This is a genomic window from Klebsiella sp. WP4-W18-ESBL-05 (assembly GCF_014169075.1).
Classification (GTDB): Bacteria; Pseudomonadota; Gammaproteobacteria; order Enterobacterales; family Enterobacteriaceae; genus Kluyvera; species Kluyvera ascorbata_B.
Window position 1 is genome coordinate 4,285,562 of sequence record NZ_AP022057.1, and the last position, 56,876, is coordinate 4,342,437.

The following is a 56,876-nucleotide window of genomic DNA, read 5'->3' on the forward strand; positions in this document are numbered from 1 at the left end:
CGTTAGTCGCCCATCAGTTCCCGGACCAACTCCACGCAGCGCAGGAAGCGCGAATCATAATCCGCCTCTTCCACATGCACGAACTCGATATTGTTCTTCTTCAACATCGATACCAGCAGCGTCTGGAACTCTTTGCGGTCGACGGAGCTTCCCAGGCTACGCAGCCCATCCGCCACCCATGGCGTGTTGTTTTCCAGCAGGATGACGAGGTCAAAGCGATACTCATCAATCAGCGCCTGTACAAACGGGTGTTCACGGCCTTCGTACTTTTTGCAGAACGCCTGGGTGCTCACAAAATCGGTATCGATAAAAGCCACCTTGTTGGCATACTTTACTGCAAAATCAATATACTGCGCGTGGCCGAGGGCGATTTTGTCATAGTCGGAATACTGTAACGCCATTTCGTCGCCGCCCAGATGCGAGAACACATAATCGCGGCCATATTCCCATGCACTGGTGGTATTAAAGATATTCGCCAGCTTATTCACCAGCGTCGACTTACCGCTGGATTCACCGCCGAGAATCGCCACCGTGCGCACGAAGAACGGCTTCACTTCCGTTGGGATGTAATCCCAGTAGCGGAACGGGTTCTCACGAATCTGCGCGCCGCTGATATTCATAAACGTTCGTTTCGGGTCCACCAGCACCGTTTCAATTCCCAGGTGTTCCAGATACTGCGGCGCGTCGGACTCTTCAGAGGTGTAGATCCAGTTTGGCTGAATCCCCTTCTCTTCCAGAAAGGTTTTCATGCCCGCACTCCACACATCCCAGCCATGCGGGTACGGTTCCATGCCCTCTTCATTGAAAGCATGAATACGAATGTTCTTCTGGTACTTAAAGGTCTGCAGCAGCCAGCGCAGGCGATCGGGCACGGTAGGCTGCTGCGACATCGCGCTGTCTTCAAACAACGCGCGGTCACGGGTATCGTCGTACCCCATGATGATATGCAGCTCATCCACCTGGCTACAGGCGCGCTGAATCAGATAAATATGCCCCGTATGTAGCGGGTAGAATTTACCAAACACCACGCCGATATTTTTCTGCTGGCGCGGAAACTCCAGCCCGAGGAAACGGTGCAACGCTTCCAGCTTTTGCGCGCTGGGACTTTTAATTTTGGCGTTGAGAAGCTGGCTTAAATAGCCCTTGGTCATACCGCTGGCGTCTGCAACCTGCTGCAACGTACAGCCTTTTTGACGGATTGCGGTTTTAAGATAGTCGAACGACGACACAAGAGCCTCCTGCAAAATTGGGGTAAATCATCTACCCATTATACAAAAAACCCGGATGTACTCACGGTACTATCCGGGGAGAAAGAGACCGGCGTCGCAGCGCGCGCCGGAGTCGGTCACTATAGGTCGTCAAAGACGTTAAGCGCGTCGGAGAGTTTCTTCACGCCAAACACCTTCATCCCTTCCGGGACTTTTTTCGGTACGTTAGCGGCAGGAACAATAGCCCGGCGGAAGCCGTGCTTCGCCGCTTCAGAAATACGCTCCTGCCCGCTCGGCACGGGGCGAATCTCGCCGGCCAGGCCGACTTCGCCAAATACCACCAGATCCTGCGGCAGCGGCCTGTCGCGCAGGCTGGAGACCATCGCCAGCAACAGCGCCAGGTCGGCGCTGGTTTCAGTGACCTTCACCCCGCCGACCACATTGACGAACACATCCTGATCCGCCATCTGCAGACCACCGTGACGATGCAATACGGCCAGCAGGATCGCCAGACGGTTTTGCTCAAGGCCAACGGCCACTCGCCGTGGGTTACCCATCATCGAGTGATCCACCAGCGCCTGAATCTCAACCAGCAGCGGCCGTGTGCCTTCCCATACCACCATCACCGAACTGCCTGAAGTGACCTCATCGCCGCGGCTCAGGAAGATAGCGGAAGGGTTGCTCACTTCACGCAGCCCCTGCTCGGTCATGGCAAAAACGCCCAGTTCATTCACCGCGCCAAAGCGGTTTTTATGGCTGCGCAGCGTACGGAAACGCGAGTCGGCATCACCGTCAAGCAGCACCGAACAGTCGATGCAGTGTTCCAGCACCTTCGGGCCCGCCAGCGAGCCGTCTTTGGTGACGTGCCCCACCATGACGATAGCCACGCCGCGCGTCTTAGCAAAGCGCGTCAGATAAGCGGCGGTTTCGCGCACCTGCGCTACGCTGCCCGGCGACGACTGGATATCCGCCATATGCATCACCTGGATGGAATCGATAACCATCAGCTTCGGCTGCTCTTCTTCGGCAATCTGGCAAATCTGCTCAATGCTGGTTTCCGAGAGCATATTCAGGTTAGCGGTCGGCAGGCCCAAACGGTGCGCACGCATCGCCACCTGCTGCAACGACTCTTCGCCGGTGACGTATAGGGTTTTCATCTGCTCTGCCAGCTTGCACAGCGTTTGCAGCAGCAGCGTCGATTTCCCCGCCCCCGGGTTACCGCCAATCAGGATCGCACTGCCGGGCACCACGCCACCGCCCAGCACGCGGTCGAACTCTTTAAAGCCAGTCGAAAAACGCGGCAGCTCTTCCAGGCTGATATCCGACAGTTTCTGCACCTTAGCCACGCCAGCATTACCGGCATAGCCGCTCAGGCGCTCGTTACGTGCGACCGTGGGAGAAGCGGCTACGCGCACTTCGGTGATGGTATTCCACGCATGGCAGGCGCTGCATTGCCCCTGCCAGCGCGGGTAGTCCGCACCGCACTCATTACAAACAAATGCGCGTTTAGGAGCTTTCGCCACGTTAACCTCTTTATTTCTGATTCATGCTGCCGGAGAGAATGCAGAACACCCCCATTAAATCGGCATGACGGATAGTGACTTCCGTCTGTTCATTCACTTTCGGTTTGGCATGATACGCAATCCCCAGACCGGCTTTCTTGATCATCGGCAGGTCGTTGGCGCCGTCGCCGATAGCCACGGTTTGCGCATGCGGAATTTCATATTTTTCAGCCAGCTGCAGCAGCGTTTTCGCCTTGTATTGCGCATCGACGATATCACCGACCACTTCACCGGTCAGCTTGCCGTCGCGAATGCCCAGCTCGTTGGCCACCGCGGCGGTCAGACGCAGCTTGTCGCGCAGATATTCCGCGAAGAAGGTAAAGCCGCCGGAGGCAATCGCCACCTTCCAGCCCAGCGTTTCCAGCTTCAGCACCAGCTGCGTCAGCCCCGGCATTAACGGCAGCGTATCGCGCACCTGACGCAGAATATCAGCGTCCGCATCTTTCAGCGTTGCTACCCGCTGACGCAGGCTGGCGCTAAAGTCGAGTTCACCGCGCATTGCACGTTCCGTCACTTCAGAAACCAGTTCGCCGGTGCCTGCCAGCTTGGCGATTTCATCAATACACTCGATCTGAATGGCCGTAGAGTCCATATCCATCACCAGCAGGCCCGGCGTACGCAGATGCGGAATTTTGCCCAGCGGAGCAACATCAAGCCCGGCGTCGTGCGCCAGACGCGTCGCCCGCGGCGTTAATGACCCTGCCAGACGAATGACCTGGTAATCTTCCACGCACCAGGCGGCAACAATCACCATCGCTGCGCCCAGCTTGCGCTGGTAGGTCGTCAGACGTTCTTTATTCAGGCCGCGGCCGTACAGCAGCCAGCCGCTACGGCCAGCATGGTAATCCAGCGGCATCACTTCATCACCGCTGAGCGAAAGCGGCAACCCAGGCCACAAGGAGACATCTTCAGGCAGGTCGCACCAGGTCAAACTGTTTGGCATTACAGCTCCAATCTTCTTTATTAAGCCCAGGAAAATAACGCATGAGGCTACCTTGTAACCAGCGCTTCTGGCAACATTAAGCTGTAAATTTTCAAAGGTGGAATATGGTTCGCGCAAAACTGAAATTTCGGCTGCATCGTACGGTCATTGTCCTGATCTGTCTCGCGCTGCTTGTCGCGCTGATGCAGGGGGCCTCCTGGTTCAGCCAGCAAAGCCAGAAACAACGAAACCCACAGCTTGAAGAGTTGGCAAGAACGCTGGCATATCAGGTGTCGCTGAACCTCGCGCCAATGATGAAAACCGAAACGCCAGACGAGAAAAAGATTGGCCAACTGCTGAAACAGCTCACCGCCAAAAGCCGCATCCTGGACGCTGGCGTCTATGATGAAGAGGGCAACCTTATCGCCCGCGCCGGCGAGCAGGTAGCGCTTCGCGATCGGCTAGCGCTGGACGGTAAAAAAGCCGGGGGGTATTTTAACCAGCAGATTGTCGAGCCAATCAACGGCAAAAATGGCCCGCTCGGCTATCTGCGCCTGACGCTCGATACCCATACCATCGCCACGGAATCCCGCCAGGTGGATAACACCACCAATATTTTACGCCTGATGTTGCTGCTGTCGCTGGCCATTGGCGTGGTGCTGGCCCGCACGCTGCTGCGCGGCAAACGCACCCGCTGGCAGCAGTCACCGTTCCTGTTAACCGCGAACAAGCCGGTACAGGACGAAGATAAAGACTAAACAGAAAAGGAAATCGCCATGACAACGCTGCGCCTGCTGCTTTCAGACTCTCACGACCCGTGGTTTAACCTTGCGGTAGAAGAGTGTATTTTCCGTCAGATGCCTGCCACCCAGCGGGTGCTGTTCCTCTGGCGCAACGCGGACACGGTCGTGATTGGCCGCGCGCAAAACCCGTGGAAAGAGTGCAACACCCGCCGCATGGAAGAAGATAACGTCCGGCTGGCACGACGCAGCAGCGGCGGCGGCGCGGTGTTCCACGATCTCGGCAACACCTGCTTTACCTTTATGGCGGGCAAACCGGAGTACGATAAAACGATCTCAACCGCTATCGTGCTTGAAGCGCTGAATTCACTCGGTGTGACCGCAGAGGCCTCCGGGCGTAACGATCTGATCGTCAAAACCGAGGAAGGCGAGCGCAAAGTGTCCGGCTCCGCGTACCGCGAGACCAAGGACCGTGGTTTTCACCACGGCACGCTGCTGCTGAATGCCGATCTAAGCCGATTGGCAAACTATCTGAATCCGGATAAGAAAAAGCTACAGGCGAAAGGTATTACTTCCGTGCGCGGCCGCGTCGCTAACCTGGTGGAACTGCTGCCTGACGTGACTCACGAGCAGATTTGTACCGCCGTAACCGAGGCCTTTTTCCGTCACTATGGCGAACGCGTAGACGCCGAGATTATCTCCCCGGACAAAGCGCCGGATCTGCCGAATTTTGCCGAAACCTTTGCCCGCCAGAGCAGCTGGGAGTGGAACTTTGGTCAGGCGCCGGCCTTCTCGCATCTGCTGGACGAGCGTTTCACCTGGGGCGGCGTTGAACTGCATTTCGACGTTGAAAAAGGCGTGATTACCCGTACCCAGATCTTCACCGATAGCCTCAACCCCGCGCCGCTGGAAGCACTGGCGGAGCGGCTACAGGGCTGCCAGTATCGCGCCGATGTTTTACAGCAAACTTTTGAAGCGCTGGTTGCGGAATATCCGGATCAGGAAAGCGAGCTTCGTGAGCTGGCGGCGTGGGTCGCAGGGGCCGTGCGCTAAGCGACTGATAGCGAATTGCCGGATGGCGGCTACGCCTTATCCGGCCTACAACAGATTGTAGGCCCGGTAAGCACAGCGCCACCGGGCATTAACAGCGTTCTCCGGTCTCAAGGTCCATCAACTCCCCGGCCCAATCGACCGGGTAAACGCCCTCGCGAACATGTCGATGAAAGGTCGAAAACGGCCAATCCTGAACACGCGATACCCAACCGTGTTTTATCGGGTTGATGTAGATGTAATCGATATGGCGGCGATAATCACGCTCGTCGCGTATCGTATGCTCCAAGAATCGCGGCTGCCACACGGTTTGGTGTAGCAATGATTGAGTGAATCGCTTTTTAATTTCACGCCAGCGAGAAGAAAAATCACAGTCATTCGCGGGAAGCGTCCAGATGCAGTGAAGATGCTCGGGGAGAATGACCCAGGCGTCGATATAAAAGGGTTTAATGCGCTTAACCACACGAACTGCGGCACGGAGTTCAGCAATATTCCTGATTAAAAGATCGCTTTGCCTGTCTTTGAGATTTACGGTGAAAAACCATGTTCCACCGTTGATGTAATGGCGGCGATAGTTCGACATTTTGTTTTTCCTTTAACAAAATTCGACCTTATCGGGTTCGTTGCAGATGGCAAGATTGGGAGAGAGTTTTGAGAAGGAAGCTCGCAATATATGCGACGAATTGCCGGATGGCGGCTGCGCCTTATCCGGCCTACAACAGACTGTAGGCCCGGTAAGCAAAGCGCCACCGGGCACACAAACAACGTTACTCTTTATCGCCCAGCAGAACGGATTCCAGCGCGATTTTGATCATGTCGTTGAAGGTCGTCTGACGTTCAGCGGCAGTAGTCTGCTCGTGAGTACGGATATGGTCGGACACGGTGCAGATGGTCAGCGCTTTCGCACCGAATTCTGCGGCTACGCCGTAGATGCCCGCCGCTTCCATTTCCACGCCCAGCACGCCGTATTTTTCCATGACGTCGAACATTTCGCCGTCCGGAGAATAGAACAGATCGGCAGAGAACAGGTTACCCACGCGCGCGTCTACGCCCAGCGCTTTTGCCGCATCAACAGCGTTACGCACCATGTCGAAGTCAGCGATAGCGGCGAAATCATGATCTTTAAAGCGGATACGGTTAACTTTGGAGTCGGTGCAGGCACCCATACCAATAACCACGTCACGCAGTTTGACGTCCATACGCACGGCACCGCAGGAGCCTACGCGAATGATTTTCTTCACGCCGAAATCGGTGATCAGCTCTTTGGTGTAGATGGAGCAGGACGGAATACCCATACCGTGACCCATCACGGAGATCTTACGGCCTTTGTAGGTACCGGTGAAACCTAACATGCCGCGAACGTTGTTCACTTCACGGACATCTTCGAGGAAAGTTTCAGCAATGTGCTTCGCACGCAGCGGGTCGCCCGGCATCAGCACAACATCAGCGAAATCGCCCATTTCAGCGTTAATATGTGGGGTTGCCATCGTTTTATCCTTATTTAAATTGTCAGCGCCTGATGGCGGCTACGCCTTATCAGGCCTACAAAAAACGTAGGCCCGGTAAGCGAAGCGCCACCGGGCAATTGCATCACAGCATGTTTTTACCGTAAGCCATCGGCGACGTACCAAAGTACGTTGCCAGCGTCTGGCCGATATCCGCGAAGGTTTCACGGTGGCCCAGCGAACCCGGTTTCACTTTCGGGCCGTACACCAGCACCGGAATGTGTTCACGGGTGTGGTCGGTACCGGTCCAGCTCGGGTCACAGCCGTGGTCAGCGGTGAGGATCAGAATGTCATCTTCACCGACCAGTTCCATCAGCTCAGGCAGACGGCGGTCGAACAGCTCCAGACCTGCGGCATAACCGGCGATATCGCGACGGTGACCCCAGGAAGAGTCGAAGTCCACGAAGTTGGTGAAGACAATCGTCTCATCACCCGCTTCTTTCATCTCTTTGATGGTGGCATCAAACAGCGCATCCAGGCCGGTGGCTTTCACTTTTTTGGTGATACCGCAGTTCGCATAGATATCCGCAATCTTACCGACGGAAACTACGTGACCGTGTTTTTCATCAACCAGTTTCTGCAATACGGTCGGTGCCGGCGGTTCAACGGCCAGATCGTGGCGGTTACCGGTACGCTGGAAGTTACCCGCTTTATCACCGATAAACGGACGCGCGATAACGCGGCCAATGTTGTAACCACCTTCGGTCAGCTCTTCACGGGCGATTTCGCACAGCTCGTAAAGTTTATCCAGGCCAAAGGTCTCTTCATGGCAGGCGATCTGGAATACGGAGTCCGCAGAGGTATAGAAAATCGGCTTGCCGGTTTTCATATGCTCTTCGCCCAGTTGATCCAGAATCACGGTACCGGAAGAGTGACAATTACCGAGGTAACCCGGCAGGTTGGCACGTTTTACCAGTTTATCCAGCAGTTCCTGCGGGAAGCTGTTTTCGTGGTCGCTGAAGTAGCCCCAGTCGAACAGAACCGGCACGCCGGCGATTTCCCAGTGGCCTGACGGCGTATCTTTACCGGAAGAGAGTTCATGCGCCCAACCATAGGCGCCAATGACCTCGGCGTTGCCGTCCATACCCGCGGCAATTTTGCCGGTAGAACCTTCATGCGCTTTCACCAGCCCCAGACGGGTAAGGTTAGGCAAATTCAGCGGGCCTTTACGGCCGTGGTCAGCCTCGCCTTTGGCACAGGCTTCTGCAATGTGGCCCATCGTGTCGGCGCCAACATCACCAAAGCGGTCAGCATCTTCCGTTGCACCAATCCCAAAGGAGTCCAGCACCATAATAAATGCACGTTTCATCTTGTTCTCCATACATCTTGCGCTGTAAAAAAGCGATCAGATCAGTATATCGTTATTCAGTGATACGACGATAGACTGTCGGTGTAATTTCTGGGGCTTTATCGTCCAGTTTAATTGCCGCTTTGACGGCTTTCGCCGCATCCTGCCAGCTGGCCTCATCTTTGGCGTGGATCACCGCCAGCGGGCGCTGCCCGTCGACGCTATCGCCCAAACGGGCCATGTCGGTAAAGCCGACGCTGTAATCAATAGTGTCCGACGCCTGACGACGACCACCGCCCATAGACACGACGGCCATACCCAGTGCACGGGTGTCCATCGCGCTCACGAAACCTTCGGTATCAGCATAGACCGCTTTACTGAGCATCGCCGTTGGCAGATATTTCGCATAGTTTTCAACGAAATCAGTCGGCCCCTTCTGCGCGGCAACCATGCGACCGAAGATCTCAGCCGCCTTACCGTTATCCAGTACCGCCTGCAGTTTGGCGCGCGCTTCAGCGTCATCTTTCGCCAGACGACCGGAGATCAGCATCTCAACGCACAGCGCCATCGTGACATCTAACAGGCGAGGGTTGCGGTATTCCCCCGTCAGGAACTGCACCGCTTCACGTACTTCAACGGCGTTACCTGCGCTGGACGCCAGCACCTGGTTCATGTCGGTCAGCAGTGCGGTGGTTTTCACACCCGCGCCGTTGGCCACGCCAACAATGGCTTCCGCCAGTGCAGCAGAGAGTTCGTAGGTCGGCATAAATGCGCCGCTGCCCACTTTCACATCCATCACCAGCGCATCCAGCCCTTCTGCCAGCTTTTTGGCGAGGATAGACGCGGTGATCAACGGAATAGAGTCCACCGTCGCGGTAATGTCGCGGGTAGCGTAAAAACGTTTATCCGCCGGTGCGAGCGAGCTGGTTTGCCCAATAATCGCCACCCCCACGTCTTTAATAATTTCGCGGAAGCGGTTGTCATCCGGGAAGATGTCGAAACCCGGAATCGCCTCCAGCTTGTCGAGCGTTCCGCCGGTATGACCAAGGCCACGACCCGAAATCATCGGAATGTAGCCGCCGCAGGCAGCAACCATCGGGCCAAGCATCAGAGAGGTAACGTCACCGACGCCGCCGGTAGAGTGCTTGTCAACAATCGGGCCGTTGAGGTTCAGGCTCTTCCAGTCCAGGACAGTGCCTGAATCTCGCATCGCCATGGTCAATGAGACACGTTCTGGCATGCTCATATCATGGAAGAAAATGGTCATCGCCAGCGCGGCAATCTGCCCTTCAGAGATGGTGTTGTCGCGAATACCGTTGATAAAGAAACGAATCTCTTCATCACTCAGCGCCAGGCCATCACGTTTTTTGCGAATAATTTCTTGAGCGAGAAACAAGGTACCCTCCTTATTGTGGGCTGGATAAGCACGAAGCCCCCAGCACAGAACATCTCCGTTGTAGGCCTGATAAGCGAAACGCCATCAGGCAAATTTGCCGGATGGCGGCTGTCGCCTTATCCGGCCTACACAGGACAATTCAGATTTTAATAGCTGCTAGCGCTCTTACCGTCGCCATGGCCCAGTGCTTTCAGCAGGCTGGCCAGCAGGGAAGAAGCACCGAAGCGGTAGTGACGGGAGTCAGCCCAATCCGCGCCGAACAGTTCGTCAGCAATAGACAGGAACAGCTGCGCGTCTTCCGCAGTACGCACACCGCCCGCCGGTTTGAAGCCCACGGTTTTCTGTACGCCCATGTCACGAATCACTTCCATCATGATGCGCGCACTTTCTGGCGTCGCGTTCACCGGCACTTTACCGGTAGAAGTTTTGATGAAATCTGCACCAGCTTTGATAGAAATTTCAGACGCTTTGCGAATCAGCGCTTCTTCTTTCAGCTCGCCGGTTTCGATGATCACTTTCAGCAGTACGTTTGCCGCAGCACACGCGTCTTTACAGGCTTTCACCAGATCAAAACCTACCTGCTCGTTACCGGCGATCAGCGCGCGGTACGGGAACACCACGTCAACTTCATCTGCGCCGTAGGCAATCGCCGCACGGGTTTCCGCCAGCGCAATCTCGATGTCGTCATTGCCGTGCGGGAAGTTGGTGACGGTTGCGATGCGGATATCCGGCGTCCCCTGCTCTTTCAGCGTTTTACGCGCAATTGGGATGAAACGCGGATAGATGCAAACTGCCGCGGTGTTACCCACCGGGGTTTTAGCCTGATGGCACAGCGCGATGACTTTCGCGTCGGTGTCATCTTCATTCAGGGTGGTTAAGTCCATTAACTGCAGCGCACGCAGGCTGCTTGCCTTTAAATCAGTCATTTTGCTCTCCGACGGCGCATTGCCGTTCAAATCGTTACCTTGCGGGTCTGTGATTATTGTAACACCGCCCCGCGCTCACACTTCGACATTCATCACACTTAGTGAAAACTTCGTACAAATTTGCATAACAACAACGCGATCAACTTCAAACTTTCAAGCCTCCGTGGGCAAATAAAGCGCCACTTCAGCCGATAGGATCAAAAGATAGCCTCATCGTTTTTCATACACTTCGCGCATCTCTCGTCTGAGGAACTGAAGATGCCCACTTCGCTCGATACACCGCTGCTGCAACATTGCCAGCAAATTGTGACAAGCTCCGTGTTATCCCCGGAACAAAAGCGTCATTTCCTGGCGCTGGAAGCCGAGAACGCCCTGCCGTACCCTGCGCTCCCCGAAGCGGCGCAGGCCGCGCTGGCTGAAGGCGTCATTTGCGATATGTTCGAAGGACATGCGCCGTATAAACCGCGCTATGTCTTACCGGACTATCAACGTTTTCTTGCCAACGGCTCCCAATGGCTCGAGCTGGAAGGCGCACAGGATCTGGATGACGCGCTCTCGCTGCTGACGATTCTTTATCATCACGTCCCTTCCGTGACCGCCATGCCGGTCTACCTGGGCCATCTTGATGCGCTGCTGTCGCCATATGTTAGAATTCTAACACAAGATGAAATCGATATTCGAATAAAACGTTTCTGGCGCTACCTGGATCGCACGCTGCCCGACGCATTCACCCACGTCAACATTGGCCCACACGATACGCCAATTACGCGCGCAATTTTACGCGCAGATGCCGAATTAAAGCAGGTTGCACCAAACCTGACCTTTATCTACGATCCGCAAATTACCCCTGACGATCTGCTGCTCCAGGTGGCACAAAATATTTGTGAGTGCAGTAAGCCGCATATCGCCAACGGCCCGGAAAATGATAGAATTTTCACAAACGGTCAATATGGCATCGTGAGTTGTTACAACTCGCTGCCGCTCGCCGGCGGCGGCAGCACGCTGGTGCGTCTGAATTTGCAGCAGGTTGCCCGACGCAGTGACTCCATCGATGACTTCTTTAACCGCACACTGCCGCACTACTGTCAGCAGCAAATCGCCATCATTGATGCGCGCTGTCGCTTCCTCTACGAGCAATCCGGCTTCTTTGAGAATAGCTTCCTGGTCAATGAAGGGCTGATCGATCCCGCGCGCTTTGTGCCCATGTTCGGCATTTATTCGCTAGCAGAAGCGGTCAACGAGCTGTGTGAACGCAACGGCATTGACGGGCGCTACGGTAAGGATGAGCAAGCAAACACGCTCGCCTACCGCATCAGCGCCGCACTGGCGGAGTTCGTCGCGCAAACGCCGGTGCAGTACGGCTGGCAGCAGCGCGCGCTGCTGCACGCGCAGTCGGGGATAAGCTCAGACACCGGCACCACACCGGGTGCGCGTCTGCCATACGGCGACGAACCGGATCCGATTACCCATCTACTGACCGTTGCACCGCACCACCCGTACTACACGGCCGGCATCAGCGACATACTGACACTCGATGAGACGGTAAAACGTAACCCGCAGGCGGTGATGCAGCTATGCCTGGGGGCGTTTAACGCCGGTATGCGTGAATTCAGCGCCAACGTCAGCGGGAACGATCTGGTCCGCGTGACCGGCTACATGGTGCGCTTGTCCGATCTGGAGAAATACCGCGCAGAAGGCTCACGTACCAACACCACCTGGCTCGGTGAAGAAGCCGCACGTAATACCCGTATCCTGGAGCGTCAACCTCGTGTCGTCAGTCATGAACAGCAGATGCGCTTTAGTCAGTAAAATCATCCCGTTCTCCTGCGTTGACGGGCCTGGCAGCCGCCTGGCCCTGTTCCTGCAAGGGTGCAATCTGCGCTGTAAAAACTGCCATAACCCTTGGACCATGGGGCGCTGCAACGACTGCGGCGAATGCGTAGCGCAGTGCCCGCACCAGGCGCTGCGCATCGATGATGGCCGCGTAGCGTGGCAGCCCGACGCCTGCCAGCAGTGCGATACCTGTCTGCACATGTGCCCGCAGCAGGCGACGCCCATGGCGCAGTCAATGAGCGTGGAACAGGTCATTCAGCACATTAGCAAGGTCGCGCCGTTTATTGAGGGCATCACCGTCAGCGGCGGCGAAGCCACTACCCAACTGCCGTTTATCTGCGCGCTGTTCGCGCGCCTGAAGGCCATGCCCGGGCTTCGGCATCTGACCTGTCTTGTTGACAGCAACGGGGAACTGCCGATAAGCGGCTGGCAGAAGCTGCAACCGCTATGCGACGGCGTCATGGTCGATTTAAAAGCGTGGGACAATGCACGTCATGTCGCGCTGACCGGCCGAGGAAACGCGCGCATTAAGCAAAGCATACTCTGGCTGGCGCAGCACGGCATGCTCAGCGAACTGCGGCTGCTTGTGATTCCCGACCAGACGGATTATCGGCAAAACGCCGAGTCGCTCTGCGCATTTATTACCAGCCTTGGCGATGTGCCCGTTCGTTTGAACGCGTTTCACGCACACGGGGTTTATGGAGAGGCAAAAACGTGGCGCAGCGCCGGGCCACAGGATATTGAAGCCCTGAGCCAAGCGCTGCAGGCCGGAGGAATCACGAAGATTATCCCTCCGGCGCTTTACTTATAGTGCGAGGAACACGCCGGCAATCGTGGCGCTCATCAGGTTAGAAAGCGTGCCCGCAGCAACGGCCTTCAGCCCGAGCTGCGCAATCTCCGGACGACGTTTTGGCGCCATGCTGCCCAGCCCACCGATCAAAATCGCGATAGAAGACAGGTTGGCAAATCCGCACAGCGCAAAGGAGATAATCGCTTTGGTGTGGTTAGAAATCACCTGCAAACCAGCCGCGGCAACTTCCGCATCTGCTTTCAGGTATTCACCGAAGTTCATGTACGCCACGAACTCGTTAATCACCAGCTTCTGGCCGATAAACGACCCGGCCACCGTCGCTTCGCTCCACGGTACGCCAATCACCCACGCCAGCGGCGAGAAGACCCAGCCAAGGATCAGCTGCAACGACAGCTCCGGATAGTTAAACCAGCCGCCCACGCCGGAAAGGATACCGTTCAGCAGCGCAATCAGCGCGATAAACGCCAGCAGCATTGCCCCCACGTTCAGCGCCAGCTGCATCCCGGATGCCGCACCAGAGGCCGCCGCGTCAAGCACGTTGCTCGGGGCATCCGTACCCTGCGCGTCCTGTTCCAGCGCAGGAGAATCATGCGGTGTTTCCGTTTCCGGAATGATGATTTTCGCGAACAGCAGGCCGCCCGGCGCCGCCATAAACGACGCTGCAATCAGGTACTCCAGCGGCACGCCCATCTGCGCATAGCCCGCCAGCACGGAACCGGCCACCGACGCCAGCCCGCCGCACATAACGGCGAACAGCTCGGAGCGCGTCATGGTGGCGATGTACGGACGTACCACCAGCGGAGCTTCCGTCTGACCAACAAAGATATTTGCGGTGGCGGAAAGCGATTCCGTACGCGACGTTTTCAGCACCTTACGCAGGCCGCCGCCCAGAATGCGGATGACAAACTGCATGATGCCAAGATAGTAAAGCACGGCGATCAGCGAAGAGAAGAAGACGATGACCGGCAGTACGCGCAGCGCAAAAATAAAGCCGCCGCCGCCGAATACTTCAAACATTTTATCGGATACCAGACCGCCGAAAAGGAAGCCGATCCCTTCGTTGCCGTAGGCGATAACGTTAGCCACGCCTTCAGACATCGCCAGCAGCACTTTTCGCCCGGCCGGTACATAGAGGATGAGCGCGCCGATGCCGACCTGGATAAGCCAGGCGCCAAACACGGTGCGCAGATTAATTGCTTTACGATTACTGGAAAGAAGTATGGCAATGGCGAGCAGCACCACCATGCCGATGAGTCCCATGAGGATTTGCATACAGAGTCCCTGTGTATTGAAAAATATAAATATTACGGCAAACCTACGGCGCCGATTATAACGTCACGGGATTATATTTTTCGTTCGCTGTCACAGGTTTCACGCAATAGAATCAGGCTAATACCTGACAATGAGATCTACGTCACCTTACAAGGCCAAAAAGAGTGCATGAGTATTGGCGTAAAGCGCGCTGGCTATCTGTTCCGGTGCCTCCGGGCGCAGTGAACAAAGATGAGTAAAGACGTCCGCAATCCGCTCGGGTCGATTCGGCTGCCCTTGATAACCGTTGAGTGGCATATCAGGGGCGTCGGTTTCCAGCACCAGTGCTGAAAGCGGCAGTTGCGCCATCACGTCCCGCGTCTTGCTGGCCCGCGGGTAAGAAATCGTGCCGCCAACGCCAATTTTATAGCCCAATTGAACGAAGCGTTCCGCCTGCTGCAGGCTACCGGCAAAGCCATGTACCACACCGGTTCGCGGCAGGTTATGCCGCTTGAGATGCAGCGCCAGCTTGTCATGGGTACGTCGCGAATGCAGGCTCACCGGCATATCGTACCGCTTTGCCAACCGTAACTGCGCATCCAGCAGGTATTGCTGACGTTCAAACTGCGGGTCCTCACGGTACAGATCGAGGCCAATTTCCCCGATCGCCACCAGCTTTTTCGGGCGCGCGGCCAGCAGGCTCTCAAGCTGTGCCAGACTCTGCTCGTCGTGGTGCTCTACGACAATCGGATGCAGACCGAGCGCGGCATACAGCGGCGCATGCGAGGCGGCCAGCGCCAGCACGCGGGTGAAACGCGCCGCTTCAGTCGCCGGAACGATAATGTTCTCCACGCCCGCCTGCGCCGCACGCGCCAGGCTCGCCGCTTCATCATCGGTAAAAGGGGGAAAATCAAAATGACAGTGGGTGTCGATAAAACGGTAGGTCACGCGCGCCTCGTCGGTAAAGCTGGTCTGAGGGTATCGTAAAACAGCCGCCATAAAAAAAGCCAGCACGTAGGCGCTGGCTTATACCGTGGTTGCTGTGATGTTAAGAAAAGCTAAGGACGCTTACGTCCCATGAAGAGGCTGACCAGGAACAGAATGATACCGACAACGAACACAATTTTTGCTGCGCCCGCTGCTGCCCCCGCCAAGCCACCAAAGCCCAATGCGGCGGCAATCAACGCGATAACCAGAAAGATAATGCCCCAACGAAACATATGATTCTCCTTTATCCGTACGTGCCGACCAGTTGATCGATCCAGTAACTAAAATCAACAAGATATTTTTCATCGTGCTGATAATGAGACTAGGTCAAAAAGGACGCCGCTGCGTTAAAACCTACCGCAATTAGGAACATTCTGTCGTTGGGAGCGAGGGGGAAAAACGGGCAGAGCACGGCGGACGCCGTGCTCTGAAGGGCGATTAGTGTTCGCGCGTTTTGCGGAACTCGACGTCAGGATAGCGTTCCTGCGTCAGGTTCAGGTTGACCATGGTTGGGGCGATGTAAGTCAGGTTATCGCCGCCGTCCAGCGCCAGCTGTACTTCGTTTTTACGCTTGAACTCTTCAAATTTCTTCACGTCTTTCCCTTCCACCCAACGGGCGGTCGCGACGTTCACCGATTCGTAGATAGCTTCTACGTTATATTCACTTTTCAGGCGCGCAACGACCACGTCAAACTGCAGCACGCCGACGGCCCCAACGATCAGATCGTTGTTGGCGATCGGGCGGAACACCTGAACGGCACCTTCTTCCGACAGCTGAACCAGCCCTTTCAGCAGCTGTTTCTGCTTCAACGGATCCTTCAGGCGAATACGACGGAACAGCTCCGGCGCGAAGTTCGGGATACCGGTGAACTTCATCATTTCACCCTGGGTGAAGGTATCACCAATCTGAATGGTGCCGTGGTTGTGCAGACCGATGATATCGCCCGGATAGGCTTCTTCAACGTGCGAACGGTCACCTGCCATAAAGGTCAGCGCATCGGAGATCACCACATCTTTGCCGATGCGAACCTGGCGCAGCTTCATGCCTTTTTCATATTTACCGGACACCACGCGCATAAACGCCACGCGGTCGCGGTGTTTCGGGTCCATGTTGGCCTGAATTTTAAACACAAAGCCGGAGAACTTCTCATCCTGAGCTTCCACCAGGCGAGTGTCGGTCTGACGCGGCATCGGCGCAGGCGCCCACTCCACTAAACCGTCCAGCATGTGGTCTACGCCAAAGTTACCCAGCGCGGTACCGAAGAAGACCGGGGTAATTTCACCGGCCAGGAACAGCTCTTTATCAAATTCGTTGGATGCGCCCTGCACCAGCTCCAGCTCGTCACGCAGCTGCTGCGCCAGCTCTTCACCGACCGCCGCGTCCAGATCCGGGTTGTTCAACCCTTTGACGATACGCACTTCCTGAATGGTGTGGCCTTTACCGGTCTGATACAGATAGGTTTCATCTTTATAGAGGTGGTAAACGCCTTTGAACAGCTTGCCGCAGCCAATCGGCCAGGTGATCGGCGCACAGCCGATCTTCAGCTCGCGCTCAACTTCATCCAGCACTTCCATCGGATCGCGGATGTCACGGTCGAGTTTGTTCATAAAGGTCAGGATCGGCGTATCACGCAGACGGGTCACTTCCATCAGCTTACGCGTCCTGTCCTCGACGCCTTTCGCGGCATCGATGACCATCAGGCAACAGTCGACCGCCGTCAGCGTACGGTAGGTATCTTCGGAGAAGTCTTCGTGCCCCGGGGTGTCCAGCAGGTTCACCAGGCAGTCATGATACGGGAACTGCATCACGGAGGTGGTAATGGAGATACCGCGCTGCTTTTCCATTTCCATCCAGTCAGATTTCGCATGCTGGCTGGAGCCACGACCTTTTACCGTACCGGCGGTCTGAATAGCCTGTCCGAATAACAGGACCTTTTCCGTGATCGTCGTTTTACCGGCATCCGGGTGAGAAATAATGGCAAAAGTGCGGCGTTTGGCCACCTCTTGCAAATAAGGAGACAACGTCATAATTCAATCTTCTTGAGTAAGCACGGCATCACGCCGCGCATGTTGAATACGAAAAAATTGCGGCTATTTTACCCATCAAAGGGGGGCTGGCAATCACTGTTTACACAGGAGTCGCTCCAGTTCAGGCAATGAGGTTACCGTCCAGTCAGGCGTGATGCCTTCCGGCAGCGCGCGCTGGTGCGCGTTCAACCAGCAGGTTGCCCAGCCGGCGTTCATGCCGCCGAGAATATCCGACTCGGCGGTATCGCCAACCATCAGCATGCGCGAGCGGTCTGGGCTGCCGGCCTGTTCCCGCGCGTAGTCAAAGATTCGGCGGTCCGGTTTTGCCACACCGACTTCTTCAGAAATCACCAGCAGCTCAAAGTGATCGCGAAGGCCAGTACGCTCCAGACGAATCTGTTGCAATGAGGTAAAACCGTTAGTAATGATGCCCATCTTGACCTTGCCCTGCAGCGCGTTCAGCAGCGACACGGCGCCCGGTAGCGGTGCACAAATCTCGGCCATGGCATTCATAAAGGCATCGTTCAAATCGCCAGGATGAACGTTCAGGCGTTCTGCCCAACTGGTAAAACGTTGATGCTGAAGCTGGAGCGAAGTGATCGCCCCATTCTGGTAGTCCACCCATAGCGGCTTGTTCACCGCCTGGTAGTCCTGGAAATCTTCTGCGGTAAAGGTCACGCTGTAGTCGAGAAACATCCGCTGTAGGCCGCTGAACGCGTCAAACGTAAACAGCGTCTCGTCGGCATCGAAGAAAATCCAGTCCCACTTCATCATCATTTCACCTTATCTTACATACCAATCGGCAGCGCCATCACAATGGCATCCTCACGGCCTTCCGCCGTGGGATAATAGTTGCGACGAATCGTCGCCTCGTTAAAACCTAAACTCTCATACAGCGCGATGGCCGCGTGGTTAGACGCGCGCACCTCCAGCCAGAGCGTCAGCACGCCGCGCGTTTCTAACGTCTCGATAAGATGTTCAAGCAGTTCGCGCCCTAAGCCTCGGCGCTGATACGCCGGATCAACCGCAATGTTAAACAGCGTCGCCTCATCCAGCACCACCTGCGTGATGGCAAAGGCCGCCATCTTGCCATCGACCGACATCTGGAAGTTCAGATAGCGATCGCCCTGATTACTGACGAAGGTTTTTTCACTCCAGGGAAACGCATGGGCGCGTCTTTCGATGTCGAAGGCGCGGGGTAAATCAGTCGTGCTGAGGGTAGAAATCGTGTTCATGGGCGCATATTTGTTGCCAGAGCGCGGCGCGAGCGGGCGCGCTGGCCTGAAGTTCATTAAACGGCGGCGTCGAAATCACCGCCCCTTCCAGCGTCACCGGCGCGTCGTTACCCAGCCGCCAGCAGTGGCAGCGGCCCTCTTGTGGCAACATGGCTACGCGATCGGGCGTCAGCGGTAAAACCTGGTCCGGCGTCATGCGCAGTGCGCGCAGAATGTCGGCCATCAGCGGCTCCGTCAGTGCGGGGAGTTCTTCGCCCACAATCACTAAACGAACATGCTGCGGGAGCGTAATCGCGATTTCCCCCTGCAGCGCCCCTGGGCGACGCAGTGACCACTGGGTAATACCCAACTGTTGTAATTGCCAGTCTCGCCGGGATGTCATGTACAACGCTCCTGTCTATCAAGGGCGCAAATATAGCAAATTCATCGAAACCGCGCCAATTACACACTATAATCGCGACCTGAGTTTAATGAGGAAACATTCATGTCTGCTTTTACCCCGGCAAGTGAAGTCTTGCTGCGCCACAGTGACGATTTCGAACAGAGCCGTATTTTCTTTGCCGGCGATTTGCAGGATGACCTGCCCGCACGCCTTGAAACCGCCGCAAGCCGCGCGCACACCCAGCAGTTCCATCACTGGCAGGTGCTGAGCCGCCAGATGGGCGACAGCGTCCGTTTTGGCCTTGTGGCACAGGCGGAAGACGTGGCCGACAGCGACACCTTTATCTACTACTGGCCGAAAAACAAGCCGGAAGCCCAGTTCCAGCTGATGAACATTCTGTCTCTGCTGCCGGTGGGCACCGATATTTTTGTCATTGGCGAAAACCGCAGCGGCGTGCGTAGCGCCGAACAGATGCTGGCCGAGTACGCGCCGCTGAACAAAGTCGACAGCGCCCGCCGCTGCGGCCTGTATCATGGTCGTCTGGAAAAACAGCCGTCGTTCGATGCGGAAAAATTCTGGGGCGAATATCAGCTCGATAATTTAACCATTAAAACCCTGCCAGGCGTATTTAGCCGCGACGGGCTGGACGTCGGCAGCCAACTGCTGCTTTCCACCCTGACGCCGCACACCAAAGGCAAGGTGCTGGACGTCGGCTGCGGCGCAGGCGTGCTGGCCGCGACGCTCGCCAGCCACTCGCCGAAAGTTCGCCTGACGCTGTGCGACGTGAGCGCCCCGGCGGTTGAAGCCAGCCGTGCGACGCTGGCGGCCAACGGCATTGAAGGCGAAGTGCTGGCCAGCAACGTCTTCTCTGAGGTGAACGGTCGTTTTGATATGATCATCTCCAACCCGCCATTCCACGACGGCATGCAAACCAGCCTTGACGCCGCACAAACGCTGATTCGTGGCGCGGTGCGCCATCTGAACAGCGGCGGCGAGCTGCGCATCGTGGCCAACGCCTTCCTGCCGTACCCGGCGGTGCTGGACGAAACCTTTGGTTTCCATGAGGTGATTGCCCAAACCGGCCGCTTCAAGGTCTACCGCACGGTAATGACGCGTCAGGCGAAAAAAGCCTAATATCCGCAGGCCGGATAAGCGATAACGCCATCCGGCACAGCCACGGATAACGCCGGATGGCGGCGTAAACGCCTTATCCGGCCTACAAAAGCGGCCAAATCCGCATAACCGCCTTTTTTTTCAGCAATCGTGCAAAGTTCGATAATTAACTGTTGACGCCCAGCGTAAAATCTCTAGAATTCGGCCCCGTGGTAACGATTCTTTCATAAAGAATCGATGGTATGCGAAGGTGGCGGAATTGGTAGACGCGCTAGCTTCAGGTGTTAGTGTCCTTACGGATGTGGGGGTTCGAGTCCCCCCCCCTCGCACCAGTTTTCTCGCTCTCTTCTTCGTGTTTCCTTCCTGTCTATTCCATCAGCTTTACATTCATCGCAATCAGCACAATACCGCCCATTAACGCAATGCAAGACGGTAACAGGACGAAGTGTCGCAGCCGACGATGCCAGATCATAGCGCTGCTCAACAGCAGTCCACACACAATGACCCCGCGCCAGACGTCAGTTGAGAGCCCCAGGGTACTCAGCAGTGCCAGTACAGCGCCCGGAATCAGAACGCCCCAGCCGCTACCTAACGTTTTTTGCAACATGATCCGACCCACTCAAATGATAATGATTACCAATATCATATGATGTTTTTTGTTATTTGTCTGCACTTGCGCTAAGGTTTCATAATCATTAATGACATGCATATTATATGGTGTTAAGTTGTATAAAAAATCAGCATGTCGCATATAAAGAAATTGCGCTATTCCTACTGCATTATTCTGTTTTTAATGCGTTTATTTATTTAAGGCTGACTACAACTTCAAACAATGACCGTACAATCATGGCGCACGCTGCGTGCGCAAAAATATCAGCTCACGTTCCGGCTGTTTTTGTTTCTGAACCTGATTTCATCGACGCTCTCGGTGTTCAGCCCGATATATGATGTAAATATATTTCCTCTGCCAGCGATGCTGATTGCGGTGGGCAGCAGCGTGATGCTGTTGTGGAACTGGCGCTACGCCCGGATAAAGCTGAACCTACCCATGGTTTCGGCGATATTCGGCTGTTTATGGGGCTGGCATATTTTAAGTAAAACTTTTGCGTTGCCGACAATAAATGACAATTTTCAGCTGGTTGCGCTATTTAGCGTGTTATTTGTTGGCACCATTGCTTTTTCCAATAATATTGTCGCGTTTGCGCTGCATTCACTCCCCACATTTATTGTTTGCCTGTTTACCAGCAATACCACCGAGTGGTGGCGTATGGCCTATTGTTTTGCCCTACCGTTAATCGGTATTGCGATTCAACACGTCATCCAGCGGCGCAACGACAAATTTGCGCAAGGGCTGATGTATAAGCTGCTGGAAGAGCGTGAAACGCTCAACGGCCTGAGCATGCTCGACCCGTTGACCGGCCTGTATAACCGTCGTGGCTTTCAGTTTCGCCTGGATTCGCTCAAAGCGCTCGGCCCCGCTCAGCACTCGGTCCTGCTGCTGGATATCGACCATTTCAAGGCCTACAACGACCATTACGGCCATATGATGGGCGACCAGGCCCTGATGCGCGTCTCCGCCGCCATTCGTAACGCCGTACGTTCTCGGGATATTGTGACCCGCTTCGGCGGCGAAGAGTTTATGGTGCTGCTGCCGCAGTGCGACATCACCAACGCCATGCAAACGGCAGAACGGATTCGCCAGCATGTCTACGATCTCAAAATTCCACATATGTTTAATGCCGCCGTCGCAACACATGTCACCGTCAGCATCGGCGTCGCGCCGCTGGAAGATAACAATATCGACGCCGCTATCCAGAGAGCGGATAAAGCGCTGTATGAAGCCAAAAACATGGGGCGCAACAACGCGCTAACCAGCGAACAGCTCCCCGCAGCCTGAGTTCACAAAAAATGGGTGCAGGCGACAAATCGCTTGCGCTCACTTTTATCTATAGCTACGATTGCTAATCATTATCATTTATATTTTTATCTCGTTAATCCTATGGCCTATCGTTCCGCACCGATCGCTGATGACCTCATCTGGCGCACGCCGCTCCCTCCACGGGAAAATGCGCTTGCGGAATCAGTACGTGCCAAAATTGCCGAACATCGCCCGCATATGCTGGAAATGTTTCGACTTAACGAGAGCGCCCCGGGCAACGCTAAAACGCTAGCCGAATGGACCCGGCCTACCGAATTGACCTCACTGCTGGCCATCTACTCCGATCACATCTATCGCAACCAGCCGATGCAGCCGCGCGAAAACAAGCCGCTGATTTCGCTGTGGGCACAGTGGTATATCGGCCTGATGGTGCCGCCGCTGATGCTGGCACTGCTGACCGAATCATCTGCGATTTCCGTTTCACCGGAGCATTTCCTGGTTGAGTTTCACGAGACTGGCCGTGCGGCCTGCTTCTGGGCCGACGTACATTGCGACCAACGGGTCAGCAACATGCCGTGGGATCGGCGGTTGGACAGTTTAGTCACTGAAGGATTAATACCGGTTGTGAACGCGCTGGAAGCTACCGGCGAGATTAACGGCAAACTTATCTGGAGTAATACCGGCTATTTAATTAACTGGTATCTAGGTGAGATGATCGCGCTGCTTGGGGAAGAACAGGTTAGTCTCCTGCGTCAGCGCTATTTCCTGACCAGGACGCTCGCCGACGGCCGCGATAACCCGCTGTGGCGTACCGTGGTTGAAAGGGACGGGCGCCTGGTGCGACGCACCTGCTGCCAGCGCTACCGCCTGCCGGACGTCAAGCAGTGCGGTGACTGCACGCTTAACTAACCGACGGGGCGAATGCCCCGTCGTTTCACTGCCTATCAGGCAACCTGCTGGCTCTCTTCCTCCGCACGCTGCGCTTCTTCTTCTTCCTGTGCTAACAGCTGTTTTTCATACACTTTGAAGAACGGGTAGTAGATGATGGCCGACACACAGGCCAGCAGCACCACCAGAATCGCCGCACGGAAATCCCAGCCAAGCGCCCACGCGCCGCCGATCGGTGCCGGGGCAGTCCACGGCACGACGGAGATCACTCGACCGATCAGATCCAGTTTCATTGCCGCCCAGGCCAGAACGGCGTTCACCATCGGCGCCAACAGGAACGGAATAAAGAACACCGGGTTCATGACGATTGGGGTTCCGAAAATAACCGGTTCGTTAATGTTGAACAGGCTTGGCACCACGCTCAGACGGCCGATGGAGCGCAGGTGCGCCGAGCGGCTGCGCAGGTAGCAGAACACCAGTCCCATGGTCGCCCCCGAGCCGCCCACCACCACGAAGAAGGTCCAGAATGCTTCCATAAAGATGTGCGGCAGCGGAGCCCCCTGCGCTAGCGCAGTTTGGTTCAGGCCGAGGTTGGTCAGCCAGAACATTTGCAGCATACCGGACACGATAGCCGCACCGTGGATCCCCGCAAACCACAGCAGGTGGCCAATCAATACCGCCAGCAATATAGCCGGTAAGGAGTCAGCCGCGGAAACGAGCGGTTTAAACAGCGACATGATCGCCTGCGGGATCAGCATGTCGAACTGGCTCTGAATGAACAGGCTCAGCGGGTAAAGCGTCAGTACGACCACCAGCACTGGAATCAGCAGGTCGAAGGAGTTTTTGATCATCGGCGGGACCTGATCCGGCAAACGGATCCCGATGTTGCGAACCTTCAGAAAACGCATCATCTCTACGCAGTATACGGCGACCAGAATAGCCGTGAAAATCCCGGTACCACCGAGGCTATCGACCGGCAGATGGCCTTCCGTTTTCGGCGCGGCAACCAGCAGGAACGCCATGATCGACAGCATCGAGCACATAAACGGATCGAGCTGGTTGGTTTTTTCGTAATGTTTGCCTAAGTTGTAGGAGATAGCGGCGCAGATGTAGATGGACATGATGCCCATCGTCATATCAAACGGCGTCAGAATCCGGCCCTCAAACTCTTTTGCCAGGTCTAGCCAAGCGCGGGCAAACCCCCAGGTGGTGTCCGGCGAGAACGGCGGATAGGCAAACACCAGTAGAAACGATCCCACAATCATAAAAGGCATAGCGGAAATAAAACCGTCACGGATAGCCATGACGTGGCGCTGGGATGAAATACGACCAGCAACGGGACTGACGTAGTTTTCTACAAAACGAAAGATCAGATTAAATGCAGCGTGATTAGCAGACATAGCAGCCCTCCTGACAGGCTTTAGACGTAAGCACAGCAACAACGATTTTGCCGACATACGACTGGGCTAACCGTGAACGCTTTGTAACAGCCGCGTAACGCGCCTGGCATATTGTTCATAGGGATACCGTTCATATATGGCTCTTATTATGGATACAAAGGAAGTTACCCTTGCAGTATCAATCCCCTGAAGACCAACTGCAACCGGTTACAGTAACCGGTTGCAGTGATTGTGAAGGAGATCCAGAAATCAAACAATTTTTGCACAACTTCGGCGCTTTATTTACAACCTGGGTAGCTTTATGACAGAGTGACTCGCCAAAAAAACAGGAGTCAACAATGAGCCTACAGTCAGTACGAGAATTCTTTGCCGAGCACGCGCCCGACATCAATATTATCGAGCTTGAGCAAAGCACTGCGACCGTCGCGCTGGCCGCTGCCGCTCACCGGGTTGCGCCCGGGCAAATTGCTAAAACGTTGTCGCTAAAAGTCAAAGATCGCGTCATCCTTATCGTCGCCAAAGGCGATGCCCGTCTGGACAATAAAAAGCTCAAAGACACTTTTGGCGCGAAGGCCCGCATGCTCAGCAGCGACGAAGTGGTCGAGCTGACCGGGCACCCGGTGGGCGGCGTATGCCCGTTTGGCCTCGAAAACCCGCTGGACGTCTACTGCGACGTGTCGCTACAAGAGTATGACGAGGTGCTTCCCGCCGCCGGTGCTATTCATAGTGCGGTACGCATCTCTCCGCAAAGAATGGCGACCCTCACCGCCGCGACGTGGGTCGACGTTTGCCTGACGCCCACAAACTAAGCGGTGCGAAGCAGCGCCCGAGAGCGGGCTATATAGCGATCGGGCAACGACACCAGTAAATCAGCCGCGCTGAGCAAATCAGCGTCGGAGTTAACGCCAAGCTTGGTCATCGCATTAAATTTATGCGCGCGTATGGTTTTAATATTTCGCCCCAACCGCTGCGCGATTTCCATCAGCGAATAGCCGTAGGTCATGTAGCGCAAAATCATATTCTCGGTCGGGCTCAGAAAACTGTTTTCGCGCAGTACTGAAGATGCCGCCGCGCACTCATGCCCTAACGACGTTTCTTGTAACAGCTCGAGTACGTTTTGTTTGAGTTCAACCAGCGCGCTGGATTTGCTCAACACGCCGTGAAGATAAGTGGGTGACAGGTGCCTGATGAGTGCCGCCTCGACGTTATCGTTCGCCAGAATGATGCGGACCATCTGCTGATGACAACGGGCTATTTCGCCCATCGCCAGCAGACACTCAATGCGCGGCTCTCGCGTGCCGGACAGGCAGCAAATCAGCACATCAAAAGGCGCCTGGCAGAGTGCGGTTTTAAATTCACTCATCGAGCGAAAAAACTGAATCGTAAAATCTTTATTCCGCGAAGACGTTAATAAATGGCGTAGCCCGACTTCCGCCATCATGCAATCTTCTATGATAGCGACGCACTGCTTCCTGCTGTGCTTTTCCATTCTGCTTGTTCTCCATAAGCCGAGTAGAGATTGAGTTCCTTCATTCCCTGATTGCTGTTGATCCAGGCGTACATTTCCGCATTGCTACGCAAAGAAAGTCGACGCATCGCGCTATTTTTTTGCGCGCTTATCGTCTTGTTGCTCTTTTTCAACAGGGCTGCAATTTGGTTAATCCCCCAGCCTTTTGCCAGCAGACGCAGAACCTTGCGCTCTGACAGCGTTAGCATTACCGCACGGTCGTTTTCACCTTCGATATCATCACTGTTATGCATGGAAAGCAGCGTCTGGCTAATTTTTTCCGTGCTGACACCCCCCAGCTTTATGGCCTTGATGACGCGATCGATAGGGTCTGAATCTGAGAGCAGCGTACTTTCTGGACGCATCAAAAACTCAACGGCCAGCGCGTAATACTGACGGCTAATCATGAAGATCCAGTGGATATCCCGATACTGGGAAAGCAGCGTGTAATATTGCTCGCAGACCGCGCGAGGATTTCTGACTTCGCCAGAAAAATCAATAATAACGACATCTGTTCGACGCAGCTGAAGCAGCGTTAACTCTTCCAGAGACTGGCAAAAATTGAGCTCATAATCCGGGAAATGTGTTCCCATTATCGTACTGAGCCCAGACTGCATTACCGGTATTTTGCTAATAATCACCGCGAATTTGCAGTATTCTGGCGACATAAAACCTCCGTATCCATTCGAAGATTCACTTCCTGAATATAAAATTATTTAATACAGCACAACGTATTATCAGGAAACTAAACCATCCCTTTTCTATTTCCTTGACTGCTATAATATTATTATTGCGTTCTCACCAGACCAATAAAAAATGCTGCTACATGGATGTACTGGCGGGTTAAACGGATGCAGTATGGCATGGTGATTTAAAAGCACTCACTTAGAAAATATTAAAAACGACATAAGAATAATTAAAATTCACTATCCATATTCTTACTCGTCTATTCTATTTTCATTTTGAATTCTTTTGGCGCCATCCCGCCGCGTTTGCGGAAAAAGCGCGAGAAGTAGGTCACATCGCTAAACCCGAGATAGTCCGATACCTGCGTAATGCTCATACTGGTGTACTGGAGGCTTCTTTTGGCCTCCAGCAGCAGGCGCTGGTGCAGGACGCCTAGCGCGCTGGTACCGTGAAACTCGCGGCACAGGCAGTTGAGATAAGTCGTCGAGACGCCAAGACGCTGCGCATATTCCGCCAGCGAAAGGTGCTCGCGATAGTGGCTCTCAATAAGCCGCGCAAACTGCCTCAGCACGCTGCGTTTGCGCGCACTTTTATCTTCAAGGATCGCGGTCGGCGCGCCTTGCCGATTCAGCCAGACCAGCAGCGCGCCGAGCAGGGAAGACAGCATCATCTCGCGTGCATCCTTTTCGTGGCTGTACTCTTCGAGTAGTGCGGCAAATACCGTGTGAATATGGCGTCTGGCGCGCTTGACCATCACGCAGACGGGTTGACCGAGCACGTCTAGCTGTCCGCCAAACTGCGCCTCCAGCCGGCTCAGCAGCGGGAGCGCCAGCGAAAGTACGTAGCCCTGAGTGCCGGGGGAAAAACGAAAACCATGCACGCATAGCGACGGCACGACCTGAATACAGGGCCCGTTAACCGCTCGTCGCTCCCCCTCAATTTCAATCTCGGCCTGGCCTTTATGCACATACAGCAGCTGCACCAGTTCCACATGCTGATGAACGCGAATATGCCATGCGTACAGGCTGCTGCGCTGATGTATTGACTCACAGTGCAGCAAATCGGGCGTGGGCCAGCCCCTCTGCTCGCCATACAGTTTAAAGACCGGTACGCTCTCCGGCGCTGACGCCCGCTTCATGTTTTATTCCACCGTCTCATAGGGCAGCCCAACGTAGTTCTCCGCAATGGTCGTCAGCCCGGCGCGCGACCCCAGATAGTACTGACGGTCCGCTTCCTGCATCTTTCTGTCGAACGCGCTTTTGTCCTGGAAATCATGCAGCAAATGGGTCATAAACCAGCTGAAGCGCTCGCCTTTCCACACCCGGTTAAGCGCCAGCTGTGAATAACGCGCCAGTAAATCTACCCGACCGTGATGGTAAAACTGGCGCAAAATACGCCACAGGTAGTTCACGTCAGACACCGCCAGGTTCAGCCCTTTGGCGCCGGTCGGCGGCACAATATGCGCCGCATCGCCAACGAGGAACATTCTGCCGTACTGCATGGGTTCCACCACATAGCTACGCAGCGGCGCAATGCTCTTCTCAAGTGAGTGACCAGTCACTAACTTTTGTCCCAGTTCATCCGGCAGACGACGCCTGAGCTCACCCCAGAAGCGTTCATCCGACCATTGTTCGACGCGGTCGCTCAGCGGCACCTGCAGATAATAGCGGCTTCTTGTTAGTGAGCGCTGACTACACAATACAAACCCGCGTTCATGGTGCGCGTAGATCAGCTCAGGGTTCACCGGCGGCGTATCCGCCAGCAGGCCCAGCCAGCCAAACGGCCAGATACTTTCGTACTCGCGCAAAATATCGCGCGGGATACTTTGTCGGGAGACGCCGTGAAATCCATCGCAGCCGGCGACAAAATCACATTCCAGGCGACACGTTTCGCCATTCTTCACAAACGTCACGCTGGGTCTATCGCTCTTCAGATCGTGTAGCTGAACCTGCTCAACGCCGTAATAGGTTTCAGCACCGCACGCCTGTCGCGCTTCCATCAGATCGCGCGTAACTTCGGTCTGGCCGTAGACCATAACGCTCTTGCCGCCCGTCAGCTCGCTAAGCGGCACCGGAATGCGCTGGTTAGCAAACAGAAATTCTACGCCATGGTGAATCAGGCCCTCAGCATCCATGCGGCGAGCAACACCCGCCTCACGCAGCAACTCAACGGTACCGTTTTCCAGGATGCCTGCACGAATGCGTCCCAGCACATACTCCGGCGTCTGGCGTTCGAGAATGACGGTTTTTATTCCGGCGTTATGCAGCAACTGGCCCAGCAGTAGCCCCGAAGGCCCGGCACCGATAATGGCGACTTGCGTGTTCATAGGGTGTCCTCACATTCTGGTTAATTATTTGTTTGTTTTGTGTATCCATAAAGTTTCAGAATGCATTTTTGATAAGTCAGTAACGAAAAAGAAGGCCAGAATCCGTTCAAAAATTGCACTTTCCAACAGTTTTGCAAAAGTGTGGACGGCATCAACTCCTGGCCGGTCATCACAGGACGCCGAATTTTTGCACATTGTTTGATCCCACCCCGCTAGCGCCTGTGCGCGCTTCGGGTACAAGTAGGTCATTAACCGGCGTTCTTGCTACCAGGGGCTTTATGGAAGTCGATCAATCAGAACAACGTACCGTCACGCGGCTCTGTATTCAGTGCGGTCTTTTTTTATTGCAACATGGGGCGGAAAGCGCTTTGGTGGAGGAGCTCTCAACCCGCCTGGGGCGTGCGCTGGGGATGGACAGCGTTGAAAGCGCCATCTCGTCAAACGCCATCGTGCTGACCACCATTAAAGATGGGCTGTGCCTGACCTCAACGCGCAAAAACAGCGATCGCGGCATCAACATGCACGTGGTCACCGAAGTGCAGCACATTGTCATCATGGCCGAGCACAAACTGCTGGACCATAAAGATGTCGCTAAGCGCTTTGCACAGATTAAACCTCTGCGCTACCCGCGCTGGCTGGTGGTGCTGATGGTCGGCCTCTCCTGCGCCTGCTTCTGTAAGCTTAACAACGGCGGCTGGGACGGCGCGCTGGTCACCTTTTGCGCCAGCACCATCGCGATGTACATCCGTCAGGTGCTGACGCACCGCTCCATGCACCCGCAGATTAACTTCGGTCTGACCGCGTTTGTCGCCACTACCGTCTCCGGGCTGATGCTCCAGCTCCCGACCTTCCACCAGACTTCAACCGTCGCCATGGCGGCAAGCGTGCTGCTGTTGGTTCCCGGTTTTCCGCTGATTAATTCGGTGGCCGACATGTTCAAAGGGCATATTAATACCGGCCTCGCGCGATGGGCCATCGCCAGTCTACTGACGCTGGCAACCTGCATCGGCGTGGTGATGGCAATGACGTTATGGGGGCTACGCGGATGGGTGTAATCGATTTTCTGCTCTTGCTGGCGCAGGACATCGTGCTGTCGGCGATCCCTGCCGTCGGCTTTGCGATGGTGTTTAACGTGCCGCAGCGCGCGCTGCCGTGGTGTGCCCTGCTGGGAGCTATCGGCCACGCCTCGCGCTTCACGATGATGACCGCAGGTTTTAATATCGAATGGTCCACTTTCCTGGCGGCCATGCTGGTCGGCAGCATCGGCATTCAGTGGTCACGCTGGTATCTGGCGCACCCGAAAATCTTTACCGTCGCCGCCGTCATCCCAATGTTCCCCGGTATTTCAGCCTATACGGCGATGATCTCGGCGGTAAAAATCAGCCACTTTGGCTACACCGAAGAGATGATGATTACCTTACTGAGCAACTTCCTGAAGGCCTCGTCAATCGTCGGTGCGCTTTCGATTGGCCTGTCTATTCCGGGCCTGTGGCTTTACCGCAAGCGCCCGCGGGTGTAATCCTCAGGGCGGCACGGGAGAGTGCCGCCCTTCCCCTCGCTTGTGCTACTATGTGCAGTATTCGTGCGGTTTTCCCGCACCCTTCCCGTGATTTTTCAGTATTGAGATAGTGTTATGTCTTCTCGTATTTTGACGCCCAACGTGATTGGTATTGAAGCCTTCGTGGCCGATCCCAAGGCGATCCTTGCGCAGACTCAGGGCGGCGCGGTCGCCGTGTTTGCTAACAATGCGCCCGCGTTTTATGCCGTCACGCCAGAGCGGCTGGCGCAGCTGTTGGCGCTGGAAGAAAAGCTTGCCCGTCCGGGCAGCGACGTGACGCTGGATGCCCAGTTCTTTGAAGAGCCAACGGCGGCGCCGGTCTCTGTACCGATGGGAAAATTCGCCATGTACCCGGGCTGGCAGCCCGACGCCGAGTTCCTGCGCCTTTCTGCGCTGTGGGGGATCGCCTTAAGCGAGCCGGTCACGCCGGAAGAGCTGGCGTCGTTTGTCGCCTACTGGCAGGCTGAGGGCAAAGTGTTCCACCACGTACAGTGGCAGCAAAAGCTGGCGCGCAGCGTTCAGATGGGCCGGGCGAATAATAGCGGCCAGCTGCGGCGAGACGTTAACGCGGTCAGCGAACCAGACCGCCAGATTCCACCGGGGTTCAGAGGTTGAGCATGAAAGACGTTGGCGAATTAATGAAGCGCCTGCAAAAAATGATGCCGGCGCATATCGAACCGGCCTTTAAAACCGGCGAAGAGCTGTTGGCCTGGCAGAAAGAACAGGGCGAGATCCGCGCAGCGGCGCTGGCGCGCGAAAACCGTGCGATGAAGATGCAGCGCACGTTTAACCGTTCCGGTATTCGTCCGCTGCATCAGAACTGTTCGTTCGATAACTATCGTGTCGAGAACGAAGGCCAGATGAACGCGCTGGCGAAAGCCCGCCAGTACGTCGACGAATTTGACGGCAATATCGCAAGCTTCATCTTCTCCGGCAAACCGGGTACCGGTAAAAACCACCTTGCCGCCGCTATCTGTAACGAGCTGCTGCTGCGCGGTAAGTCGGTGCTGATCATCACCGTGGCCGACATTATGTCCGCCATGAAAGAAACGTTCGGCAACCGGGAAACCAGCGAAGAGCAGCTGCTAAGCGATCTGAGCAACGTTGACCTGCTGGTTATCGATGAAATCGGCATGCAGACCGAATCGCGCTATGAGAAGGTGATTATCAACCAGATCGTCGATCGCCGTTCGTCATCTAAACGCCCGACGGGCATGTTGACCAACAACAACCTCGATGAAATGAATAAGCTGCTCGGCGAGCGGGTGATGGACCGTATGCGTCTTGGCAACAGCCTGTGGGTGATTTTTAACTGGGAAAGTTATCGCAGCCGCGTCACCGGCAAAGAGTATTAAGATACTTCCGATGAATGACAGGCGTATACTTATCACGTCTATTTATCATTGCACACGAGTACACCTCATGAAATCAGTAAAATCGATGCTTTGCCGCGTAATCATTGCCAGCGCGTTTGTTTCTACCGCTGCGGGCGCCGTATCGTTAAATGACCTGAGCAGCGCCGCCAGCCAGCTTGCCGGCAGCAGCAGCACGTCGCAGAGCGGCGGTTCTTCGCTCTCTTCGCTGACCAGCCTGCTTAACGGCGGTAGCCAGTCTCTGAGCGCCAGCAGCATGAACAATGCCGCCGGGATCATGGGGTACTGCGCGAAAGAAAAACTGGCTTCTGTTGCCAATGTCGATAACGTGAAAAACCAGGTACTGGATAAACTGGGCCTCAACACGGCAACCGAACAGAAGCAGGATACCGGCTATATGGAAGGCATTCAGGGCCTGCTGAACGCCAAAGACGGGCAGAAGCTTGACCTCGACAGCCTGGGCAACACCGAGCTGGGCAAAAAAGTGAAAGCCAAAGCCTGTGACTTCGTGCTCAAACAGGGCGTTAACTTCATTTCCTGATTGTCTTCGTGCGGCGAGCGCCCTGCTCGCCGCACAAAAAAAACTGTTCAAATAATAAACATATCTAAACCAATTCCGAATAACAACGCACTTTACTCACGTTAGAATTGCAGACAGATGACGGCACAATTACATTGTGAAGTCAGTTTCTGTTCAGCCAGAAGACCTGGCGCGCTTGAGGATGTCTAGTGTCAGAGTTGTTATCCATCGTTTTGTTCCTGGCCTCCATCGCCATTTACGCCTGTAAGGCAGGGCGTAATAAATGGTGGTTCGCCGCTACCTTAACCGTACTGGGCCTGTTTGTGGTCCTGAATATCACCCTGTACGCCAGCGACTACTTTACCGGCGACGGAATTAACGATGCGGTGCTCTACACGCTGACCAACAGCCTGACCGGCGCAGGCGTCAGTAAATATATTCTTCCCGGCATCGGCCTCGCTGCCGCTCTGCTCGCCGTCTTTGGCGCGCTGGGCTGGGTATTGCGCCGACGCCGTTCTCATCCTCATCATTTCGGCTACAGCCTGCTGGCGCTGATTCTGGCCGTTTGCTCAGTCGACGCCAGTCCGGCCTTCCGCCAGATTAGCGAGCTGGTCAAATCCCAGTCTCGCGACGGCGATCCGGACTTCGCGGCCTACTATAAAGAGCCGTCGAAGACAATTCCGAAGCCAAAGATGAATCTCGTTTATATCTACGGCGAGAGTCTGGAGCGCACCTATTTTGATGATGAGGCCTTCCCGAACCTGACCCCGGAGCTGGGCGCGCTGAAAAACCAGAGCCTGGACTTTAGCCACACCATGCAGCTGCCGGGCACCGACTACACCATTGCCGGAATGGTCGCCTCACAGTGTGGTATTCCACTGTTTGCGCCGTTCGAAGGCAACGCCTCGGCGTCGCTGTCGAGCTTCTTCCCGCAGAATATCTGCCTTGGCGATATCCTGAAAAACTCCGGCTACGAAAACTACTTCGTTCAGGGCGCCAACCTGCGCTTTGCCGGTAAAGATGTGTTCCTGAAATCGCACGGTTTTGACTATCTTTACGGTGCCGAAGAGCTGAAAACCACCGTCGCTGACCCGAGCTATAAAAACGACTGGGGTTATTACGACGATACCGTGCTCGACGAAGCGTGGAAGAAATTCGAAGCGCTGTCCCGCGAAGGCAAGCGATTCTCACTGTTTACCCTGACCGTCGATACCCACCACCCGGACGGCTTTATCTCCCGTACCTGTAACCGTAAGCGGTATGACATCAACGGCAAAGCCAACCAGTCGTTCAGCGCGGTCGCCTGTAGCCAGGAACATATCGCTGAATTTATCAATAAAATCAAAGCATCACCGTGGTTTAAAGATACCATCATCGTGGTTTCCTCCGACCATCTGGCGATGAAAAATACCGCCTGGGACGCCCTCAACAAGCAGGACCGCAGCAATCTGTTCTTCGTACTGCGCGGCGATAAGCCCGACGATCAGGACGTCATCGCGGTGAAGCGTAACACGATGGACAACGGCGCTACGGTGCTGGACATGCTGGGTGGCGACAACTTCATCGGGCTGGGGCGCAGTAGTCTGTCCGGAGAGTCGCTGTCGGAAGTGTTCCTCAACATGAAGGAAAAGGTGCTGGCGTGGAAGCCGGATATCATTCGCCTGTGGAATTTCCCGAAAGAGATCAAAACGTTCTCCATCGACGGCCAGAAAAATATGATTGCCTTCTCCGGCAGCCATTTCCGCCTGCCGCTGCTGCTGCGCGTGTCTGACAACCGCGTTGAGCCGCTGCCGGAAAGCGAATACTCCGCTCCACTGCGCTACCAGCTGGCCGATTTCGCCCCGCGCGATAACTTTGTCTGGATCGACCGTTGCTACAAGATGGCGCAGCTATGGTCGCCCAAGCTGGCTCTGTCTACCGACTGGTGCGTCTCACAGGGTCAGCTCGGCGGCGAACAAAAAGTGCAGCACGTCGACAAAGCGGTCTGGAACGGTAAGACCGATTTTCGCGATACGGTCATCGACATGGTGCGCTACAAAGGCAACGTGGATGCGCTCAAAACCGTCGATAACGATATTCGCTATAAGGCCGACAGCTTTATCTTTAACGTCGCCGGCGCGCCGGAAGAGGTGAAAAGCTTTAGCGGCATCTCCCGCCCTGAATCCTGGGGACGCTGGTCCAACGCACAGCTCGGCGATGCGGTAAAAATTGAGTATCAGCAGCCGCTGCCAAAACGCTTCGACCTGGTTATCACCGCTAAGGCCTTTGGCCCGAACGCCGATAAGCCCATCCCGGTTCGCGTCGGCGACAGCGAGCAAATGCTCACACTCGGCCACGACGTTACCACCACCACGCTGCACTTCGAAAACCCGTCGGACGCCAGTACGCTAGTGATCGTGCCTCCTGACCCGCAGGCCACCAACGAGGGTAACATCCTCGGCCACTCGCCGCGCAAGCTCGGCATCGGGATGGTAGAAATCAAAGTGATTGCCGCAGAGGGTTAACGCCGGATGCACACGGGGGGCATATCGCCCCCCTTCTCGCCGCCCGGGTCGCCCTTTTCTTCGCGCAGCTTGCGCACGTGGTCAATACCCCCGCATCCGGCAAATATTATCTGAACGCCAGCACAGACGCCGTTTGCCGATGTTTTCACCGAGCGAGCGAAGCGCCTGGTCATGCAAATAAAAGAGGCCGGAACGTTCACCTGCTTGCCCAGCGCCATTTTTTATTTTCATCCCCAGGACCCGGTATTTTACGGCGATAAAGGTCGTCTGGTACTGAGCCAGTGTTCCCAGCTCCGTGGCAAGGCCAGCTCCTGTCAGACGCTGTTTTTTTACGAGTGGTAGAGAGTGAAACAGAAAAAAAGACTCCTTTGCGTCATTGCCCTGAATGCCCTGTTGATCCTGGGCACCCTGCTGTGGATTGACCAGAGCACGCGTCTTTCCATGACCTGCCAGGGCAGCCTGACCTACAAAGACAGCCACCAGGATAATCATTTCACCTTCGAAGGCATGGTGGTCATGCACTTCACGCCGGACGGTACGGGCTATTTCAACGTCAACGGCGACGTCGTGACTAACGGCCAGAACTGGAAAGTCTCGCGCCAGGAGAGCTTTGACTGGCAGCACGTACATGAAATGTTTTACCAGCTGCACATTAAACAGGTCGAAAAATTTGGCCATGACAATGTCCCGGCAGGCATTTTTGAACAATACGCGCTCGGCATCACCTCCGGGCAAAAGCGGCTGCTGAACATTCGCAAAACTCCGGACGACGCCATCGTTATCAGCAATTTCTATTCACCGATTCTGGTGTGCACCCGTTAACCGTCGCATCGGTATGAGCGCGCAGGCTATACTCGGCCGATGATATACACCTTTCGCCCGACCGCCCCGGCGGAGATTACCGCCCTACCTGCCATTGAACGCGCCGCCGGGCAGCGCTTTCGGCAGGTACCCGAACTGGCCTGGCTGGCAGAAGGCCCGGTCATCTCGGCCGAGCGCCATCGTGAATACGTTGACGCAGGCACAAGCTGGCTGGCGCTGGTCGACGATCGCCCGGTGGGATTTTTGCTGGCTCAGGCGCAGGGTAACGTTCTGTTTATCGTTGAATTTTCGCTGCATCAGGCGTGGCAGGGGCGCGGTCTTGGCCGCCGATTAATGGACTATGTGATTGCCCAAGCGCGAGAAAAAGGCTTTCGTGCGCTGACGTTGACCACCTTTCGCACGGTGCCGTGGAACGGGCCGTGGTATGCGAAGCAGGGATTTGAATTTCTGGCGGACGAGACGCTCAGCCCATCGCTGAGGATGACGCTGGCAGAAGAAGCGGCGCACGGTATGGCGTATGAATCACGCTGCGCCATGCGCCTGACGCTAGGTTAACGCGCCCGTTAAGGGCGCGAAAATATCAGAACGTTTCCCAGTTTTCACCGCTGTCGGTGGCCGCCGCTTTGCGCAGCATCACCGGCGCTGGCGCTGCCGCGCTGGCCGATTCGCGCCCGGCGTTAGCCTGGCTCTGCTGAATGCGGAATACCGCCACCGCCTGAGTCAGGCGGCTGGCCTGCTCTTCCAGCGCCGCCGCAGCAGCAGCGGACTCTTCCACCAGCGAGGCGTTCTGCTGAGTGACGCGGTCCATCTCTGCCACCGCCAGACCGACCTGGTCGATACCGCGGCTCTGCTCATCGGACGCCGAGGCGATTTCCCCCATAATATCGGTCACGCGGGTGACTGCATTCACGATCTCATCCATGGTTTCACCGGCGCTTTCCACCAGCGTCGAACCGAGATCGACACGGTTAACCGAGTCTTCAATCAGGCTCTTAATCTCGCGCGCCGCCTGGGCGCTACGCTGCGCCAGGTTACGCACTTCGCCCGCCACGACCGCAAACCCGCGGCCCTGTTCACCCGCACGCGCGGCTTCGACAGCGGCGTTCAGCGCCAGGATGTTGGTCTGGAAGGCAATACCGTCAATCACGCTGATAATGTCGGCAATTTTCTGCGAACTGGCGGTGATATCACGCATGGTTTGCACCACGTTATCCACCACTTTACCGCCCTTCTGCGCGGTTTCTGACGCGCTCAGCGCCAGATGGCTGGCCTGACGGGCGTTTTCGGCGTTCTGCTTCACGGTAGCGGTCAGCTCTTCCATGCTGGCCGCCGTCTCCTCAAGGGAGGCCGCCTGCTGTTCGGTACGCGAAGAGAGATCGTTATTGCCCATCGCGATTTCGCTGGCACCGCTATAAATCGCATCGGCACCCTGACGGACTTCACCAACGGTGCGCGCCAGCTCGCCCTGCATATGACGCAACGAATGCGCCAGCTGGCCCATTTCGTTGTCGCTTTCCACGTCAATACGCTTCACCAGATCGCCCCCGGCAATATGGCGAATGCTGTCGATTAAACGATTCAGTGGCGCGATAAGCGTTTTGCGCACGCCCAGCCACACGCTGACGATCACCGCCAGCACCGCGATCATCACGCTAAAGAGGATCCACAGCGCTTGGGTATACGACGCATTGCTGTCATTCACCGCCAGATCGTACAGGCTGTCGTTCTGCTGCAGGTAGTTAACGTAGGCTTTCTCAAAGCCATCCTGATAACCCTGCGTCGGCTGGTCGAAGAAGTCGTTGATTTTGCCCGCACCGAGCAGCTTAATCAGCTCGGCCAGCGCGCCGTGGTAAATGTCGTAGTTGCGCTGAATTTCCAGCGCCGCCGCTTCGCTTTGACGCGGATCGCGCGGCATCGCTTCATACTCAGCCCAGCGTTTTTCCGCATCCGCCAGAGACTTCGTGGCAATCTGCATCAGCTCGGCGACGGTAGCACCGCTGCCAATGTTGTTCTGATCCATCATGTAACGAATCCCTGCGCGGTTCAGGGTATTACGGGTTTGCAGTAGCGCAACCCAGCTGCCGTTCAGCCCGGACTGCTGCTGACGCACCGTTTGCAAGATAGTGAAGTTCTCTTTGTCGTGCTTCAACGAGTTAAAGAACAGGCCCCCTGATACCATTTGCAACAAGCCAAATAACACCAAAACCAGCACGAGGCTGGTGACAATTTTGATACGTTTTAACATGTTTCTCTTTCCTCCAGACGAATAACGAATTTTCGGCGGGGAAAGGAAAAACTTTATAGAAAATGTGACTATTAACGCACCATGGCCTCAGGATAATCCGTAGGCCAGATGAGCAAAGCGCCATCAGGCGCCACCGCGCACATTGCCGGATGGCGGCATTGCCTTATCCGGCCTGCATGGCCCCGTACGTCGAATATCCCGTAGGCCAGATGAGCAAAGCGCCATCAGGCATCACCGCGCACATTGCCGGATGGCGGCGTTGCCTTATCCGGCCTACATGGATTCAGCCAGCGCGCAAATCTCATCGTACAGACTGCGGGAAAGTTCCAGCCCCTGCTGCTCGCTTTGCTGACGCGCCTGATAGCGACGCTCGCCCGGCAGTCGTGCACCCTGCGCCTGCATGCCGCTGAACAGCGTTTCGGCGCGCGCCAGATGCGCCTCGGCCTGCGCGCCCAGGAAGCGCTGTGGGTCCAGCGCCAGAATCAGCTCGCCGCCGTAAGGCAGACCGCCCGCGCCGTTGTCCCACGCCAGCGATTCGGCGCTGGTCATATCGCCAATCAGCGGCCCGGCGAACAGTTCCACCATCGCCGCCAGTGCCGACCCTTTGTGGCCGCCGAAGGTCAGCATCGCACCGTCGAGCACCGCCTGAGGATCGGTGGTCGGCTGGCCGTTGCTATCAATCCCCCAGCCCTCAGGAATCGACTTACCCGCCCGCTGATGCAGCTGAATTTCACCGCGCGCCGCCGCGCTGGTCGCCATATCAAAAATAAACGGCGGCTTGTCGCCGCGCGGCCAGCCGAAGGCAATCGGGTTGGTACCAAACAGCGGCTGCGTGCCCCCCGCCGGGGCCACCCATGCGTGGCTTGGCGTGCACGCATAGCCCACCAGCCCGACCTCGGTCAGCGGTTCCACGTCGGCAAACAGCGCGGAGAAATGCACGCAACGGTTGATCGCCAGCGCCGCAATGCCGCAGTGGCGCGCCTTCTCAATCAACAGCGGCAGCGCCTGTTCATAAGCGCACAGCGAATAGGCGCCGTGGGCGTCGGCTTTCACAATCGCCGGAGCCTGATCGACGATGGTCGGCTCAGCGTCCGGCGACACTTTGCCTTTGCGCAGGGTTTCGACAATCCCCAGCAGACGCCACAGGCCGTGCGATGCACAGCCGTCACGTTCGCCCGCCGTCACGTTGCGCGCAATAGCGTCGGCGTGAGGCTGTGAAAAACCGTTGGCGCGCAGAACCTCGAAGGCCAGCGTGTAAGCGTCGTTGAGTGCGATGTTGACCGTTGTCATGTAAATCTCCGTATTATTGTTGTACTGGCATAAAGCGTAGACGGAGGCGCAGGTTTTACTTGGTTAACGTAGTGATTTAAATCACATTAATTTCCAGAGGCGCCGTCGATGTTCTGCGCAAACTCTATCACGCCTTTAATCAGCCGTGGATTATTGATGACGTCACGCTCAAAGGTGCTACCCAGTTCGCTAAAGCGCAACCGATGGGTCAGCAGCATCTCAGCACTCAGCGCGCCGCTGCGCATCAGCTCGCCGACGCGAACAAAATCTTCAGCGGTGGCATTGCGGCTGCCCATCAGGGTGGTCTCTTTTTTATGAAACTCCGGATCGGAAAACTGCAGGTCGCCTTTAAACAGGCCGACAAATACGATGCTGCCGCCGTGGCGGATCAGATCCACCGCGCGATTCATCGACTGCGGGCTGCCCGTGGCATCCACGATCTTGTGCGCCAGATTGCCGCCAAACAAAGCGCGTAGCCGGGCGTCAAAATCTGCCGCCAGCGGATCGAGCGTCGGAAGATCCAACTGCGCCGCCACGTGTGCGCGCCGATCGCTGCTGACATCCGCCACCGCCACCCGCGCGCCTTCGGCTTTGGCAATCGCCGCTGCGCCCAGGCCAATTGGCCCCGCGCCAACCACCAGCACTTCGTCGCCCGCCTGCACCGCCGCTCTGCGCACCGCATGAGCGCTGATGGCAAACGGTTCAATTAGCGCCACGGCCTCCGGCGCAATGCCTTCCGCCAACAGGATGTTTTGCTGCGGTACACACAGAAACTCGCTAAAACCACCGTCACGATGCACGCCGATCACCGCGATATTTTCACAGCAGTTGTCGCGTCCACTCTGGCAGGCGCTACAGGTATGACAGGCTACGTAGGGGATTACCGCCACCTGCTGGCCAACCCGCCATGTCTGAACGGCGCTCCCCACCTCAACAATATCGCCACAAATTTCATGGCCTAATACCCGCGGGTAGCTGAAAAAAGGCTGTTTGCCTCCCCACGCATGGATATCCGTACCGCATATTCCGACCGTTTTTATTTTTATTAATACCTCATCTTTTTGTGGTTTTGGAATATTCCGCGACTGCCACGCCCATTCGCCGGGTTGCTGACAAACTAACGTTTTCATAATAATCATTGGGGCTTCTCCTTTTATGTTCTCCTTGTTATTGTGGATTTCGCGGTAATTCCGTATCAGTGCAACAAATTCTTGTGAATGCCAACGCAGAAATAGGTTTTAAATTCGTTTTTAATCATTATCAGGAGGATGCAGCATGAGCCGTTCGCAGAATTTACGTCGTAGCGTGGTGAATCAGATTATCGATGGTATCGCCCGCGGTCATATTCCTTCTCCGCTGCCGGTGCAGTCGGCGCTGGGCGAGATGTTTAACATCAGCCGCACCACCGTCAGGCACATTCTCATCCACCTGCAGCAGCGCGGCGTGCTGGAGAAAATTGGCAAAGATTACATCGTGCTACGCAAACCTGATGCGCTGGACGGCTTTGAGTGCACCCAGGCGCCGCTCGAAGAACAGACGCAGATTTTTGAACAGGCATTTTTTTCAATGATTAACCAGCGGCAGCTGAAGGCCGGGGAAGTGATGAGCGAAATTGCCCTGGCAAAAATGGCCGGCGTCAGTCCGGTGGCGGCCAGAGAATATTTGCTGAAATTTGGCCGCTATAATCTTATCGTCAGCGAAAAGCGCGGTCTTTGGCGCATGAAAGAATTTGACCGCTCCTACGCCGAGCAGCTTTTTGAATTACGCGAAATGCTGGAATTACACGCCCTTCAGCGCTTTCTTAATTTGCCCGACGGCGACCCTCGCTGGCTACAGGCAAAAACATTACTGGAGCACCATCGGCAATTAAGAGATCGTATTGGTGACAACGTAAAAACATTCTCCCAGCTTGACCGGGATTTTCATGCCTTATTGCTTTCGGCCGCCAACAATATATTTTTTAATCAGTCACTGGAAATTATCTCGGTTATTTTCCACTTCCACTATCAGTGGGATGAAAGCGATCTTAAACAGCGCAATATTATCGCCATTGATGAGCACATGATGATCCTGACAGCGCTGATCTGCCGTAACGAGATCGATGCCACTCTGGCGCTGCGCAACCATTTAATGACGGCGAAGCAGTCAATGATCCGTTCGATCGATCAAACTGCCCGCCGCCGTTCCGACTAGCGCAGCGGCTTCACCTGCCGCTGCTGTGCATCCTGATCGCCCATAAAGTGGCCAATCGCCAGCAGCATCTCCAGCGCCTCGTAGCGGCGCAGATAGCGGCGTGGGCGGAAGCGGCCTTCCTCATCGCAGCGCATAAAACCAAAGGCCACCGCGCGCTGAGCATTGGTAAGGTAGATATCGCGCAGAATGCGCCCGTCGGTAAAGGTCGATTGCAGCATCGTGGAGGCGTTACGGTACGACACGCCGCAGCTCATCATGGCGACCGTCGCCGCCTCTTCGCGACGAATCGGACGGTCGGGCAGGAATTTCCCCTGCACCAGCGCCATCATGCCGCGCTGAATCAGGGCGGCAATGCCCGGATACCAGACGGAATCCGGCGCAATATCCTGGATGACGACCCCATTCGACGGCTGATACTGCAATCCCCACAGGCGAATGATCATCTGCGCCAGCTCAAAGCGGGTAATACATTCCGCGCCGCCTTTCTCTTCGATCACCCCGCGCGCGCACAAAATACCGGCATTAACCGAATGGCTGCTCGCCAGATCGATGCTGCCCTCCGGCTGAATCAGCCACGGCTTACTCAGCAGGCTCATCTCTCCGTGGTTTACCCGACAGCGTACAAAACGCCCGGCCATCGTCGGCGTGAGCGCCAGAATATCGCCCTCGCCCAGCGGCGTCATTGGCCCTTCCGCCGTTTTTCCCAGCCACCACGAATAGCGCAGGACCGCATCGTCATTGCCCGGCAGCTGCGCAATCGCCCGTAGATAGTCGCCCACCTGCGGTAGCCCGCGAATAAACAGCTGCACCGGGCGCGGATAGGCCAGCCCGTTAATGGTGACATTTTCCACCTTCACGCCGCTGCCCCAGTGGGCGGCGTGCAGCGGATGCTCAACGTCGGTGATGCGAATATCCTTCAGCACCAGCCCTTCAATTGGCGACTGTGCCAGCCCTTCGATAAACAGGCCGTATTCGCCGCCGCTCGCTTCCAGATCTTCAACCACGATATTGCGAAAACGCGGCAGATGGCTGCCGTAAACGCCCTCGGCATAGTTCATGGTGGCGTGGACCACCGCATCGCGCACCCGCTTCACCCGCGAGTGGCGCAGCCAGACGTTTTCAATCACCCCGCCGCGCAGGGCGTTAGCTTTGAGGCGCAGCGGGTAAGTCAGCGCCGGGCTATCAAATTCATTGCCCACGGCGAACACGTTGCGGATACCGCCGCTCATCTCGCTGCCTAACGCAATGCCGCCGTGGCCATCGGCAAAACGGTTATGGCGGATGATGATGTTTTCACAGGGAATATTGGCCTCACGCCCGTCGCGATCGCGCCCGGACTTAATGGCGATGCAGTCATCACCGGAGTCAAACAGGTTATCTTCAATTAATACATCGCAGCAGCTTTCCGGGTCGACGCCGTCGTTATTGTGGCCGTGGGAGCGCAGCGTCATGCGCCGGACGGTAACGTTGCGGCACAGGACCGGGTTCACCTGCCACATCGGCGAATTGCGCAGCGTAACGCCTTCCAGCAGGACGTTCTCACAGCGCAGGGTCTGAATAAACATCGGCCGCAGGTAGTGGCCGTCGCCAAAACGGCGCTCGGCGACCGGCACGCCGTTGAGGTTCATTTCGCGCAGACGCAGGCTGGCGGGGCGCTGCAGGTTGCGGGCGGAGGTCGACCAGGCGTGCTCAATCTGATGCGTCCAGTGCCACCAGACGCTGTCGCTGGCCTGACCGTCCAGCACGCCCCGCCCGGTCAGCGCAATATTCTGCGCATCGCAGGCATAAATCAGCGCCCGGTAGTTCCACAGCGGCGAGCACTCCCAGTGGCCGAAAGCCAGCGGGTAGTGCGCTTCGGTGGTCTCGGTCGTGAACAGCAGCACGCTCTGTGGGCTATCCAGATGCAGGTTTATATTGCTGAGCAGCGCCAGTGAGCCGGTAAGATAGCGACCGGCTGGCACCACCACTCTGCCGCCGCCCTGGCGGTGGAGATGAGCGATCGCCCGCTGAATTGCCTGGGTGTCCAGCGTGACGCCGTCGCCGACGGCGCCAAAATCGCGCACGTTCACCTCGGCTGAAGGAATACGCGGATCGTGGATCCGCGCCAGAATTTTTTGCTCTTCCTCGACGCTCAGCACCGCGCTGGGGTTTGTCGTCATGACCTTGTCCTTAAGTTATCCGTTTAGATGGGCAAGCGCTTCCCCTAGCGCCAGCATGGCCAGCGACTGCCCGTAGGCGCGCTGACGAACGCGGATATCCAGATAGTGCTGGAGGTCGCGTCCTACCGATGTGCCAGCCGACACGTCAGCCACTTCCCCTTGATCGTTAATCCGTGCAATCAGCGCCTGGATGCCCGCCCACCCCGCATCACGGCAGCGGTTGTCCAGCAGCCCCAGCCGCGCGCCTTTCAGCAGCGCGTAGGTCAGCCCGGCGGTACCCGACGCTTCCTGATAGCTTTCAGGGTGATCGATTAACGTCGACCACATCCCGTTGTTATGCTGGTAGTGCACCGCCGCCTGCATCTGGCGGACAAATGCTTCGCGGATAAAGCGCGTATTGGCGTTATCGGCATTCGCCATCTCGAGAAAATCGACGCTGCCCACCGCCGCCCAGCCGTTACCCCGCCCCCACAGCGCCGCGCCGTAGTTGTTGCGTTCGATAAAGCTCCAGCCGTGCATCCACAGTCCGCTACGGCGGTCGACGAGATATTTGATGTGCAGTAAGAATTGATACGCCACATCGTCCATGTAGTGCGGTTTATTGAGCAGCTGTGACGCGCGGGCGTGGAACAGGCCGCTCATAAACAGCGTATCGACCCACAGCTGCTCTTCGTTGAGATGATCGCTGGTGCAGTGGGTGTAGCCGTTTTCCTGGGTGCGCAGCAGACGCGTGTCGATCCAGTCGGCGTAGTCGGCGATATCCGTCAGCCAGCCGGTTTCGCCGAGTTCCGCCGCCATGCAGGTGGCGGTCAGCATCGGCGCCATGCGGTTGATGTTTTTCTCCGGCAGCCCTTCAGCCATCCGCCGGGAGAACCAGCCGTTCAGGTAATCGAGGTAACGCGGCTCGCGGGTAATCTGATACAGACGCCAGATGCCGTAAATGCCCACCCCCTGCGACCAGTCCCAGTTTTCAATCGACAGGTCAGAAGCGATAACCTTCTGTTTTTTTAGCTCAGCGTCGTTGGTGCGCACCACAATCACTTCATTAAACAGCGTATCCAGCTTGCTTAAAATCGACTCTTTTAATAATTGCGACATAACCACCTCAATTACATGATCTTTTTCAGGACGCGCTGCGCGCGCTGGGGAAATTCATCGGCCAGTTGTTCAAGGGTGAGCTGCCCGTAGTCATAGCGCTGAACCGCATCGAGGAAGTAGGACAACAGCTGTGGGTTTTCAAACCACGGCGACGGCTCAATTTTGCCCATCAGCTGGTCTACCTGCGCCAGCCCCTGCACTTGGATCTGGCTGTTATCCAGCACGCCGTCCTGTTGCAGGACTTTTACCGCTTCGGCGCTCAACGGCACGCCGCGCTGGAGACCCATGGCTTTAATCCCCTGTGGGTCGTTGAGCAGGAAGTTAATCAGCTTCGCCGCCAGTTCCGGGTGTTTGCTGTTTTTACCGATGGAGAACATCATCGCCGGTTTAAAGAAGATGCCCGCATCGGTTGCCCCTGGCAGCATCGGATACGGCCCCACTTCCAGATGCGCAGGCGCGCGCAGGCTACCGGCAAAGGTACCGTCGGTGCTCCAGGTGTGGACGCCGCCGATTTTGCCGTCCAGCCATGGTTTAATTTCCCAGGCGTTGGCTTTGCCGAAGGCCGAGAGATATTTCATGGAAGGAATAACATGGTTATCCACCAGCTTTTTGTACATGCCGAAATAGTCCAGCCACTGTTCGCGGCTGTAGGTAAAGGCTTTTTTCTGCGGGTCGATCATCGGGATGTTGTATTTCTGCACCATGTAAGAGTTCAGAAACGTCATGATGGTGGTGTCATGATTAGCGAGGATAAACGGGTAGTAGTCGTCTCCCAGCGTATTTTTAAACGCCGGACCGGCGGCAATCATCTGTTCCCAGGTCTGCGGATAGGCAACGCCCGCTTTTTTCCACAGTTCCGGATTGTAGTACATCGAACGCCCGGTCATCGCCACCGGCACACCGTTCAGCTTGCCGTTCATCGTCACCAGTTGCTTGCCCTGGCTGGAAAACTGGCTGAGGTCGATATTCGCCGACTGGCGGTTAATATCGTAAAACCCGTCGCCGTTCTTCGAGAACATCACCAGCCAGTTCCAGTTAATCTGCATCACGTCCGGTTCGGTATTGCCCGCCAGTTGGGTGCTCAGGCGGGATAAATAGCCGTCCCAGCCGCTGGGTTCGGTATTGATTTTAACGTCCGGGTTTTGCGCTTCGAAGGCTTTAATCGCCTCAGTGGTGGCCTGATGGCGCTGGTTGCCACCCCACCACGACATGCGCAATTCCGTGGCGGATTGCCCCACCGCTGGCCACAACATGCCCGCTCCCAGAACCAAACAAAGTGCTTTTAGCCGCATATTTTTCATTGTGTTCATCCTTTTTATGGATACAGGTCGGCAAGCTGCATGGCTCACCGGCCGGGTTGCGCCAATAGTCGGGAAAACGCGGCGGCGGGGAGAGGGTCATCACGCTGAGTTGTGATCAATTAGTGACAATAGTGTTTTTTATTGGTTTTTAATCATACGTAGTTGTGCGCAGAGAAACGGCAACAGGAAAAAAACTTGCGATCTCAATCACATATTTTGCCGTCGAACAAAGGTTGTCCAACCGCTTACCGCGAAAAGCAACCGCTTAGCCCTCACTTTCAACCGCTCACGCATTTACCCAACTTTACGCGCGCGTATCTCTGACAAACTCATCATCAGAATCAATACCTCCTCAATCCCCAAACGCAAAAAACAACGGCAGCTTCGGCTGATTATTAATCTTAAAAAAACCAGGTTTTACTATGGATACGAAAAAGCTATTCAAGCACATACCCTGGGTGATTCTCGGAATCATCGGTGCGTTTTGCCTCTCGGTCGTCGCCTTACGCCGCGGTGAGCACGTCAGTGCCCTGTGGATCGTCGTGGCGTCGGTTTCTGTTTATCTGGTGGCCTATCGCTACTACAGCCTGTACATCGCCCAGAAGGTGATGAAGCTCGACCCCACGCGCGCAACGCCGGCGGTCATTAACAACGATGGCCTGAACTACGTGCCGACCAACCGCTACGTGCTGTTCGGCCACCACTTCGCCGCTATCGCCGGTGCCGGCCCGCTGGTTGGGCCGGTGCTGGCCGCGCAGATGGGCTACCTGCCGGGTACCCTCTGGCTGCTGGCGGGCGTGGTGCTCGCGGGCGCGGTGCAGGACTTTATGGTGCTGTTTATCTCCACGCGCCGTAACGGTTCGTCACTGGGCGAAATGGTCAAAGAAGAGATGGGCCGCGTGCCGGGCTCCATTGCCCTGTTCGGCTGCTTCCTGATTATGATCATCATCCTCGCGGTGCTGGCGCTGATCGTGGTGAAAGCCCTGGCAGAAAGCCCGTGGGGTGTGTTCACCGTCTGCTCAACCGTGCCGATTGCGCTGTTTATGGGTATCTACATGCGCTTTATCCGCCCGGGCCGCGTCGGTGAAGTGTCGGTGATCGGTATCGTGCTGCTGGTGGCTTCCATCTACTTCGGCGGCGTGATTGCCCACGACCCGTACTGGGGCCCGGCGCTGACCTTTAAAGACACCACCATCACCTTCGCGCTGATTGGCTATGCCTTTATCTCTGCCCTGCTGCCGGTATGGCTGATTCTGGCACCGCGCGACTACCTCGCGACCTTCCTGAAAATCGGCGTTATCGTTGGCCTGGCGCTGGGCATCGTGATCCTCAACCCGGATCTGAAAATGCCAGCCGTGACCCAGTACATCGACGGTACCGGCCCACTGTGGAAAGGCGCGCTGTTCCCGTTCCTGTTTATCACTATCGCCTGTGGCGCCGTTTCCGGCTTCCACGCGCTGATCTCCTCCGGCACCACGCCGAAGCTACTGGCCAACGAAACCGACGCGCGTTTCATCGGCTATGGCGCGATGCTGATGGAGTCCTTCGTCGCCATTATGGCGCTGGTGGCAGCCTCTATCATCGAGCCGGGTCTTTACTTCGCGATGAACACGCCGCCAGCAGGTCTGGGCATCACCATGCCGAACCTGCATGAAATGGGCGGCGAGAACGCGGCGCTGATTGCGCAGCAGCTGAAAGATGTCACCGCCCATGCGGCAGCGACCGTCAGCTCCTGGGGCTTCGTGATTTCGCCTGAGCAGATCCTGCAAACCGCGAAAGATATCGGCGAACCGTCGGTACTGAACCGCGCAGGCGGCGCGCCAACGCTTGCGGTCGGTATCGCCCACGTGTTCCACAAAGTGCTGCCGATGGCCGATATGGGCTTCTGGTACCACTTCGGGATTCTGTTCGAAGCGCTGTTCATCCTTACCGCACTGGATGCCGGTACCCGTGCAGGCCGCTTTATGCTGCAGGATTTGCTCGGTAACTTCGTGCCGTTCCTGAAGAAAACCGACTCGCTGGTCGCTGGCGTTGTCGCGACTGCGGGCTGCGTAGGCCTGTGGGGCTACCTGCTGTATCAAGGCGTGGTTGACCCGCTGGGCGGCGTGAAGAGCCTGTGGCCGCTGTTCGGTATCTCTAACCAGATGCTGGCCGCCGTGGCGCTGGTGCTGGGTACGGTTATCCTGATTAAGATGAAGCGCACCCAATACATCTGGGTCACCACTATCCCGGCGGTATGGCTGCTTATCTGCACCACCTGGGCGCTGGGCCTGAAACTGTTCAGCACCAACCCGCAGATGGAAGGCTTCTTCTACATGGCGAATCAGTACAAAGAGAAGATTGCTAACGGCGGCGAACTGACCGCCCAGCAGATCGCCAACATGAACCATATCGTGATTAACAACTACACCAACGCAGGCCTGAGTATTCTGTTCCTGGTGGTGGTGTACAGCATCATCTTCTACGGTTTCAAAACCTGGATGCAGGTGCGCAATAGCGATAAACGTACCGACAAAGAAACACCGTATGTGCCGGTACCGGAAGGCGGCGTGAAGACCTCTTCACACCACTAACCTCTTTGCCGGATGGCGCTGCGCTTATCCGGCCTACAAAAAGTGCAGTCTGTAGGCCGGATAAGGCGCTAGCCGCCATCCGGCTTTATTCATATCTGGATGAGACAATGTTTGGTAACTTAGGTCAGGCAAAAAAATACCTCGGTCAGGCGGCAAAAATGCTGATTGGCATTCCGGATTACGACAACTACGTCGAACATATGCAGACCAACCATCCGGATAAACCGTACATGACCTACGAAGCGTTCTTCCGCGAGCGCCAGCAGGCGCGCTACGGCGGCGATGGAAAAGGCGGCATGCGCTGCTGTTAAAGGAGACATCATGGCACCGATTGCAGTTACCCTACTTACCGGTTTCCTCGGCGCGGGCAAAACCACCCTGCTGCGCCACATCCTCAACGAACAGCACGGCTTTAAAATTGCCGTGATTGAAAACGAATTCGGCGAAGTCTCCGTCGACGATCAGCTGATTGGCGACCGCGCCACGCAGATTAAAACCCTGACCAACGGCTGCATCTGCTGCACCCGCTCTAACGAGCTGGAAGACGCACTGTTAGACCTGCTCGATAATCTCGACCAGGGCAACATCAGTTTCGACCGCCTGGTGATTGAATGCACCGGCATGGCCGACCCCGGCCCTATCATTCAGACCTTTTTCTCCCACGAGGTGCTGTGTGAACGCTATCTGCTGGATGGCGTAATTGCGCTGGTCGACGCAGTGCACGCCGACGAGCAGATGAACCAGTTCACCATCGCCCAGTCGCAGGTTGGCTACGCTGACCGTATTCTGCTGACCAAAACCGACGTCGCCGGTGAGGCCGAAAAGCTGCGCGAGCGTCTGACCCGCATCAACGCCCGCGCGCCGATTTACACTGTCACCCACGGCGATATCGACCTGAGTCTGCTGTTCAACACCAACGGCTTTATGCTGGAAGAGAACGTGACCTCGAAGCCGTGCTTCCACTTTATGGCCGACCAGCAAAACGACGTGTCGTCGATTGTTGTGGAGCTGGATTACCCGGTGGATATCAGCGATGTCTCTCGGGTGATGGAGAACCTGCTGCTGGACTTCGCCGACAAGCTGCTGCGCTACAAAGGGATGCTGTGGATTGACGGCGAACCGAACCGCCTGCTGTTCCAGGGTGTACAGCGCCTGTACAGCGCCGACTGGGACAGGCCGTGGGGCGATGAAGCGCCGCACAGCACGCTGGTGTTTATTGGCATTCAACTGCCGGAAGCAGAAATTCGCGCGGCATTCGCCAGCCTGAAAAAATAACCCGTAGCCCGGCCAAGCGAAGCGCCGCCGGGATTAGCACCGAGCCGCTCCCGGCGGCGCTTCGCTTGGCCGGGCTACGCCAATTGCCTGAATCATGCCCCCTCCGCCCCGGAAGGGGGTAATTAAATGCGTAGAAATGTAAATATCCATTTTTATTCATGACAATCGGAACGTTTTTGGAAATTATTAGAAAGACAATTAATTCACTGCCAACCAATATCCCCCGCTCTGTTCAAGGTACGTTTAGGCAAAAACTAAACGGGCGCTAAACGTCAAAACGCTAATTATTGACGCAGGTAAAAACAAACAGACAAGCAACAAAAAAACACCATACCCACTACAATTCCAGTATTAAAAATCGACATGAGTCACATTTGCAGAAGTAAAATCCACTTGTTAAGGTGTCCTCAGATTAATTTTATGACGAGGAATAAACCATGAAAAAGCTTAATATCCTGCTCCTTTCCGCTCTGACCGCCGTATCCTGTTCCGCACTGGCGATGGGCGGTAGCCTTGAGCAGGGTAAAAACTTTACCAACCTGAATCTGGAAATGGGTAAATCCTCATCCGGCCTGTACGCAGAAAGCAACTGGCTGAAAAACACCGACGACGGCACCCAGACCGGCGGCGTGGGCGCAGGCTATAACCTGGAAGTCGGTCCGGTGATGCTGAACGCAGGCGCGAAAGCTATCTACATCGGCCCGAAAAAAGGCGATAACGGCGTGGCGTTCCCTATCGGCGGCGGCGTTAGCGTAGCCCTGACCGACAGCATCCGCGTCTTTGGCGAAGGCTATGCCGCGCCGGAAGGCCTGAACAACAGCGTGAAAAACTACGTTGAAGCTAACGGCGGCGTAAGCTGGTCGCCAATTTCACTGGTCACTCTGAAAGCGGGCTATCGCCACGTCAGCGTTGACGGCAAAGACGGCCGTCCAAACCACACGCTGATTGACGGTGCCTACATTGGCGGCGGCGTAAACTTCTAACGTTACCCACTTCCAAAAAAACCTGCCCGATGGCAGGTTTTTTTATGGCTGCCGCTATTGGCGCACCACTACCAGCTTCTGGTTCACAAACTCTTTGATTCCCAGATCCGACAGCTCGCGCCCGTAGCCGGAACGCTTCACGCCGCCAAACGGCAGTTCAGCCGCGGTATCGGTGAGCCAGTTGATGTACACCATCCCGGTCTCAATGCGCGAGGCCATTTTCTTCGCCCGTTCAATATCCTGGCTAAAGACCGCACCGCCCAGCCCGTAGTGGGAATCATTGGCCAGCGCAATCGCTTCATCATCATTCTTCACCACGTAAATCTGCGCGACAGGGCCGAAGAACTCTTCAAAATACGCCGGGTTATCGCGGGAAATGTGGGTCAGGATGGTGGGCTCGAAGAAGCTGCCGTCACGCTGCACCGGCTTACCGCCGAGATGCAGCTTCGCGCCGTTTTTCACTGCTTCGTTGACCTGTTTGGTCAGCGTCTCCAGCGCGTCTTTTGACGACAGCGGGCCAAGCGTGGTGCTTTCATCCAGCGGGTCGCCAATTTTTGCCCGCTTAAACGCTTCGGTAAACTTGCTCAGGAAGGCATCGGCAATTTTCTCATGCAGCACAAAACGTTTTGCCGCGGTACAGACCTGCCCGGCGTTGTTCAGGCGGGCATTAACGCCAATTTTCACCGCTTTATCGAGGTTAGCATCGTCCAGCACCACGAAGACATCGTTACCGCCCAGCTCAAGGGTTGATTTCTTAATGTGCTTCGCCGCCTGTGCCGCCACCACGCTGCCCGCTTTTTCGGAGCCGGTCAGCGCCGCGCCCTGTACGCGATCGTCGGCGATAATCTTCGCCACCTGATCCTGAGAAATATACAGATTGGCCCACGCCCCTTCCGGCGCGCCCGCTTCACGGACAAGGTGCGCAAAAGTCTCCGCACAGTGCGGCACAATGCTGGCATGTTTAGCCAGCACCGGGTTACCTGCTGCCAGGTTCGGGGCCAGCACGCGCATCAGCTGGTAATAAGGGAAATTCCATGGCTCAACGGCCATTAGCACGCCGATAGGATGGTGTTCAACCCAGGCCTCGCCGAGCTCGGATTTGTACTTCACCGGCGCGAGAAACTGCTTCGCGTTGTCAGCATAATAGCGGGCAATTTGCGCGCACAGTTTCACCTCGCCGCGACTTTGGGCGATCAGTTTGCCCATCTCCAGGCTGGCAATCTTCGCCAGCTCCTCAACGCGGGCATCGATCAAATCGGCTAATTTGTGGAGTACCGGCAGGCGCTGGTCGATATCCCCTTTTGCCCAGTCGGAATGGTAGAGCGCATCGGCCGCTTTCAGCGCCGCTTCAACGTCCGCATCGGTGTGAGAAGGGTATGCTTTGATAAGCTGGTTAGTGGCAGGATTAACTGTCTGGTAAGCCATCGTGAATCTCCTTGTTTTTACCGCTTAGGGTATTAAGGGTAGTCAATCTGGCTGGCTGCGGGCGTAAAGTTGGGTATAAACGGAGGTTTCCGAATAGGCATCCCCCGCCTGACAAGACGGGGGATGACAGGAAAAAATTACCGTTTCACCTGTAATACTTCCTGCGATTCCTTATGCGACTCCACCTCTTGCGGCGTTAACCACAGCGATTTACGGCCGAAGGTTTCATACATTTTTAGCTGATCGTCATAGTGCTTATCCGCCTTGCCGTCCGGGGCAATAAACCCGCTTTGACCCGGCGCGACCACGTCCCAGGCAAGCACCGGGCTTTTGCTGGCCGACGGAGAGAACACGATCATGTCATTTTCCGTGCCGCGGTTCTGGTATTCCGCCTGATGACGCGCTTCATCCGCTGCCGCCTGCGGCACGCCGAAGAAGTTATTGGCCCGGAAGGTCAGCGCCATCGCCGGCGTTTTCCAGCCGTTCAGGTCGTTGCCGTAGCGCTTTGACAGCGTCAGCCAGGCATCGTCCAGCGCCGCCAGCACCACCTCGTGCTGCGGTTTTCCGCCAAACAGATCGACCGCCTGCGGAATCGGCGACTTCTCGCCCTGCAGCGCTTCGTAAAGGATCTTCGCCCCTACGCTGATGTTCAGCGAGCCGGTTGGCCCGTCCTGCGTCGTCTCATAGCCGCTGGCGCTGTACCAGTCAGCGAACGGCTTCGGTACCGCCGTCACAACCGTGCGTTTCAGCATACTGGTCAGCCAGGCGTTGAGAATCGCCGAGCCCGGCTGCTGATAGGTTTTACCGCCTTCGTTGAGCAGGTTGCTGCCATCCCAGCCGGTTAGTTTATCCACCAGCTGGCGACGCGGGTCGCTTACCGGCAGGCTCGCCGTCGCGTCCTTGAGCGTCGGCAGGAAGAGCCGCAGGTTCAGATCCTGACGGCTGGTTTTGCGGATCACATCCCAGGCCTGATCGGCGGTAAAGCGCGGCTGCTTATCAAGAATGCGGTCAATCTCGGTCACGCGATCCGCGCCGCCCCACAGGAAGGCAAACAGATCGGATGCCGGATAATCTTTTTGCGGTGAGTTGTTCCAGTTGGCGATATAGCCCGACTGCGGGTTATACACTTTCGGGTTCAAATCAAAAGAGAGCAGCCCCTTCCAGTCCCACTTTCCGGTGCCGGGCACCGGCAGACGCGGGTCGTGACCCGGCTGACGGTCAGGATACGCACCGGTATGCACGTAGCCAATATTGCCGTTCACGTCGGCGTAGTACCAGTTGATGGTCAGCGCCTGTTTTGCCGCCTGCTGCGTCCACTCCTGCCAGTTTTTGGCCTTCATCTGGTGAGTCCACGCCAGCAGCGATGCCACCTCTTTGCCTTCCCACGCGCGCGCCTTGGCGTAGGCCGTTTGTGTGGTTGGGTCGGTTTTCATCACATTACCGTGCAGGGTGCGCCAGACGGTGAAGGTCTCCGGCTGGCCGTCTTTGACCTTAATGGTCTCTTCGCGGCTGAGCATTTTCACCCACTGGCCGTTATGCTGATAATAGCCTGGCTTATCTTTCGACAATTTTTCGGCAAAGATGTCGACATCATCGCCGAAACCAGCGGTAGAACCCCAGGAAATCGTGCCGTTGTGGCCAAACACCAGGCCAGGATAAGCAAACGGCGTATTGCCGGTGACGTCGTAGCCCGCGCCGTGCAGGCCAATGCCGTAGGTATAAGCAGGCGCGTACCAGCCGAACTGCGGGCCGTTGACCATAATGGCCTTTGCATCCTGTGCTTTGTTTTTACCAATTACCCACATATTGCTGGTTGTCGGGTAGCCCGCCAGCCCGTTGGCCCCGCTCTGCGCAAACTGCGCGGCGATGGTTTCCCGGTTTTGTCCCGCCGTCAGCGCCAGCAGTGCGCCGTCTGCGCCTTTTGCCGGCCGGTCGAGCATCGGTGCTGGCAGGTCGTAACGCGGGAGCAAGGCCGCCGTTTGCGTATTGTTAAGGTCGAACCTGAGCGGATAGTGGCTCTCCTTAGGGGAAATGGTCGTTGGCGCGGAAGGGTTCACCAGCCATTTTAACTGGTCAAAAAACGCCATCCCCTGCTGCTTACCGTATTTGTCTTTTAGCGCCGTCAGCAGCGCCAGGTTATCAATTTCGCTGGTACTGTCAGAGAAACGGTTCGCCATCGTGCCGACAAAAACCATCGCCACATCAAAAGGCTGCCAGTGCTGTGGTGCAAAACCAAAGGTGGAAAACTGTTTTGGCAGCAGCGTGCCAGGGTTGGCGTTCACTTTATCAATCCAGGCGTTCATGCCGTCGGCATAGCCTTGCAGGATGGACTTATCCTCCGGTGCTAGCGCCGCGATTTGCGCCCGGATGGAATCCGGCCAGTAGTTCTGGCGAATCCCCTTATCAAAACTGACGAACGACTTGCCGAGGACTTCAGAGACCGTGCCCTGCGTGCTGCGCCGCGCCATCTCCATCTGGAACAGGCGATCCTGCGCCACCACGTAGCCATAGCCGTAAAACAGCCGATAGGTATCATCGGCGTAAATATGCGGCATGCCGTATTCATCGCGAACAATCTTGACCTCGGTCTGGGCACCTGCCGCCAGCGCGGAAAGGCTCCAGGAACACATCAGGGAAGCAGCAACACAGTTCACGATCATACGATTTGTATTTTTCATTGTATCCTCTTGCAGGTGTATGATTAGCGAGTTGATACTAGCTGTGAAGCAACACTTATCTATATGAGGCGAATGATTTCAGCGTGAACTGTGAGTCTGATATCAGTTATTTGATACATTAAATTCGTTAATGTGATCTAAAGCGAATCGTTTATTTTTCACACATCTCCACCCACCTTTCCCTAATGTGGTATAAAAATAAAAAACCGCCGGGGGAAGCGAATGACCACACCACGCGATATTCATCAGACCTTCACTCGGCTGCCGGGGCTTGAACGACGCAGCACCTGGCAGAGCACGCAGGCCTATAAGCGCCACAGCCACCCGCAGCTCTCGATAGGGGCGATTCTCGAAGGCGGAACGCGCTGCGTCTGTGACGGGCAGGAGTCCCTTTTGTCACCTGGCGACCTTATCGTTATCCCCGCCAACGCGCCGCACAGCTGCAACCCGATACAAGGAAAGCCGCGCAGCTACCATATGCTCTATATCGACACGCCGCTGCCATTAGCCCGACAGGTCATTCGCAACGATGCGCTGTTCAGCCTGTATCTCACCGTCGTGGAGCAGATGTCCGCCGACGCGCTGACCACGCTGTTATCCGCTCTCTCCCTGCGAACGGGCGTTGATGAAAAACTGCGTTCCACCAGCCAACATCTGCAGCAGGCGCTACTGGCAAACCCCGTCGCTCCCCCCTCCCTTGATGCGTTCGCCGCACGTTTCTCGCTGCGTAAAGAGACCTTAATCCGAACGTTCAAGCAGGATACCGGCCTGACGCCCGGCAGCTTTCTTAACAACTCGCGCGTGGAGTACGCCAAAGCGCGGCTGCGCGCCGGGGACGAGATTGCCGATGTGGCCTACCAAAGCGGCTTCGCTGACCAGAGCCATTTCCACAAAACCTTTGTCAGCTACACGGCCGCCACGCCGCGTCAGTACGCGCTGGGCAGATCAATATCCGACAATAATTAACGCCTCTTCAGGCCTACGCTGACCTCACGCTTTTTATTGAGGTCGCTATGGAACAGGTCACTACACTCTTCCCTCCGGCGTTTCCCGCACTGGCACTCGCGCACTTTATGGCGCTGCTCAGCCCGGGGCCGGACTTCTTTCTGCTGGTTGGCTACGCGCTACGCTTTCGACTGCGCGGCAGCGTGGGCGTTTGCCTTGGCATTGCAGCGGGGAACGGGTTCTACATTCTGCTGGTCGTTATTGGCTCCGGGCTACTGCGCCAGGCGCCGCTGCTTTTCACCGGTATCGAACTGATGGGCGCCGCGTACCTTCTCTGGGTGGGCCGCCAGTTGCTGAATAGCCGCGCCGGAACACGGGAGTGGCAACATACCGCATCGGCGCTGCCCTCGCTCACCCGACAGCTGCTGCTGGGGCTGGGCTCTTCACTGCTGAATCCGAAAAATGCGCTGTTCTATCTGGCGCTGATGACGGCGCTGCTCGGCCCGGATGTCACGCTGGTACAGCAGGCCGTGTGCGGGGTCTGGATGACCGGCGTCGTGCTGCTTTGGGATCTGTTGTTGATCGTACTGATCGCGCTGCCGCAGGTTCAGCGACGGCTCGGTAATCTGGTCTGGAAAATTGAACGGGCGGCTGGCGGCATATTGATCGGCTTCGGCGGCTGGATCTTATGGCAATTTATATTGAGCTAAAATGCGGGCGGGCGACGTGTCAGGCACGTCGCCCGTATTTTTAACCCACTTCATCACGGCGCAGCCCAACATCTTTCAGCTGTTCATCGCTCATTCTCTGCAATACGCGACGCGTTTGCCGAACTTGCCACCCTTTTTTCATAAAGCGCCACAGTTGCACAAAGCCGATAAACGGCTGTTTTGCCCGGTTCTCATGAAATTCCATACTTTGCCTCCTCACCTTGCCAGAGGCTTTATCTTCGCGGATTTCCGGCCCTGCAATACAGATTCAAAAAACACTTTTCTTTAACATACAGATTC

Annotated in this window: 54 protein-coding genes and 1 tRNA gene; 24 read left to right on the top strand and 31 right to left on the bottom strand. The window is 56.1% G+C overall.

Translation table 11 applies throughout. The annotated features are described in order from the left end of the window. Positions 1-2: 2 nt before the first annotated feature. The 3 genes from nadR to serB form a co-directional block, all read right to left on the bottom strand. Positions 3-1,229, bottom strand: coding sequence for a multifunctional transcriptional regulator/nicotinamide-nucleotide adenylyltransferase/ribosylnicotinamide kinase NadR (nadR, locus tag H7R58_RS20520; protein ID WP_182929508.1), 1,227 nt, complete (start codon positions 1,227-1,229; stop codon positions 3-5). Positions 1,230-1,348: 119 nt separating this feature from the next. Further along, positions 1,349-2,731: a DNA repair protein RadA gene (radA, locus tag H7R58_RS20525; RefSeq protein ID WP_106925225.1), complete on the bottom strand. Its 1,383-nt coding sequence runs from the start codon at positions 2,729-2,731 to the stop codon at positions 1,349-1,351. Between the two features lie 10 nt (positions 2,732-2,741). Continuing rightward, on the bottom strand, positions 2,742-3,713 hold the full coding sequence (gene serB, locus H7R58_RS20530; RefSeq protein ID WP_106925224.1) for a phosphoserine phosphatase: 972 nt from the start codon (positions 3,711-3,713) through the stop codon (positions 2,742-2,744). A 104-nt stretch (positions 3,714-3,817) separates the two neighbouring features. Here serB and H7R58_RS20535 point away from each other — a divergent pair, with 104 nt between their 5' ends. Further along, complete coding sequence (locus H7R58_RS20535) at positions 3,818-4,450, top strand: YtjB family periplasmic protein (RefSeq protein ID WP_146145700.1); 633 nt, start codon at positions 3,818-3,820, stop codon at positions 4,448-4,450. Positions 4,451-4,468: 18 nt separating this feature from the next. Next, a complete protein-coding gene (gene lplA, locus H7R58_RS20540; RefSeq protein ID WP_182929509.1) occupies positions 4,469-5,485 on the top strand; it encodes a lipoate--protein ligase LplA in 1,017 nt (338 codons plus the stop codon). Positions 5,486-5,573: 88 nt separating this feature from the next. Here the strand turns inward: lplA and H7R58_RS20545 are convergent, their stop codons facing one another. From H7R58_RS20545 to deoC, 5 genes are all read right to left on the bottom strand, one after another. After that, complete coding sequence (locus H7R58_RS20545) at positions 5,574-6,065, bottom strand: REP-associated tyrosine transposase (RefSeq protein WP_182929510.1); 492 nt, start codon at positions 6,063-6,065, stop codon at positions 5,574-5,576. Between the two features lie 184 nt (positions 6,066-6,249). Beyond that, positions 6,250-6,969, bottom strand: a complete 720-nt coding sequence (gene deoD / locus H7R58_RS20550; protein ID WP_000224864.1) for a purine-nucleoside phosphorylase — start codon at positions 6,967-6,969, stop codon at positions 6,250-6,252. A 103-nt stretch (positions 6,970-7,072) separates the two neighbouring features. Continuing rightward, positions 7,073-8,296 carry a phosphopentomutase gene (gene deoB, locus H7R58_RS20555; RefSeq protein WP_106925222.1) on the bottom strand — a complete coding sequence of 408 codons (1,224 nt, stop codon included), beginning with the start codon at positions 8,294-8,296 and terminating at the stop codon, positions 7,073-7,075. 52 nt (positions 8,297-8,348) lie between these two features. Then, entirely contained in the window at positions 8,349-9,671 is a 1,323-nt protein-coding gene (gene deoA / locus H7R58_RS20560) for a thymidine phosphorylase (protein ID WP_106925221.1), read from the bottom strand. Positions 9,672-9,817: 146 nt separating this feature from the next. After that, on the bottom strand, positions 9,818-10,597 hold the full coding sequence (deoC, locus tag H7R58_RS20565) for a deoxyribose-phosphate aldolase (protein WP_035894562.1): 780 nt from the start codon (positions 10,595-10,597) through the stop codon (positions 9,818-9,820). A 258-nt stretch (positions 10,598-10,855) separates the two neighbouring features. Here deoC and H7R58_RS20570 point away from each other — a divergent pair, with 258 nt between their 5' ends. Further along, positions 10,856-12,406 (top strand): YjjI family glycine radical enzyme, encoded by a 1,551-nt coding sequence (locus H7R58_RS20570; RefSeq protein WP_182929512.1) that lies wholly within the window; start codon positions 10,856-10,858, stop codon positions 12,404-12,406. Then, on the top strand, positions 12,378-13,241 hold the full coding sequence (locus H7R58_RS20575; RefSeq protein WP_182929513.1) for a YjjW family glycine radical enzyme activase: 864 nt from the start codon (positions 12,378-12,380) through the stop codon (positions 13,239-13,241). Before H7R58_RS20570 ends, H7R58_RS20575 begins: the two co-directional genes overlap by 29 nt. Here the strand turns inward: H7R58_RS20575 and H7R58_RS20580 are convergent. The 7 genes from H7R58_RS20580 to H7R58_RS20610 form a co-directional block, all read right to left on the bottom strand. Then, positions 13,236-14,513, bottom strand: coding sequence for a NupC/NupG family nucleoside CNT transporter (locus tag H7R58_RS20580; protein ID WP_106925218.1), 1,278 nt, complete (start codon positions 14,511-14,513; stop codon positions 13,236-13,238). The two genes, H7R58_RS20575 and H7R58_RS20580, sit on opposite strands and share 6 nt — an antisense overlap. A gap of 147 nt (positions 14,514-14,660) precedes the next feature. Beyond that, entirely contained in the window at positions 14,661-15,440 is a 780-nt protein-coding gene (locus H7R58_RS20585) for a TatD family hydrolase (RefSeq protein WP_182934819.1), read from the bottom strand. Positions 15,441-15,550: 110 nt separating this feature from the next. Continuing rightward, positions 15,551-15,712: a DUF1328 family protein gene (locus H7R58_RS20590; protein WP_106925217.1), complete on the bottom strand. Its 162-nt coding sequence runs from the start codon at positions 15,710-15,712 to the stop codon at positions 15,551-15,553. Positions 15,713-15,917: 205 nt separating this feature from the next. After that, positions 15,918-17,507 carry a peptide chain release factor 3 gene (prfC, locus tag H7R58_RS20595; RefSeq protein ID WP_106925216.1) on the bottom strand — a complete coding sequence of 530 codons (1,590 nt, stop codon included), beginning with the start codon at positions 17,505-17,507 and terminating at the stop codon, positions 15,918-15,920. Between the two features lie 93 nt (positions 17,508-17,600). Further along, entirely contained in the window at positions 17,601-18,278 is a 678-nt protein-coding gene (gene yjjG / locus H7R58_RS20600) for a pyrimidine 5'-nucleotidase (protein WP_106925623.1), read from the bottom strand. Between the two features lie 17 nt (positions 18,279-18,295). Further along, on the bottom strand, positions 18,296-18,742 hold the full coding sequence (gene rimI / locus H7R58_RS20605) for a ribosomal protein S18-alanine N-acetyltransferase (protein WP_106925215.1): 447 nt from the start codon (positions 18,740-18,742) through the stop codon (positions 18,296-18,298). Continuing rightward, positions 18,711-19,124, bottom strand: coding sequence for a DNA polymerase III subunit psi (locus H7R58_RS20610; protein WP_106925214.1), 414 nt, complete (start codon positions 19,122-19,124; stop codon positions 18,711-18,713). The genes rimI and H7R58_RS20610 overlap by 32 nt, the downstream gene beginning before the upstream one ends. Positions 19,125-19,226: 102 nt before the next feature. On the opposite strand from H7R58_RS20610, the gene rsmC reads away from it, so the two are divergent. Together rsmC and H7R58_RS20620 are read left to right on the top strand one after the other, a co-directional pair. Further along, positions 19,227-20,258, top strand: a complete 1,032-nt coding sequence (gene rsmC / locus H7R58_RS20615; protein ID WP_106925213.1) for a 16S rRNA (guanine(1207)-N(2))-methyltransferase RsmC — start codon at positions 19,227-19,229, stop codon at positions 20,256-20,258. Positions 20,259-20,481: 223 nt separating this feature from the next. Beyond that, positions 20,482-20,569, top strand: a tRNA-Leu gene (locus H7R58_RS20620). Between the two features lie 35 nt (positions 20,570-20,604). Here H7R58_RS20620 and H7R58_RS20625 read toward each other — a convergent pair. After that, the gene (locus tag H7R58_RS20625; RefSeq protein ID WP_106925212.1) at positions 20,605-20,844 is read right to left on the bottom strand and encodes a DUF1435 domain-containing protein; all 240 of its coding nucleotides are present in this window, start codon (positions 20,842-20,844) and stop codon (positions 20,605-20,607) included. Positions 20,845-21,069: 225 nt separating this feature from the next. Here H7R58_RS20625 and H7R58_RS20630 point away from each other — a divergent pair, with 225 nt between their 5' ends. Further along, complete coding sequence (locus tag H7R58_RS20630; RefSeq protein ID WP_106925211.1) at positions 21,070-22,134, top strand: GGDEF domain-containing protein; 1,065 nt, start codon at positions 21,070-21,072, stop codon at positions 22,132-22,134. A gap of 102 nt (positions 22,135-22,236) precedes the next feature. After that, complete coding sequence (fhuF, locus tag H7R58_RS20635; protein WP_182929514.1) at positions 22,237-23,025, top strand: siderophore-iron reductase FhuF; 789 nt, start codon at positions 22,237-22,239, stop codon at positions 23,023-23,025. 35 nt (positions 23,026-23,060) lie between these two features. On the opposite strand, the gene H7R58_RS20640 is transcribed toward fhuF, so the two are convergent. After that, positions 23,061-24,404 carry a PTS sugar transporter subunit IIC gene (locus H7R58_RS20640; protein WP_106925209.1) on the bottom strand — a complete coding sequence of 448 codons (1,344 nt, stop codon included), beginning with the start codon at positions 24,402-24,404 and terminating at the stop codon, positions 23,061-23,063. 338 nt (positions 24,405-24,742) lie between these two features. On the opposite strand from H7R58_RS20640, the gene H7R58_RS20645 reads away from it, so the two are divergent. Further along, on the top strand, positions 24,743-25,213 hold the full coding sequence (locus H7R58_RS20645; RefSeq protein WP_106925208.1) for a YbaK/EbsC family protein: 471 nt from the start codon (positions 24,743-24,745) through the stop codon (positions 25,211-25,213). Here H7R58_RS20645 and bglJ read toward each other — a convergent pair. From bglJ to pobA, 4 genes are all read right to left on the bottom strand, one after another. Continuing rightward, entirely contained in the window at positions 25,210-25,893 is a 684-nt protein-coding gene (bglJ, locus tag H7R58_RS20650; protein WP_320108683.1) for a DNA-binding transcriptional activator BglJ, read from the bottom strand. The two genes, H7R58_RS20645 and bglJ, sit on opposite strands and share 4 nt — an antisense overlap. Then, positions 25,854-26,579: a helix-turn-helix transcriptional regulator gene (locus H7R58_RS20655; RefSeq protein WP_106925207.1), complete on the bottom strand. Its 726-nt coding sequence runs from the start codon at positions 26,577-26,579 to the stop codon at positions 25,854-25,856. Before H7R58_RS20655 ends, bglJ begins: the two co-directional genes overlap by 40 nt. 278 nt (positions 26,580-26,857) lie before the next feature. Next, on the bottom strand, positions 26,858-27,736 hold the full coding sequence (locus H7R58_RS20660) for a helix-turn-helix domain-containing protein (protein WP_182929515.1): 879 nt from the start codon (positions 27,734-27,736) through the stop codon (positions 26,858-26,860). A gap of 3 nt (positions 27,737-27,739) precedes the next feature. Beyond that, positions 27,740-28,924, bottom strand: a complete 1,185-nt coding sequence (gene pobA, locus H7R58_RS20665) for a 4-hydroxybenzoate 3-monooxygenase (RefSeq protein ID WP_106925205.1) — start codon at positions 28,922-28,924, stop codon at positions 27,740-27,742. 278 nt (positions 28,925-29,202) lie between these two features. On the opposite strand from pobA, the gene H7R58_RS20670 reads away from it, so the two are divergent. The 6 genes from H7R58_RS20670 to opgB all read left to right on the top strand — a co-directional run bounded on the left by H7R58_RS20670 (position 29,203) and on the right by opgB (position 34,879). Further along, positions 29,203-29,979: a threonine/serine exporter family protein gene (locus tag H7R58_RS20670; RefSeq protein ID WP_182929516.1), complete on the top strand. Its 777-nt coding sequence runs from the start codon at positions 29,203-29,205 to the stop codon at positions 29,977-29,979. Further along, entirely contained in the window at positions 29,970-30,443 is a 474-nt protein-coding gene (locus H7R58_RS20675; protein ID WP_182929517.1) for a threonine/serine exporter, read from the top strand. The genes H7R58_RS20670 and H7R58_RS20675 overlap by 10 nt, the downstream gene beginning before the upstream one ends. 114 nt (positions 30,444-30,557) lie before the next feature. Beyond that, positions 30,558-31,097, top strand: coding sequence for a primosomal protein DnaT (gene dnaT, locus H7R58_RS20680; protein ID WP_106925202.1), 540 nt, complete (start codon positions 30,558-30,560; stop codon positions 31,095-31,097). 2 nt (positions 31,098-31,099) lie between these two features. Further along, positions 31,100-31,837 (top strand): DNA replication protein DnaC, encoded by a 738-nt coding sequence (gene dnaC / locus H7R58_RS20685; RefSeq protein WP_106925201.1) that lies wholly within the window; start codon positions 31,100-31,102, stop codon positions 31,835-31,837. Between the two features lie 67 nt (positions 31,838-31,904). Next, positions 31,905-32,396, top strand: a complete 492-nt coding sequence (locus H7R58_RS20690) for a YjjA family protein (protein ID WP_106925200.1) — start codon at positions 31,905-31,907, stop codon at positions 32,394-32,396. 188 nt (positions 32,397-32,584) lie between these two features. Further along, positions 32,585-34,879 (top strand): phosphatidylglycerol--membrane-oligosaccharide glycerophosphotransferase, encoded by a 2,295-nt coding sequence (gene opgB, locus H7R58_RS20695; RefSeq protein WP_182929518.1) that lies wholly within the window; start codon positions 32,585-32,587, stop codon positions 34,877-34,879. Here the strand turns inward: opgB and H7R58_RS20700 are convergent. After that, a complete protein-coding gene (locus H7R58_RS20700) occupies positions 34,876-35,097 on the bottom strand; it encodes a hypothetical protein (RefSeq protein WP_182929519.1) in 222 nt (73 codons plus the stop codon). The two genes, opgB and H7R58_RS20700, sit on opposite strands and share 4 nt — an antisense overlap. A gap of 127 nt (positions 35,098-35,224) precedes the next feature. On the opposite strand from H7R58_RS20700, the gene H7R58_RS20705 reads away from it, so the two are divergent. Both H7R58_RS20705 and H7R58_RS20710 read left to right on the top strand, forming a co-directional pair. Continuing rightward, positions 35,225-35,701, top strand: a complete 477-nt coding sequence (locus tag H7R58_RS20705) for a FidL-like protein (protein WP_106930427.1) — start codon at positions 35,225-35,227, stop codon at positions 35,699-35,701. 39 nt (positions 35,702-35,740) lie between these two features. After that, positions 35,741-36,256: a GNAT family N-acetyltransferase gene (locus H7R58_RS20710; RefSeq protein ID WP_182929520.1), complete on the top strand. Its 516-nt coding sequence runs from the start codon at positions 35,741-35,743 to the stop codon at positions 36,254-36,256. Between the two features lie 25 nt (positions 36,257-36,281). Here H7R58_RS20710 and tsr read toward each other — a convergent pair whose 3' ends face one another. The 3 genes from tsr to H7R58_RS20725 all read right to left on the bottom strand — a co-directional run bounded on the left by tsr (position 36,282) and on the right by H7R58_RS20725 (position 40,366). After that, on the bottom strand, positions 36,282-37,946 hold the full coding sequence (tsr, locus tag H7R58_RS20715) for a methyl-accepting chemotaxis protein (RefSeq protein WP_182929521.1): 1,665 nt from the start codon (positions 37,944-37,946) through the stop codon (positions 36,282-36,284). 273 nt (positions 37,947-38,219) lie between these two features. After that, on the bottom strand, positions 38,220-39,236 hold the full coding sequence (locus H7R58_RS20720) for an Ldh family oxidoreductase (RefSeq protein WP_182929522.1): 1,017 nt from the start codon (positions 39,234-39,236) through the stop codon (positions 38,220-38,222). Positions 39,237-39,322: 86 nt separating this feature from the next. Beyond that, positions 39,323-40,366, bottom strand: a complete 1,044-nt coding sequence (locus H7R58_RS20725; RefSeq protein WP_106930495.1) for a zinc-binding alcohol dehydrogenase family protein — start codon at positions 40,364-40,366, stop codon at positions 39,323-39,325. Positions 40,367-40,511: 145 nt separating this feature from the next. On the opposite strand from H7R58_RS20725, the gene H7R58_RS20730 reads away from it, so the two are divergent. Beyond that, positions 40,512-41,429 carry a GntR family transcriptional regulator gene (locus H7R58_RS20730; RefSeq protein ID WP_182929523.1) on the top strand — a complete coding sequence of 306 codons (918 nt, stop codon included), beginning with the start codon at positions 40,512-40,514 and terminating at the stop codon, positions 41,427-41,429. Here the strand turns inward: H7R58_RS20730 and H7R58_RS20735 are convergent. Genes H7R58_RS20735 through H7R58_RS20745 form a run of 3 tightly spaced genes read right to left on the bottom strand, consistent with a single transcriptional unit; the run spans position 41,426 to position 45,987 of the window. Further along, the gene (locus H7R58_RS20735; RefSeq protein WP_182929524.1) at positions 41,426-43,588 is read right to left on the bottom strand and encodes a glycosyl hydrolase family 28 protein; all 2,163 of its coding nucleotides are present in this window, start codon (positions 43,586-43,588) and stop codon (positions 41,426-41,428) included. The two genes, H7R58_RS20730 and H7R58_RS20735, sit on opposite strands and share 4 nt — an antisense overlap. 15 nt (positions 43,589-43,603) lie before the next feature. After that, positions 43,604-44,686 carry a glycoside hydrolase family 88/105 protein gene (locus H7R58_RS20740; RefSeq protein ID WP_182929525.1) on the bottom strand — a complete coding sequence of 361 codons (1,083 nt, stop codon included), beginning with the start codon at positions 44,684-44,686 and terminating at the stop codon, positions 43,604-43,606. 11 nt (positions 44,687-44,697) lie between these two features. Continuing rightward, positions 44,698-45,987, bottom strand: coding sequence for an ABC transporter substrate-binding protein (locus H7R58_RS20745; RefSeq protein ID WP_106930443.1), 1,290 nt, complete (start codon positions 45,985-45,987; stop codon positions 44,698-44,700). A 422-nt stretch (positions 45,988-46,409) separates the two neighbouring features. Between H7R58_RS20745 and btsT the strand changes: the two genes are divergently transcribed. The 4 genes from btsT to H7R58_RS20765 all read left to right on the top strand — a co-directional run bounded on the left by btsT (position 46,410) and on the right by H7R58_RS20765 (position 50,818). Further along, positions 46,410-48,560, top strand: coding sequence for a pyruvate/proton symporter BtsT (gene btsT / locus H7R58_RS20750; protein ID WP_106930445.1), 2,151 nt, complete (start codon positions 46,410-46,412; stop codon positions 48,558-48,560). A gap of 107 nt (positions 48,561-48,667) precedes the next feature. Further along, the gene (locus H7R58_RS20755) at positions 48,668-48,871 is read left to right on the top strand and encodes a YbdD/YjiX family protein (RefSeq protein WP_106930447.1); all 204 of its coding nucleotides are present in this window, start codon (positions 48,668-48,670) and stop codon (positions 48,869-48,871) included. Between the two features lie 10 nt (positions 48,872-48,881). Beyond that, entirely contained in the window at positions 48,882-49,835 is a 954-nt protein-coding gene (gene yjiA, locus H7R58_RS20760; RefSeq protein ID WP_182934522.1) for a GTPase, read from the top strand. A gap of 437 nt (positions 49,836-50,272) precedes the next feature. Beyond that, positions 50,273-50,818, top strand: a complete 546-nt coding sequence (locus H7R58_RS20765; protein WP_182929527.1) for a YfaZ family outer membrane protein — start codon at positions 50,273-50,275, stop codon at positions 50,816-50,818. A gap of 54 nt (positions 50,819-50,872) precedes the next feature. On the opposite strand, the gene H7R58_RS20770 is transcribed toward H7R58_RS20765, so the two are convergent. Both H7R58_RS20770 and H7R58_RS20775 read right to left on the bottom strand, forming a co-directional pair. Further along, positions 50,873-52,243 carry an NAD-dependent succinate-semialdehyde dehydrogenase gene (locus H7R58_RS20770; protein ID WP_182929528.1) on the bottom strand — a complete coding sequence of 457 codons (1,371 nt, stop codon included), beginning with the start codon at positions 52,241-52,243 and terminating at the stop codon, positions 50,873-50,875. Positions 52,244-52,380: 137 nt separating this feature from the next. Continuing rightward, positions 52,381-54,921 carry a penicillin G acylase gene (locus H7R58_RS20775; RefSeq protein ID WP_182929529.1) on the bottom strand — a complete coding sequence of 847 codons (2,541 nt, stop codon included), beginning with the start codon at positions 54,919-54,921 and terminating at the stop codon, positions 52,381-52,383. Positions 54,922-55,143: 222 nt separating this feature from the next. Between H7R58_RS20775 and H7R58_RS20780 the strand changes: the two genes are divergently transcribed. Both H7R58_RS20780 and H7R58_RS20785 read left to right on the top strand, forming a co-directional pair. After that, a complete protein-coding gene (locus tag H7R58_RS20780) occupies positions 55,144-55,887 on the top strand; it encodes a helix-turn-helix transcriptional regulator (RefSeq protein WP_182929530.1) in 744 nt (247 codons plus the stop codon). Between the two features lie 47 nt (positions 55,888-55,934). Beyond that, positions 55,935-56,576 carry a LysE family translocator gene (locus tag H7R58_RS20785; RefSeq protein WP_182929531.1) on the top strand — a complete coding sequence of 214 codons (642 nt, stop codon included), beginning with the start codon at positions 55,935-55,937 and terminating at the stop codon, positions 56,574-56,576. Positions 56,577-56,616: 40 nt separating this feature from the next. On the opposite strand, the gene H7R58_RS20790 is transcribed toward H7R58_RS20785, so the two are convergent. Further along, positions 56,617-56,781, bottom strand: a complete 165-nt coding sequence (locus tag H7R58_RS20790) for a DUF1127 domain-containing protein (RefSeq protein ID WP_182929532.1) — start codon at positions 56,779-56,781, stop codon at positions 56,617-56,619. Positions 56,782-56,876: the final 95 nt, after the last annotated feature.

Excerpts from the sequence above, each read along its gene's own strand:
- yjiA (WP_182934522.1), top strand. The coding sequence starts at position 48,882 with ATGGCACCGATTGCAGTTACCCTACTTACCGGTTTCCTCGGCGCGGGC.
- H7R58_RS20545 (WP_182929510.1), bottom strand. The coding sequence starts at position 6,065 with ATGTCGAACTATCGCCGCCATTACATCAACGGTGGAACATGGTTTTTC.
- H7R58_RS20770 (WP_182929528.1), bottom strand. The coding sequence starts at position 52,243 with ATGGCTTACCAGACAGTTAATCCTGCCACTAACCAGCTTATCAAAGCA.
- dnaC (WP_106925201.1), top strand. The coding sequence starts at position 31,100 with ATGAAAGACGTTGGCGAATTAATGAAGCGCCTGCAAAAAATGATGCCG.
- H7R58_RS20690 (WP_106925200.1), top strand. The coding sequence starts at position 31,905 with ATGAAATCAGTAAAATCGATGCTTTGCCGCGTAATCATTGCCAGCGCG.
- H7R58_RS20710 (WP_182929520.1), top strand. The coding sequence starts at position 35,741 with ATGATATACACCTTTCGCCCGACCGCCCCGGCGGAGATTACCGCCCTA.
- rsmC (WP_106925213.1), top strand. The coding sequence starts at position 19,227 with ATGTCTGCTTTTACCCCGGCAAGTGAAGTCTTGCTGCGCCACAGTGAC.
- H7R58_RS20725 (WP_106930495.1), bottom strand. The coding sequence starts at position 40,366 with ATGAAAACGTTAGTTTGTCAGCAACCCGGCGAATGGGCGTGGCAGTCG.
- dnaT (WP_106925202.1), top strand. The coding sequence starts at position 30,558 with ATGTCTTCTCGTATTTTGACGCCCAACGTGATTGGTATTGAAGCCTTC.
- H7R58_RS20570 (WP_182929512.1), top strand. The coding sequence starts at position 10,856 with ATGCCCACTTCGCTCGATACACCGCTGCTGCAACATTGCCAGCAAATT.
- btsT (WP_106930445.1), top strand. The coding sequence starts at position 46,410 with ATGGATACGAAAAAGCTATTCAAGCACATACCCTGGGTGATTCTCGGA.
- prfC (WP_106925216.1), bottom strand. The coding sequence starts at position 17,507 with ATGACGTTGTCTCCTTATTTGCAAGAGGTGGCCAAACGCCGCACTTTT.
- H7R58_RS20735 (WP_182929524.1), bottom strand. The coding sequence starts at position 43,588 with ATGACGACAAACCCCAGCGCGGTGCTGAGCGTCGAGGAAGAGCAAAAA.
- yjjG (WP_106925623.1), bottom strand. The coding sequence starts at position 18,278 with ATGAAGTGGGACTGGATTTTCTTCGATGCCGACGAGACGCTGTTTACG.
- fhuF (WP_182929514.1), top strand. The coding sequence starts at position 22,237 with ATGGCCTATCGTTCCGCACCGATCGCTGATGACCTCATCTGGCGCACG.
- H7R58_RS20675 (WP_182929517.1), top strand. The coding sequence starts at position 29,970 with ATGGGTGTAATCGATTTTCTGCTCTTGCTGGCGCAGGACATCGTGCTG.
- H7R58_RS20580 (WP_106925218.1), bottom strand. The coding sequence starts at position 14,513 with ATGCAAATCCTCATGGGACTCATCGGCATGGTGGTGCTGCTCGCCATT.
- deoC (WP_035894562.1), bottom strand. The coding sequence starts at position 10,597 with ATGACTGATTTAAAGGCAAGCAGCCTGCGTGCGCTGCAGTTAATGGAC.
- H7R58_RS20660 (WP_182929515.1), bottom strand. The coding sequence starts at position 27,736 with ATGAAGCGGGCGTCAGCGCCGGAGAGCGTACCGGTCTTTAAACTGTAT.
- H7R58_RS20790 (WP_182929532.1), bottom strand. The coding sequence starts at position 56,781 with ATGGAATTTCATGAGAACCGGGCAAAACAGCCGTTTATCGGCTTTGTG.
- H7R58_RS20625 (WP_106925212.1), bottom strand. The coding sequence starts at position 20,844 with ATGTTGCAAAAAACGTTAGGTAGCGGCTGGGGCGTTCTGATTCCGGGC.
- deoD (WP_000224864.1), bottom strand. The coding sequence starts at position 6,969 with ATGGCAACCCCACATATTAACGCTGAAATGGGCGATTTCGCTGATGTT.
- rimI (WP_106925215.1), bottom strand. The coding sequence starts at position 18,742 with ATGAACACGATTTCTACCCTCAGCACGACTGATTTACCCCGCGCCTTC.
- pobA (WP_106925205.1), bottom strand. The coding sequence starts at position 28,924 with ATGAACACGCAAGTCGCCATTATCGGTGCCGGGCCTTCGGGGCTACTG.
- H7R58_RS20730 (WP_182929523.1), top strand. The coding sequence starts at position 40,512 with ATGAGCCGTTCGCAGAATTTACGTCGTAGCGTGGTGAATCAGATTATC.
- H7R58_RS20640 (WP_106925209.1), bottom strand. The coding sequence starts at position 24,404 with ATGTCTGCTAATCACGCTGCATTTAATCTGATCTTTCGTTTTGTAGAA.
- H7R58_RS20670 (WP_182929516.1), top strand. The coding sequence starts at position 29,203 with ATGGAAGTCGATCAATCAGAACAACGTACCGTCACGCGGCTCTGTATT.
- serB (WP_106925224.1), bottom strand. The coding sequence starts at position 3,713 with ATGCCAAACAGTTTGACCTGGTGCGACCTGCCTGAAGATGTCTCCTTG.
- lplA (WP_182929509.1), top strand. The coding sequence starts at position 4,469 with ATGACAACGCTGCGCCTGCTGCTTTCAGACTCTCACGACCCGTGGTTT.
- H7R58_RS20765 (WP_182929527.1), top strand. The coding sequence starts at position 50,273 with ATGAAAAAGCTTAATATCCTGCTCCTTTCCGCTCTGACCGCCGTATCC.
- tsr (WP_182929521.1), bottom strand. The coding sequence starts at position 37,946 with ATGTTAAAACGTATCAAAATTGTCACCAGCCTCGTGCTGGTTTTGGTG.
- H7R58_RS20610 (WP_106925214.1), bottom strand. The coding sequence starts at position 19,124 with ATGACATCCCGGCGAGACTGGCAATTACAACAGTTGGGTATTACCCAG.
- H7R58_RS20630 (WP_106925211.1), top strand. The coding sequence starts at position 21,070 with ATGACCGTACAATCATGGCGCACGCTGCGTGCGCAAAAATATCAGCTC.
- H7R58_RS20645 (WP_106925208.1), top strand. The coding sequence starts at position 24,743 with ATGAGCCTACAGTCAGTACGAGAATTCTTTGCCGAGCACGCGCCCGAC.
- H7R58_RS20575 (WP_182929513.1), top strand. The coding sequence starts at position 12,378 with ATGAACAGCAGATGCGCTTTAGTCAGTAAAATCATCCCGTTCTCCTGC.
- H7R58_RS20740 (WP_182929525.1), bottom strand. The coding sequence starts at position 44,686 with ATGTCGCAATTATTAAAAGAGTCGATTTTAAGCAAGCTGGATACGCTG.
- deoB (WP_106925222.1), bottom strand. The coding sequence starts at position 8,296 with ATGAAACGTGCATTTATTATGGTGCTGGACTCCTTTGGGATTGGTGCA.
- bglJ (WP_320108683.1), bottom strand. The coding sequence starts at position 25,893 with ATGGAAAAGCACAGCAGGAAGCAGTGCGTCGCTATCATAGAAGATTGC.
- H7R58_RS20775 (WP_182929529.1), bottom strand. The coding sequence starts at position 54,921 with ATGAAAAATACAAATCGTATGATCGTGAACTGTGTTGCTGCTTCCCTG.
- H7R58_RS20700 (WP_182929519.1), bottom strand. The coding sequence starts at position 35,097 with ATGGCGCTGGGCAAGCAGGTGAACGTTCCGGCCTCTTTTATTTGCATG.
- H7R58_RS20745 (WP_106930443.1), bottom strand. The coding sequence starts at position 45,987 with ATGAAAAATATGCGGCTAAAAGCACTTTGTTTGGTTCTGGGAGCGGGC.
- H7R58_RS20780 (WP_182929530.1), top strand. The coding sequence starts at position 55,144 with ATGACCACACCACGCGATATTCATCAGACCTTCACTCGGCTGCCGGGG.
- H7R58_RS20535 (WP_146145700.1), top strand. The coding sequence starts at position 3,818 with ATGGTTCGCGCAAAACTGAAATTTCGGCTGCATCGTACGGTCATTGTC.
- H7R58_RS20655 (WP_106925207.1), bottom strand. The coding sequence starts at position 26,579 with ATGTCGCCAGAATACTGCAAATTCGCGGTGATTATTAGCAAAATACCG.
- H7R58_RS20755 (WP_106930447.1), top strand. The coding sequence starts at position 48,668 with ATGTTTGGTAACTTAGGTCAGGCAAAAAAATACCTCGGTCAGGCGGCA.
- H7R58_RS20590 (WP_106925217.1), bottom strand. The coding sequence starts at position 15,712 with ATGTTTCGTTGGGGCATTATCTTTCTGGTTATCGCGTTGATTGCCGCC.
- H7R58_RS20785 (WP_182929531.1), top strand. The coding sequence starts at position 55,935 with ATGGAACAGGTCACTACACTCTTCCCTCCGGCGTTTCCCGCACTGGCA.
- H7R58_RS20720 (WP_182929522.1), bottom strand. The coding sequence starts at position 39,236 with ATGACAACGGTCAACATCGCACTCAACGACGCTTACACGCTGGCCTTC.